The organism is Ralstonia sp. 22111 (assembly GCF_052045895.1).
GTDB lineage: Bacteria > Pseudomonadota > Gammaproteobacteria > Burkholderiales > Burkholderiaceae > Ralstonia > Ralstonia wenshanensis.
On the sequence record NZ_JBQEPR010000006.1, the window covers coordinates 115791 to 173461 of the forward strand.

The following is a 57671-nucleotide window of genomic DNA, read 5'->3' on the forward strand; positions in this document are numbered from 1 at the left end:
GAAGAAGGAAGGCGGTACGTCGGTGAAGGTCGATTCGGACAATCTCGACAAATTCCTTGGCGTGCGTCGTTTCGACTTTGGCCTGGCCGGTAAGGAAGACCAAGTCGGCCAGGTGACCGGTTTGGCATGGACCGAAGTGGGCGGCGATCTGCTGACCATCGAAGCCGCGCTGATGCCGGGCAAGGGCAACATCACCCGCACGGGTTCGTTGGGCGACGTGATGAAGGAGTCGGTTGAGGCTGCGCGCTCGGTGGTACGTTCGCGTTCGGCTCGGCTGGGTATCAAGGATGAGATGTTCGAGAAGCGCGACATCCACATCCACGTGCCCGAAGGTGCGACGCCCAAGGACGGCCCGTCGGCGGGTATCGCGATGACGACGGCGCTGGTATCGGTGCTGACCGGTATTCCGGTGCGCGCCGACGTGGCGATGACCGGCGAAATCACCCTGCGCGGCGAGGTGCTGCCGATCGGCGGCTTGAAAGAAAAGCTGCTGGCTGCACACCGCGGCGGCATCAAGCTGGCGCTGATTCCGGAAGAGAACGTCAAGGACTTGGCGGACATTCCGGACAACGTGAAGAACAGCATCGAGATTCAGCCGGTGCGCTGGATCGACAAGGTGCTGGAACTCGCGCTGGTGCGCAAGCCGGAGCCGCTGCCGGAAGAAGAAGCCAAGCCGGCACCCGCCAAGGGCGACGACGGCAAGTCGCAGGAAATGGTGCATCACTGACACCGTAGCCTGCCAAGGTTGAGGAAGGGCCCGACATGTTCGGGCCCTTTTTCTTTGCGCAGGCTGCGACGTGTGGCGCCCCGTTCTTCGCCTTGACACGTCGATTGACGGCCACTTTAATAAATCCACACTAAGCGGGTGTTCGGGGAGGTGGCACGATGAACAAGACTGATCTCATCGACCATGTGGCGGCGCAAACTGACATGTCAAAAGCCGCGGCGGGGCGCGCCATCGACGCGCTGATCGACGGCATCAAAGATGCGTTGTGCGAGGGCGGGTCGGTCACGCTGGTTGGCTTCGGTACGTTTCTCGTCGGCAAGCGATCTTCACGTAATGGACGCAATCCGCGTACGGGTGCAGCCATCACGATCGAAGGCGGCAAGGTTGCGAAATTCAAACCTGGCAAAGCGCTGAAAGATGCGCTAAACTAGCGGGCTTTGGTGCTCGTGAGTGACAACGCGGGCGCCGGACAGTCCGGCTCACGCCGGCAGTACGAACGGGTGCTTAGCTCAGTTGGTAGAGCAGCGCCCTTACAAGGCGCGGGTCGGGAGTTCGAGCCTCTCAGCACCCACCATCGTTCGTATTGCCGCTCCAGCGTCGGGTGGTCCGACCCAATCTGGAGCGGTAGTTCAGTCGGTTAGAATACCGGCCTGTCACGCCGGGGGTCGCGGGTTCGAGTCCCGTCCGCTCCGCCAAATCCTGTACAAAGGCCCGATTCGTTCGGGCCTTTGTCTTTTCAGCGGCGAATGCTTGCAGGTCATGCCTGCACGCTGTGCCGCGATTGTCCGGAATGTCAGCGGCACCTGATAGAATCGCCGGATTTTCCATCTTCCATTCACCTCCGATCCAGCATGCTTGATTTCGTACGTACGCATCGGCGCTTGATGTTTCTGGTGCTGCTGATTCTGGTGTTCCCTTCGTTCGTGTTCTTCGGCGTGCAGAGCTATTCGAGCTTCATGGACAGCTCGCATGATGCCGCCAAGGTCGACGGCAAGGTCATCTCCACTAACGAAGTCGACGCGCGCGTGCGCGAGCAGACAGAGCGTCTGCGCCAGATGCTTGGTGCGCAATATGATCCGCGCCAGTTCGAAGGTCCGCAGATGCGCCGCGATGTGCTCGACGGCATCATCCAGCAACGCGTGCTGGCCAATGAGGTTGTGCGTGCAAACCTGACCATCTCGAACGAGAAGATTCGCGATACGATCCTGCAGATTCCGGCCGTGGCAGCGCTGCGCAAGCCGGATGGCTCGTTTGATCAGGAAGCCTACGTCCGCCTGCTCGCCGCGCAGAACATGACGCCCGAGCAGTTGGAAGGCAATCTGCGCTTCGAGCTGTCGCAGCAACAGATTCCGCAATCGATCGTATCGTCGGCGTTCGTGCCGAAGTCGCTGGTGGAGCGCCTCATCCAGGTACGCGATCAGCAACGCGAAGTGCAGGCGCTGTTGTTCAAGCCGGCTGACTACGCTGCAAAGGTCAACGCGGACGACAAGGCGATTCAGGCTTATTACGACGCGCACCAGCAGGAGTTCTCCGTGCCGGAGCAGGTCAAGGCCGAGTATGTCGTGTTCTCAGGCGAAGACATGATGAAGCAGATCCCGGTCACGCCTGAGCAGATCAAGGAGTACTACGATCAGAACGCTGCGCGCTTCAAGACGCAGGAAGAACGCCGCGCCGCGCACATCCTGATCAAGCTGCCCGAGAACGCCAAGCCCGCCGACAAGGAAGCCGCCAAGAAGAAGGCTGAAGAAGTGCTTGCCGAGGTGCGCAAGAACCCGGCGAGCTTCGCTGAGCTGGCCAAGAAGTACTCGGGCGATCCGGGTTCGGCTGCACAGGGCGGTGAACTGGGCTTCCTGGGCAAGGGCGCGACCGTGCCGCCGTTCGAGAACGCACTGTTCGCCCTCAAGCAGCCGGGCGACATCAGTGACGTGGTCCAAAGCGATTTCGGTTTCCACATCATCAAGCTGGAAGAAGTGAAGGGCGGCGGTGTGCAGCCGCTGGAAGCCGTCAAGCCGGAGCTTGAGCGCGAACTGCGAACGCAACTCGCCAACAAAAAGTATTCGGAGCTGGCCGATGCGTTCTCCAACACCGTGGAAGATCAGTCAGACAGCCTGAAGCCGGTGGCTGACAAGCTCAAGCTGCAGATCCAGACGGCTGACAACGTGACCCGTACGCCGAGCCCGGCGCAGTCAGGCAGCCCCATCGGCAACGACAAGGTGCTCAAGGCGCTGTTTGCAGACGACGTGATCAAGAATCACCGCAATACGGCCGCCATCCAGGTGGGCCCGACCACGCTCGTTGCCGCGCGTGTCGCCGAGTATCGTCCGGCCACGGTCAAGAAGCTGGCTGACGTGCGTGAGCAGGTCAAAGCCAAGGTGATCGCCGAGCAAGCGGCTGCGCTGGCCAAGAAAGCTGGCGAAGAAAAGCTGGCCGCAGTGAAGCAGAGCAACAACACCGATGGCTTCAGCGCCGCCCAGACGGTCTCGCGCCAGCAGGCGCAAGGCACGTCGCCTGCTGCACTGACGGCCATCCTGCGTGCTGATGCGACCAAACTGCCGGTCACTATCGGCGTGGACCTTGGTGCCCAGGGCTACGCACTGTATCGCATCAACAAGGTGCTGCCGCCAGCCAACGTGGACGAGGCGCGCCGTGCTGCCGATGCCCAGCAATTGGCTCAGGCCGCCGGTCAGACCGAGTTCAATGCCTACTACGAAGCACTGAAGGCGCGCTCGAAGGTGAAGATCAACAGCAACGTGATTGACGCCAGCAAACCTGCCAATACGGCAGAGGACTGATACGGCGCGCAGAAGGTAGCCTGACGAAAAAAAGCCCCCTCGATGTTGAGGGGGCTTTTTCTTTGCGTACTTTCTTTGGGAGCGACTAGTCCAGCGGCTTGCCGATGCGTCCGAGGCGCGGCATGTACCAGTGGTCCGGATCGAATGAGAGTGCCACGTGGGAAGCGCGGGCGATCAGGTTCTTGCGCGGTACGAGGCCGAAATAACGCGAGTCTCGGCTGTTGTCGCGGTTGTCGCCCAGCATGAGGTAGTGGTCTTGCGGGACGGTGATGGGACCGAAACTGCGCAGGGCACGCACCTCCGGCAACACCATCACGGTGTGCTCTCGGCCGGGTAGCGCTTCGGACCAGAGTTCGTGCGGCAGCGTTGCTGTTGCCTGCAGCAACGTACCGGGTGCGACGTCTGGCAGCGGAGCATAGGCCATGCGCTGGTGATTGATGTAGAGCGCTTCGCCGCGCATTTCAACGACATCGCCAGGTAGACCGATCAGCCGCTTGACGAGCTTCGTACCATCTTCGGGCGAGGAAAAGACCACGACATCACCACGTTGCGGCTCGCTGCCGCGTTTGAGCCAGACGGTGGTGGCCGGTACGCGCACCCCATAAGCCAACCGGTTCATCAGGATGTAGTCGCCCTCGATGAGGGTGGGGTTCATTGAACCGCTGGGCACGACTGCCCAGTCTGCAATGCAGGCGCGGAAGGCAAAGAGCAACGACATGCCAACCAGGAACCGCTTGTTGTCGCGCGCTGCTCGCAGCCCGTTTGCCAGAAGCTTCATGGTGCCCGCCCGTGTGAGATGAGGCCGCGCGCTCCGCTTAAGAATCCGATGTACCTGATGGCGCAAGACGGCGCGGCAGAACCGTCATCTTCGGACCCGGACCTTGAGAAGAGGTTCCAGTTTGGGCCACACGTTATCGAGCATCGTCGGCTGCGCTGCGGCAATGGGGTGGATGCGGTCTTCCTGGAACCAGTCGGGCCGTTGCGCAACGCCTTCCAGCAGGAACGGCACCAGCGGTAGCTTGTACTGCTGCGCCAGCTTGCCGAACATGGCGAAGAAGCGCTCGCTGTAATCCGGGCCGTAGTTGGGCGGAATGCGCATGCCCACCAGCAGAACCTTCGCGCCTGCTGCTTGCGAGGCTTCGATCATTGCCTTCATGTTGCCCTCGCTGGAGGCGAGCGAGAGACCGCGCAGTGCATCGTTGCCGCCTAGTTCGAGAATCACGACCGAGGGCTTTTCGCGTGCCAGCACGGCAGGCAGGCGCGAGCGGCCGCCTGCCGTGGTGTCGCCGCTGATGCTTGCATTGGCGACGCTATAATCGGGCTTCCGTTCTTTGAGGCGCTTGTCGAGCAACGCGACCCAGCCTGTGCCTTGCGCAAGGCCGTATCCCGCCGACAGGCTGTCGCCCAGCACCACCACGCGATGCGATGCCGGCGCGCCTTGTGCTGCTGCCGTCTGCGCGAGTGGCAGCATGCCGAACACTGCGCAGCCAAGCGCTGCTACAAGTGACTTCACGCTGCGTCTTCTACTACCTACCAGTCCAATCATGTCGTCTTCCGCTACCTGGGTGATTGAAGTCGATTCGCTGCACAAGACTGTGCGCGATGCCACCGGTGAGTTGCCTATTCTGAGCGATGTTGCCTTCCGTGTGGAAAGGGGCGAGACATTGGCGATTGTTGGCGCTTCCGGTTCGGGCAAATCGACGCTGCTTGGGTTGCTCGCAGGACTGGACTTGCCGACGTCGGGTTCGGTCAAGCTGCTGGGCAACGACCTGTTCAAGTTGGATGAGGATGGCCGTGCAGGCGTGCGCGGCAGCCACGTGGGCTTTGTCTTCCAATCCTTTCAGCTGCTGCCCCATCTGACGGCACTCGAGAACGTGATGCTGCCGTTGGAGTTGCGTGGCGATGTCGGCACCGCCGAAATGCGCCGTCGCGCCACCGTTCTGCTGGAGCGCGTTGGCCTCGGGGCACGGCTGTCGCACTATCCGAAGACGCTGTCCGGTGGCGAGCAGCAGCGCGTGGCCTTGGCACGCGCGTTCGTGACCGAGCCCGACATTCTCTTTGCCGATGAACCGACGGGCAGTCTCGACACCGCCACGGGCGAGGCCGTGATCGCGCTGATGTTCGAACTCAACCGCAGTGCCGGCTCCACGCTGGTGCTGGTGACGCACGACCGCTCCGTCGCGGCACGTTGCAGCCGCATTCTCACCATCGAAGCCGGGCATCTTGTCGGCGACGAGACCGTCACCGAACTCTGAACGTTTGCGGTCAGAGTGCGGATTTGGCGCGGCGGATCAACGCCGCCGTCGACGCATCGTGCGCCACTGAGGCGGGTGCACCTTCCAGCTCCGCCTGGATCGGCTTGGCGAGCTTCTTGCCAAGCTCCACGCCCCACTGATCGAACGAGTTGATGTTCCACACCGCGCCCTGCACGAAGGTACGGTGCTCGGCGCAGGCGATCAACGCGCCGAGTGACGCAGCATCGAGCCGTTCCATGAGGATGGTCGTGCTCGGTCGATTGCCTTCGAACACCATGTGCGGCACGAGTGCTTCGTCGGTGATGCCGCCCGCGCGGACTTCATCGGCGGTGCGGCCGAGCAGGAGCGCCTCGCCCTGCGCGAAGCAATTGGCGAGCAGTTTGGCGTGGTGGCCGGGCAGGCTGCGCACGGGCTCCAGCGTGGTGATGAAATCCACCGGCACGATCTGCGAGCCTTGGTGGATCAGCTGGAAATACGCATGCTGTCCATTGGTGCCAGCCGTGCCCCAGACGATGGGGCCGGTGTCGGTATCGATGGTTGCGCCGGTACGCTGGACGGATTTGCCGTTGCTCTCCATCTCCAGCTGTTGCATGAAGTCTGTCAGCAGCTCAAGCGGCGCGCAGTAGGGCACGGTGCAGGCGCTCGGCGCGTCGAAGAAGCCGCGATACCAGACCGACAGCATCCCGAGAATGAGCGGCAGGTTCTCGCGCGGCGCGGCCGTGGCAAAGTGCCGGTCCATCGCACGCGCGCCGTCGAGCATCGCTTCAAACTGCTGCGGCCCGATCGCCAGCACGATCGACAGGCCCACCGCCGACCAGAGCGAGAACCGCCCGCCAACCCAATCCCAGAACGTGAACATGTTGTCCGGGTCGATGCCGAACTGCACGACGGCCTCGCGGTTGGTGGACACGGCGACAAAGTGGTGCTTGAGCTGATCTTCCGCCACGCCGTGTTCGACAAACCACCGGCGCATGCTATGCGCGTTGGCCATCGTTTCGAGTGTGGTGAACGTCTTCGAACAGACGATGGCGAGCGTGGTATCCGGATTCAGATGGTCGAGCGTTTCGGCCAAGTCCGTGCCATCGACATTGGAGACGAAATGCACACGCACCTGCGGCACGGCAAGGTGGTCGAGCGCGCGGCACACCATGCGGGGGCCGAGGTCCGATCCGCCGATGCCGATATTGACGATGTCCGTGATGCGCTGGCCGGAATGGCCCGTCCACGCGCCGCTATGCACGCGGTTGGCGAAGTCGCGCATCTGGGCCCGCACGCGCAGCACTTCGGGCATGACGGGCTCGCCGTCTGCGCGATAGCCGTCTTCCTCTTGCCCGCGCAGGGCCATGTGGAGGACGGAGCGGTGCTCGGTGTTGTTGATCCGGTCGCCGTGCAGCATGGCATCGCGCAGCGTGAGCACGCCAGCCTCGTCGGCCAGTTGCAGCAGCAGGGCGAGCGTCTCAGGGGTGATGCGATTTTTCGAGTAGTCGACCGTCAGACCTGCCGCTTCAAGCGTGAAGGCGCGTACCCGTTCCTCGGCGTCCGGCGCGGCAAACCAGTTGCGCATATGCGTCGCGCGAATCGATTCAGCATGTTGCGTCAGGGACTGCCAGGCGGGTAGGGCTGTGGGCATACGGGCGGGATATGACGTGAAGTTGTGGCGGGAAAACGAATGCGCAGTATAACGGCGCTGTATGACGGCTTTCTATCGGCGAACGTCCGACGCCAGCAGGGCGTTGAGCGCACGTCGTGCCGGCGCGCATAGCTCGCTGGCGTGCAGGCCGATGGGGCCGACGCCCGCTAGGACAAGATCGTCGGCGGCCCGGCCATGCAGCCACACAGCCGCGAGTGCGGCCTCGCGCGCACCCATGCCTTGCGCAAGCAATGCACCGATCATGCCGGTCAGCACATCGCCCGTACCACCCGTTGCGAGCCCGCCGTTGCCGGTTGGGTTGATGGCCGGCGAGATGCTTGGCGCAGCGATGAGCGTGCCCGAGCCCTTGAGCACGACTACCGCACCTGTCCGATTGACGAGCGCCTTGGCGGCGGCCAGCCGATCGTGCTGCACGGCGTGCGCATCGGTATGCAACAGGCGCGCAGCTTCCAGCGGATGCGGTGTCAGCACCAGCGGGACCCCGCTTCCGGCCAATTTTGTGAGGCGCGTGAGCATGGCCGGCGTTTTCGCAAAGAGGTTGAGTGCATCGGCATCGAACACGGCTGGCGTGCGCGCCGAGAGCATGCGGTCCAGCAGATGGTCGAGTGCGGCTTCTGACTCCTTGCCGGTGCCCATGCCGGGGCCCACAGCCAGCGCCTGCATGCCACCCAGATCGAGTGCGCCCCAGGTACGCAGCATCAATTCAGGTTGCGCTGGGTCGACCCGTGGCGCATCGGCAGCAAGCGAGACCACGTTCACCTTGCCTGCGCCAAGATATAGCGCGCCGCGCGCCGACAGCAAGGGCGCTCCGACCATGCCGGCCGCACCGCCCACGATTGCCACAGTGCCGTACGTGCCTTTGTGCCCGGCATGCCGCCGGCGCGGCACGTGCGCGAGCCAGCGTGACGGCGTGTTGACGAACGCCTCCGCTTCAATCACGCCGTCATAAGCGGCCTGCGCGGCTTGCAGGTCGGCCAGCGCGATGTCCCCGGTCGCGTCGCGGCCATCCCCCGTCAGCAAGCCCGGCTTGACCGCCAGAAAGGTGATGGTGGCGCGCGCCTGGATAACGGGCGAATCCGGGGCAGGCGGCTGGCCCGTATCACCGTTCAACCCCGAGGGGATGTCCAGTGCGTATACCGGCAAGCCGCTGGCGTTGATGGTGTCGACCAGCGCCGCATGCAATCCCCTCAGCGGCCGGGCGAGTCCAATACCAAAGAGGCCGTCGACGATGGCTGAGGTGGCAGCCGGCACCGAAGCCGTCGCGTGCAGGCGTTCGATGGGGACATTGGCCGCACAAGCCTCCGTCCAGGCGCGGCGCGCGTCGTCCGGCAGCTTGGCCGGGTCTGCGGCAAGCCACACCGTGACGGCGCGCCCAGCCAAATGCAGCACCGTCGCCGCAACGAGCGCATCGCCGCCGTTGTTGCCTGGGCCGGCAACGAGCAGCACGTGCCCATGTGGCGCACGCGTCTGTAGCCAATCGGCGGCGGCCTCGCCAGCGCGCGCCATCAGAGTGAAAGGTTCGAGGGATCGGTAAGCCGCCGCTTCCAGTGCGCGGATGCCGGCGGTTCCGAAGAGCAGGTCGGCGCCGGTGTGTGCGGCCACGGCACCGTCGATCAGGATTTCGCGCCAGGTGGGGTGTGAGGACATGGCAACTACGCTTTTATCCATGCAGACATGACGATCTATTCTCTTACAATAGCCTGCGTTTCCGGTCCTTTCCCTGCCCGTTGCAATGTCCAAATCGCCGACCACCCCGAAAGCTGATCTGCCGCAATCCGCAGCCAATGAGGATGCAGGGAAGGGCGGGCCGATCGTGTCTTCGTCACACTTGGTGTCGGCACGAAGCCCCGAGCTGTCGGAGTTCGAATTTGCGCTCAACACGGCCTACAACGCCTACAACCGCTGGTGCGTGCGCTGCATGGCCGCCGCCGGCGTGCGCGACCTGACCTTCCTTGATGTGCTGGTGGTGCACCACGTCAACCACCGTGGTCGCGCCAAGCGCCTGGCGGACATCTGCTTCGTGCTGAACGTGGAAGACACCCACCTTGTGACGTATTCCCTCAAGAAACTGCAGGGGATGGACCTGGTGGAGGGCACCCGCAACGGCAAGGAAGTCACTTACACCACCACCGAAGCCGGCGAAAAGGCCTGCGCCCGATACCGCGAGATCCGCGAGCAGTGCCTGACCAGCAATATTTCGCCCAGCGGCGAGGAAAATGCCGAGATTGGCGAGCTGGCGCGCCTGCTGCGGGTGCTGACGGGCCTGTACGAGCAGGCAGCACGGTCCGCCACGTCGCTGTAAAACGGGCGTTTGCAGCCGGTTGCAGCCGAGGCGGCGCCATTTTCGCCCGATTTGAGGGTCGGTAACGAGGGCAGGGCAAGGTACAATAGCGGTTTCCCCGCGCACGCCGGGAACTCCTCCTTCCAGCTACTGCCTGCCTTGCCCACCATGGCGCATTTCTCGTGCTTTCCCGGCGCTCTCGCGCTGTCCGCCTTCCGTCAGCAACGCCTGCTTTCCACCCTCAAGCGCATCGATCCCGATATCGATGCCGTCAGTGCCCAATACCTGCATTTCGTGGCCGCCGACACGCCGCTGTCGGCCGATGAATCTGCCCGTGTGCAAGCGCTGCTGACCTACGGTTCGCCCGCCCCGGCCGATGTCGAGGGGGACCGCTTCGTGGTCATTCCGCGCTTCGGCACGATCTCGCCGTGGGCCAGCAAGGCGACGGAAATCGCCCGCCACTGCGCACTGCCGCAAATCCATCGCATCGAGCGCGGCGTGGAATTTACCGTCACGTGCAAGAAGGGCCTCATCCGCAGCCTGACCGGTGCTGCCAAGCATCTGGACGACGCCACCCGGGCCGCCGTGGCCGAGCACCTGCACGACCGCATGACCGAGACGGTCATCGACTCGCGCGAAGCCGGCTACGGCCTGTTCGACGTGTTGCCCGCCAAGGCATTGCGCTTTGTCGATATCGCCGGTGGCCAGGATGCTGGTCGTCGTGCCTTGGAAGCCGCCAACGTCGAGATGGGCCTGGCCCTGTCCGATGATGAAATCGACTACCTGGTCGACGCCTACCGCAAGCTCGAACGCAACCCGACCGACGTCGAGCTGATGATGTTCGCGCAGGCCAACAGCGAGCACTGCCGCCACAAGATCTTCAACGCCGACTGGACCATCGACGGCGAGACGCAGGACAAGTCGCTCTTCGCGATGATCCGCAACACCCACCAGCTCGCGCCGCAGGGCACGATCGTCGCGTATTCGGACAACGCCGCCGTGATGGAAGGCGGCATGGCCGAGCGCTGGTTCGCGCACGCAGGCACGGAAGGCGAGACGGGCGTGCCGCAATACGGCCCCCGCGAAGCCCTGACGCACACGCTGATGAAGGTGGAGACGCACAATCACCCGACGGCCATCTCGCCGTTCCCGGGCGCGTCCACCGGCGCGGGCGGTGAAATCCGCGACGAAGGCGCAACGGGCCGCGGCGCCAAGCCCAAGGCTGGCCTGACCGGCTTTACCGTGTCGAATCTGCTGCTGCCGGAAGCCGTGCAGTCGTGGGAAAACGCCCGCGATACTGCCCAGCCCGTGGCGCACCGCAACCCGGATGAAGCCGCACCGGGCCCCGTCGGCAAACCGGACCGCATCGCCTCGCCGCTGCAGATCATGATCGAAGGTCCGATCGGCGGCGCTGCGTTCAACAACGAATTTGGCCGGCCCAACCTGGGCGGCTATTTCCGCGTCTACGAGCAGAACGTGGGCGGCACCGTGCGCGGCTATCACAAGCCGATCATGATTGCGGGCGGCATCGGCAACATCGATGCTGGCCACACGCACAAGCACGGCCTGCCGGCCGGCACGCTGCTGATTCAACTGGGCGGCCCCGGCATGCGCATCGGCATGGGCGGCGGCGCGGCCAGCTCGATGGCCACCGGCACCAATACGGCCGACCTGGACTTCGATTCCGTCCAGCGCGGCAACCCCGAAATGCAGCGCCGGGCGCAGGAAGTCATCAACGCGTGCTGGGCACTGGGCGAAGACAACCCGATTCTGTCGATCCACGACGTCGGCGCGGGCGGCATCTCCAACGCCTTCCCTGAGATCGTCGACGGCGCCGAGAAGGGCGCGCGCTTCGACCTGCGCCAGGTGCATCTGGAAGAGTCCGGCCTGAGCCCGGCAGAAATCTGGTGCAACGAATCGCAAGAGCGCTACACGCTTGCGATTGCCCCCGGCGATTTCCCGCGCTTCCAGGCCATGTGCGAGCGCGAGCGCGCACCGTTCTCGGTGGTCGGTTTCGCCACGGACGAGCAGCAGCTGCAAGTCGTTGACAGCGACACCGCACCTGACGTCGCCGAGCACTTCCCGGTCAACATGCCGATGGACGTGCTGCTCGGCAAGCCGCCGCGCATGCACCGTGACGTGCGCCGCGCCGCGCAGGAACTGCCGGAAGTCGATGTCACCGGCTTGGACCTGGAAGTTGTCGCACGCGACGTGCTGCGTCATCCGACGGTGGCCAGCAAGTCGTTCCTCATCACGATTGGCGACCGCACCGTTGGCGGCCTGAACACGCGCGACCAGATGGTCGGCCCGTGGCAGGTGCCGGTGGCCGACGTGGCCGTCACCACGCTGGACTACAAGGGCTATGCCGGCGAGGCGATGACGATGGGCGAGCGCACGCCGCTGGCCGTCATCAACGCGCCTGCATCGGGCCGCATGGCCATCGGCGAATCCATCACGAACATCGCCGCTGCACCGATCGACTCGCTCACGCAACTCAAGCTGTCGGCCAACTGGATGGCCGCCTGCGGCGTGAACGGTGAAGACGCCCGCCTGTACGACACCGTCAAGGCGGTCGGTATGGAGCTGTGCCCGGCACTGGGTATCAGCATTCCGGTGGGCAAGGATTCGCTGTCGATGCGCACCAAGTGGGAAGACGAAGGCGCAGCGAAGGAAGTCGTGGCGCCGGTGTCGCTCATCGTCTCGGCGTTTGCGCCGGTGACGGACGTGCGCAAGACGCTCACGCCGCAGCTCAAGCAAGTCGAATCGGCTAACGCGCCGGCCGACACCACGCTGATCCTGATCGACCTCGGCCGCGGCAAGAACCGTATGGGCGGCAGCATCCTGGCGCAAGTCACCGAGCAGATCGGCAACAGCGTGCCCGACGTGGACGACGCCGAAGACCTCAAGCGCTTCTTCGCCGCCATCCAGCAATTGAACGCAAGCGGCTCGCTGCTGGCGTATCACGACCGCTCCGACGGCGGCCTGTGGGCGACCGTCTGCGAAATGGCCTTCGCCGGACACTGCGGCGTGTCGATCAACGTCGACATGCTCACGCTGGACGATGCAGCCGATCATGGCGACGCCAAGAACTGGGCGCAGCAAGTCTCCGGCCGCCGCGCGGACCTCACCTTGCGTGCGCTGTTCTCCGAAGAACTCGGTGCTGTCATCCAGGTGCCGCTGGCCCAGCGCGACGCTGTGTTCGCGGTGCTGCGCGAGCACGGCCTGGCCGGCTGCAGCCACGTGATCGGCGCCCCCAACGCCAACGACCACATCGAAATCTGGCGCGACGCCAAGAAGGTGTTCAGCGCGTCGCGCATCGAGCTGCAACGCACCTGGACGGACGTCTCCTGGCGCATCGCCAGCCTGCGCGACAACCCCGAGTGCACGCAGAGCGAATACGACCGCATCCTCGACGCCGAAGACCCGGGCATCTCGCCCAAGCTCACGTTTGATATTGCGGAAGACGTGGCCGCGCCGTTCATCGCCACGGGCGCCCGCCCGCGCATGGCGATCCTGCGCGAGCAGGGCGTCAACTCGCAGATCGAAATGGCCTACGCGATGGACAAGGCCGGCTTCGACACCTACGACGTCCACATGAGCGACCTGCTGGCCGGCCGCACGAACCTCGCCAGCTTCAAGGGCTTCGTCGCCTGCGGCGGTTTCAGCTACGGCGATGTGCTTGGCGCGGGCGAAGGCTGGGCGAAGACGATCCTCTTCAACAACATGCTCGCCGAGCAGTTCGCGGCCTTCTTCAACCGCACCGATTCGATCGCGCTGGGTGTGTGCAACGGCTGCCAGATGATGGCGAACCTCGCCCCGATCATCCCGGGTGCCGGCGCATGGCCCAAGTTCACCCGCAACCAGTCGGAGCAGTACGAAGGCCGCCTGGTGACCGTGCAGGTCGAAGCATCCCCGTCGATTTTCTACGCGGGCATGGAAGGCAGCCGCATCCCCATCGTCGTCGCGCACGGCGAGGGTTATGCAGACTTCTCGCAGCAAGGCGACATCGGCAAGGTCGCCGTTGGCCTGCGCTACGTCGACAACCGCGGCGAAGTCACGCAGACGTACCCGCTGAACCCGAACGGCTCGCCGCAGGGCATTGCTTCGGTGACGACGCATGACGGCCGTTTCACCGCCCTGATGCCGCATCCGGAACGCGTGTTCCGCGCCGTGCAGATGAGCTGGCATCCGAAGGAATGGGAAGCCGCTGGCGACGGCAGCAGCCCGTGGATGCGGATGTTCCGCAACGCTCGGAAGTGGATGGCGTAAGCAGTCCGCTGCGCAGCAAAATGAAAAACGCGCCGGGGCGACTCGGTGCGTTTTTTTTTCGCCCTCCGTTGAGGCGACAAGCCCCCAGCCGTAAAGCAACCCTTACCGACAGCCCGGGCAATATTTCCTAGGCAAGTGTTATATTTCGCGCGCATGCGCCCCGGCCTATGAGCCGAAAACGCAATACCCGCAGCCGGCGCGCCAGAGAACGACAACACAAAAAAACGGGTCACCCGCGCCACGGTCCTGCCTCTCAACGATCAGCGCCCGACCCATGGGTCAACACAACGAGGGGATCGACATGAACCGGGTCTATCGGCTGGTCTGGAGCCGCAGCTTGCGCGCTCCGCAAGTGGTGTCCGAATGTACAAAGGCGTCGCACGGGGGCGTTGACGCCGGCAACGACACGACACATGCGCGTCGGCGAGCCTCCATCATTTCAATCGGCGTATCGCTTGGGCTGGCCGGTGCGGCGCTCCCCGGATGGGCCGCAACCTGCTCGCCCAGTACGATCGCAAACTGCAGCGCGGCCGGCGGCGCCGGCATCCCCAACCGCAGCGGCAATGGGGGCAGCGGTAACGGCGGTGGCGGCGGTTCGTCCGGGCTGGGCAACGGTGGCGCAACGGTGCAGATTCCTGGCGGTGCAACGTCAGGCGGGACTGGCGGCACCGGGGCCCTGAACGACAGCAACCAAAACGGCCCCGGCGGGGCGCCGGCAGTGGTGCTCGCTGGCGATGCGGTGGTCAATACGAACGTACAGGGCGGGTCGGGCCAAGCGTTCGACGGATTCAATTTCGCTGGCGGCGCCGGTGGCGGCGGCTCCGGCGTGTATTCCACCGGCACCAGCCTCACGGTTAACAACGGGATGACCGTGCAGGGCGGCGCCGGCGGAAATGGGGGCGCCGGCACATCGGGGCCAGCCTCCAACGGCGGCGGTGGCGGGGGTGGCGGCGCTGCCTTGGTGATGGTGACGCCTGCCGCCGACGTGAACAACCAAGGCACGCTGGTCGGTGGCAATGGCGGTAACGGAGGGGGCGGCGGAAACCCGGGCGGCGGCGGTGGCGGCGGCGATGGGTTGCTCGTCTTGGGCTCCGGCACTCAGGTGACCAACGTTGGGACGATCGTGGGCGGTGTAGCCGGCGCTGCCGGTGGCGGCGGCAGCACGGCTGGTGCCAGTGGCGCGGGCGTCAATCTGGCTGCCGGGTTCAACGTGCTCACCAACGTCGGCACGATTACCGGCGGTGCGGGCAACGGCGGTGCAGCGGGCGTGGGTGTCATTGCCAACGGCGCGGTCATCGTCAATGGCGGCACCATCAGCGGCGGGCTGTTCAGCGACGGCGTAACGCGTGCGGCAGCCATCCAGTTCAACGGGACGAACAACACGCTGCAACTCGTTACGGGTTCCAACATCGTCGGCAACCTCGACGTAGCAGCGGGGGCAGCAGCCAAGATCACCGCCGGCAGTGCAGGCCTTTCGCTGTCGAACAACGTCACGCTGGGCGACGCTACGTCCCGCGTCACGCTCGATTCGACCACGACGAACCTCGTGGTGTCAGGCGTCATATCGGGTGCGGGCAGCGTGGGTGTCACCGGCAGTCGAACGATCACGCTGACGGGCGACAACACCTACACGGGCGCGACCACCATCACCACCGGCACGCTGCAGATCGGCAACGGCGGCACCACGGGCTCGGTGGCGGGCAATATCGTCAACAACGGCACACTGGCCTTCAACCGCGGCGATGCGATGACGTACGCCGGCACCATCAGCGGCACGGGCAATCTGGTGCAGGCAGGGTCTGGCACGCTGACCATCTCGGGCACGGCGGGCTATGCCGGCAGTACCACCATCAACGCCGGCACGCTCGCGCTGTCCGGCGCTGGCAGCATCGCTGCCTCTAGCGGCGTGGCGAACAACGGCACGTTGGATATTGCCGGCACAACTGGGGGCGCCACCATCAACACACTCACGGGTACGGGCACGGTCGCCCTCGGTGGCCGGACGCTGACGCTCGCCAACGCAGCCGGCACGTTCAGCGGCGTCATCGGCGGCGCAGGCGGGCTCACCGTGGCGGGTGGCACGCAAACGCTGTCGAGCACAAACGTCTTTACCGGCACAACCACCATCAACGCGGGCACGCTCGCGCTGTCGGGTGCAGGCAGCATTGCGACCTCCGGCGGGGTGGTCAACAACGGCACGTTTGATATTTCTGGGACGACCTCCGGCGCCACCATCAACACCCTGACAGGTACGGGCACCGTCGCGCTGGGTGGCCAGACGCTGAAGCTGGCCAATGCAACCGGCACATTCAGCGGCGCGATCGGCGGTACGGGCGGCCTCACTGTCAGCGGTGGCACGCAAACGCTGTCGGGCGCGAACGGCTTTACCGGCGCAACCACCATCAACGCCGGCACGCTCGCGTTGTCGGGCGCCGGCAGCATTGCGGCGTCCTCGGGCGTGGTCAACAACGGCACGTTCGATATCTCCGGGACGACCTCCGGCGCCACCATCAACGCGCTGACAGGCTCGGGCGTGGTGGCTCTGGGCAGCCGGACGCTCAACTTGGCGAATGCCTCCGGCACGTTCAGCGGCGCCATCGGTGGTACGGGCGGCCTTACGCTGGATGGCGGCACGCAAACGCTGTCCGGCGTGAACACCTATAGCGGGGCAACGACCATCAACGCTGGCACGCTGGCGTTGACGGGCGCCGGCCGCCTGGCTTCGGCTACGAGCGTCACGCTTACGGGAGCCAGCTCGACACTCGATCTGTCCGGAGGGGCCAACCAGACGGTCACGCATCTCTCCGGCGTCGCCGGCAGCCGCGTGGTGCTGAACGGCAGTGCGCTGACGCTGGCTGACGACTCGTCCCAAACCTTCACCGGCAGCCTGAGCGGCAATGGGTCGTTGATCAAGCAGGGCACGGGCACGCTCACGCTCAACGGTGTCAGCAGCGGCTTCTCGGGGTCGACCACGGTAGCGGGCGGCACCCTGGCGGTTGGCGACGCGGCAAACGCCAGTGCGGTGCTTGGCGGCAATGTCCTGGTGAACGCGCTTGGCACGCTGCGCGGCCACGGCACGGTTTCGGGCGACGTGACCAGCAGCGGAGTGGTCGCGCCGGGCGGCTCCATCGGCACGCTGTCCGTGGGCGGCAATTACACGCAAGCGTCGGGCGGCACGCTCTCCATCGAAGTCAGCCCGACGGACGCGTCGCAACTGCGCGTGGGCGGTGCCGCGGCGCTCGGCGGGTCGCTGGCCATCGTGTTCGATCCGGGCACCTATACCGCCCGCCGCTACACCGTGCTGAGCGCGGCCAACGGCGTGACGGGCCGCTTCGCCAACGTCAGCACGGCAACGGCCGGCGCCAGCCTCGGCACCTTGCAGACCTCGGTGGACTACGGAACGAATGCGGTCGATCTGCTGCTCGCAGAAGCAACAGTGCCCGGTGCACCCGGTGGCCCGACCGTAGTCGCGCCGACCAAGACCTCCATCTACACGGCACTGGGCACGACGGCGCTGCTGCAGGCGCAAAGCGCCAACGCCGCGCTGCTCGGCCGGTTGTCCGGGCCGCAAGACGCGCTTGGCGGCTCCAACAACGTATGGGCTACGGCCAGCGGCTCCAGCACGAAGGTGGGCGGCACAGGCAATGCGCCGGGCTTCCTCACGCATGCCTACGGGTTCCTCGCAGGAGCGGAGGGCCGCCTTGGGGCAGCCACCGTCGGCGCGGCGGGCGGCTACACGCACACCACGCTCGGCGAAGACACCACCGGCGCATCGGGCGCCATCGACACGCTGCGTGTGGCGCTTTACGGGGCGCAGCCGATGGGTGCCGTCAACCTGTCGGCCACCGTCGGCTACGGGCTTGATTTCTTCTCGCAGAAGCGGCCGTTCGGCAGCGTGGGTACGGCCGAAGGCGACCATCTCGCGCACGAATTCACGGCCGCCACGCAGGCCAGCTTGCCCATGGAGATGGGCGGCATTCGGCTCGCGCCGCACGTGGGGCTGCGTTATGCCTATGTGCGCGGCAGCGGCTTCGGCGAGAACGGTGCCAACGGCCAGAACCTGCAAGTCGGCCCGGACAGCGCGCGCAGTCTCCAGCCGTATGTGGGCGTCACGCTCGACAAGGCCTTCGGCGATGTGCGGCCGGTCAACGTGCAGCTTCGCGTGGGCTATGCGCACGAGCTGATGAACGCCGGCCGCGTGGTCCAGGTCCAGAGCCAGGACGGCACCGTGTTCGCGGCCCCGGGCACCGACCTGCCGCGTTCGTTCCTGACAACCGGGGCGAGCGTCACGCTCCAGGCAGCCAAGGCAACCACGGTGTCCCTGGGCGTGGATGCCACCATCAACACGAGCCACGTGTCTGCGCAGTCTGCGTACGTGCGGGTCAACCACAAGTTCTGACGGAGCAGGGCGTGCCGATGCGCACGCCCAGGCGATGACGAACAACGCGCCGGGGCAACTCGGCGCGTTTTTTCTTTTGCGCGCTGAGCCAGGCGTGTCGGGCATGTTGACTTGCATCAATGGCAAGAACGGCATGGCGTCTAGATTTCCGTAGAGGGGCTGTAGCGGCCACAAACCAACAGAGTCAGCGAGCTACAGAGCGCGGGACGCATCCACGGAGACGCACATGAACACGATACGCACACTCGCTTCCACGCTCGTCGTGGCGGGCCTAACGGTAACTGCGCAGGGCATCCACGCGCAGACGCTGGAAAAGATCGCTGCGGCAGACAAGATCACGGTGGGTTATCGCGAAGCGGCGGTTCCGTTCAGCTACTTGCTGGCCCCGAACAAGGCGGTCGGGTTTTCCGTCGATCTGACTCAAGCCATCGTCGACGATGTGCGCGCCCGGTTGAAGAAGCCGTCTTTGCAGGTCGACGCGATTCCCGTCACCGGCACGAACCGCATTCCGTTGCTCGTCAACGGCACCTACGACCTCGAATGCGGATCGACCACCAACACCAGCGCGCGCGGCAAGGAGGTGGCTTTCTCAATCAACTTCTTCTACGCAGGAACGCGCCTGCTGACCAAGCGCGATTCGGGCATCAAGAACTACACGGACCTGGCCGGCAAGACCGTCGCCAGCACAGCCGGCAGCACGAACGAAAAGGTGCTGAAGAAATTTGCCGTCGACCACAACATCGACGTCCAGATCATCTCCGGCAAGGACTATGCAGACGGGCTGAAGCTGGTCGAAACTGGCCGTGCATCGGCATTGGCGCTCGATGACGTGCTGCTGTATGGCCTGCGCGCCAACTCCGCGAATCCGGCGGCGCTCGAAGTCGTGGCCGAAACCCTGCAGGTCGAGCCGTATGCCTGCATGGTCCGCAAGGACGACCCCGCCTTCAAGCGGCTCGTCGATGCCACCATCAAACGCCTGATGAAATCCGGCGAGTTCACCGCGCTGTACAAGAAGTGGTTCGAGTCGCCCATCCCGCCGGCCGGGGCAAACCTCGACATGCCGATGAGCGATGCGCTGCGCGCCAATCTGAAAAAGCGCAGCGATAAGCCGGCGCTCTGAGCGCACTCGCTATCGACCAAACTGTTCGACGACACCACGCCACAACGCCTCCCGCTCAGCGCCCAGGTGCGCGCCGCTCGCATCGCCGGCCGCGTCCTGGCCCACTGCAAGATGGACCATCGTGAGCCTGGATTGCGGGTCCACGTAAATTGCCTGTCCATGGATGCCGAGCAGCACAAACCGCCGCGCTTGTCCCGGCAAAAGCCAGACCTGGAAGCCGTAGCCGTAATAGCGGCTGCCGTGATACGTCATCTGCCCCGGGCGAAACGGATCGGGCTGGCGCGATGCGTCGGTCATGTCGAGCAGGAACGCACGCGGCACGACTTGGCGGCCTTGCACCACGCCATCGTTGGCGAGCATGGAACCGAGGCGCGCGTAGTCCCGCGCCGTCGCATTGAAGCCGCCTTGTGCAAACGCCGATCCGTCGGATTGGCGCACGAGGTAGGTCGCCTTGGCTTCGGCCCCCATCGGCTTCCATAGCTTGTCGTCAACGAAGTCGCACAGGCTGCGGTGCGTAGCCGCCTGCAGCACCAGCGCCAACACTTCGGTTTGCGCGCCCGCGTAGTTGAAACGCGTGCCCGGCGCGTCGGCGCGCTCGTTGACCTGGGCCGCTGCCGCGAGCACGCCTTGCTTCGCTGCCGTCTTGAGGAAGCGCGCCCGGTCGTCGGTCGGGGTGTAGTCCTCGACGTACTTCGCACCGGAGGCCATGCGCAGCAGATCGACGATGCGCGTTCCACCGTACAGCGTGCCCGCCAGCTCCGGCACGTATTGGTCCACACGGTCATCCAGCGAGTGCAGGCTTCCATCCTCCAGCGCCTTGCCGATGGCCAGTGCAACCAGCGTCTTGGCCATCGAGTTGGACAGCATGCGCATGTCTTGCGTGCGGTCGTAGCCGTAATGCTCGGCCAGGATCACGCCGTCCTGAACGATCAGCACAGCGGTTGCGCGCTGATGCTCCATGTAGTCGGCCAGCGTGTACTCACGATTGCGGAAGCGATACCGGACGTCCGGCTCCTTTTCTGAAGTTTTGAGCTGCACCGGTTTGTCGGCCGGCGCCAGGTCGCAAGACGGCGAGATGCGGTCCATTCCGCTGAAGGCCCCCACGATGTACTGCGCCTCGTGGATGCGTGCCGCGCTTGGGGCAAGCGGATAGCCTTGCGCCTTGCCGAGTCGATCTTCATCGGGAGAGGCGATGGCGACGCCGCAGGCGAGCAGCGCGAACGTTGTGCAATATCTGAGAGCTTTCATGACCAGGGCAGGAGTGAGGTTGCTGACTGCGGCAAGCCGTGAGACTACACCGGCTGCAAGACGGAGCGCCTACGCATTTGTGCCCAGCGGTTCCAGATACGGCCCCAGCAACTCGCCCATCCAGTTCATGAAGACCTGCACCCGAACCGGCAGGTTTCGCCGGTTTGGATACACCAGCGACACCGGCATCGGCGGCGGCCGGAAGTCAGGCATGACGTCGATGAGCGTGCCGTCCGCAATCGCCGACGACAGCCCCGCGTACACCGGCGCCTGGATCATCCCCAGCCCCGCGCGGCACGCTGCGTCGTAGCTCTCGGCCGAACTGACGGTGACCGCGCCTTTCATCGACCGGAAGGCCGAGCGGCCATCGATCGTGTATTCCCACCCCGGCGACTTCGTCCCCAGCGTCTGCACGTAATGGACGATGCGATGGTGGTCGAGGTCGTCGAGCGTTTTCGGCATGCCATAGCGCGCGATGTAACTGGGGCTCGCGCAGTTGACCTGATGCAACTGGCCGAGCGGGCGCGCAATCAGGCTGCTGTCGGTCAGGGTGCCGATGCGCAGCACGCAGTCGAAGCCTTCGCGCACCGGGTCCACGCGGCGGTCGGTGCTGGAGAGTTCGATTTCCAGTTCGGGATGCGCATCGAGCAACGCGGGCAGGGCTGGGATGACGATGCGGCGGGCAACGCCGACCGGCATGTCGACGCGCAGGCGGCCGCGCAGCGCCTGCGGGCTCTGGCGGAACATCGTCTGCAGCTCGTCCATGTCGGCCAGCAGGTCCTGGCAGCGCTCGTAGAACGTCTGGCCGTCCTGCGTGAGCTGCACCTTGCGGGTGGTCCGGTGCAGCAGGCGCGTGCCGAGCATCGTTTCCAGCTGCTGCACCGCCACCGAGGCGGCCGGCTTGGGAATGCTCAAGGCTTCGGCCGCACGCGTGAAGCTGGCAAGTTCAGCCACGCGCACAAAAATCTGCATGGCTTCGAGTCGGTTGGTGGACATGGCGGGCGGGTTGATTGTTATCTGTGGGCAAACACAGCGATAGGATAAGCGAGATTTATTCTTTTTTTGTCGCCCAATACCATGCTCTCACGGTGTTCGACACCCATACCAAACCCAACCGGAGAGCAAACATGACGCAGACCCATACCCCCATCGCGATCGTCACCGGCGGCAGCCGCGGCCTTGGCAAGAACATGGTGCAGAAGCTCTCGCAGCGCGGCACCGACGTGATCTTCACCTACCGCAGCAACCGCGCTGAAGCCGATGCCCTTGTCGCTGAACTGACAGCCCAGGGCCGCCGTGCCGCCGCCTTGCAGCTCGACGCCGGCAAGATCGCCACGTTCCCCGCCTTTGCCGAGGCCGTGCGCGGCGTGCTGGCGCAGTGGAAGGCCGAGCGCTTTGATTACCTCGTCAACAACGCTGGCGTGGGCGTGCATGCCGCCGTGGCCGAAACCACCGAAGCGCAGTTCGACGAACTGATGAACGTGCATTTCAAGGGCGTGTTCTTCCTCACGCAGATCCTGCTGCCGCTCATGGCGGACGGCGGGCGCATCGTGAATATTTCGTCGGGGCTGGCGCGCTTTGCGCTGCCGGGCTACGGCGCGTATGCGGCAATGAAGGGCGCCGTGGAGGTGCTGACGCGCTATCTGGCGAAGGAACTTGGCTCGCGCAGCATTGCCGTGAACGTGGTCGCGCCGGGCGCCATCGAGACAGACTTTGGCGGCGGTGCCGTGCGCGACAACGCGAGCCTCAATGCGATGGTGGCATCCAATACAGCGCTGGGGCGCGCTGGTGTGCCGGACGACATCGGCGGCGTGGTGGCCTCGTTGCTGTCGCCGGACAACCGGTGGATCAATGCCCAGCGCATCGAGGCATCGGGTGGGATGTTCCTGTAAGCAGGGCACGTCCCTGCGCATGGGGTTCAGAACGCCAACTGTGGAGTTCTGAGCTCCATACGCCGAGTTCTGAACTCCATGCGCCGAGTTCTGAGCTCCATGCGCCGAGTTCTGAGCTCCACGCGCCGAGTTCTGAGCTCCACGCGCCGAGTTCTGAGCTCCACGCGCCGAGTTCTGAGCTCCGTTCGCCGAGCTCTGAACTCCATGCGTCGAGCAAAAAGCCTCGCGCGTCGCGTTCTGAACTCGGGACTTCGAGAAAAGAGGCTCGGCGGCTCCGTCCGTTATTTCGTGCTCAAAGCTCAGCGTGGGAGTCCTGCCTTGCACTGTCATCCGGATAGGGGAGGCAGCGTGCCGCGCCGCGTGTGATCTCCACCGGACGGTGGACCGACTGGCCAGCGCTTACCCCTTCTGCATCGCAGCGAAATGAATCGAGTGGCGAGCTACCGTTGCCTTGCTTGCCTGTGTGGGCTTGATCCGCACGGTTGGCTGCAGCGCACCGTTAGTTTTGGTTTGCACAGCGATAAAAATTACTTCACTCCGCGATCCTAAGCATTTCCTAAGCTTACGCGGCAACGGCTGCCTGAGCGCCTTATACCCGACCGCGACCCCGCCGGGTTTCGCGGTGATGGGCGTGATGGCAGAACGCAATGGCATCGCGTCGCCATTGGGCCACGAGGTGACGGTCATGCGGAGCGTCGAATGTATGGCTCCGCTGCCAGTTGCCCGCGCGTTGCACATCGAGAAGAAGGGGGGCGTCCACCACTAGGCAGTCTCCGAACGAGGAGGTTCTCATGTCTTGTAACAGAGCGACTGCGCTGCTGCGCAGAAGCATGCTGACGGCAGCCGTGATCGCTAGCCCGACGCTTTGGGCGGCAACGCTCGTCTCCGGCCCCAGCCCGTTTGCCGGCTGTACCGTCGGCGGCCCAGGGACGAATTACGTGAACGCAGAAGTCGAGCCTTACGTGGCGGTCAACCCCGCCAATCCAACGAACTACATTGGCGTCTGGCAGCAGGACCGGTGGTCCAATGGCGGCGCACATGGCCTGATGTCTGCGGCTTCGTTCGATGGCGGCGCCACGTGGAAGCCGGTGCCTCAGCCGTTCAGCACGTGTGCGGGTGGATTGGGGTACGAGCGGGCTTCCGATCCGTGGGTGTCGTTCGGGTCGGACGGCACGGCTTACTCGGTGTCGATTTCGTTCAACCACACCAACAACAGCAACGCAGTCGGTGCAGCCGTCTCACGAGATGGCGGCTTGAGCTGGACCCACCTCACGAAGCTCATCACCGACGACGAACCGAGCACGCAGTTCTTCAACGACAAGGAGTCGGTAACGGCGGACCCCGTCAAGCGCGGCGTGGCCTACGCAGTGTGGGACCGTCTGGAGCAACCCAACGGCAACCCGTATGCGGATCAGCATGCGCTGGCGTTTCGTGGACCGGGGATGTTCTCCAAGACGGTGGACGGAGGCCAGACCTGGAGTACGCCCAGCGTGATGGTGAACACGCCGTCGGAGTATCAGACCATCGGCAACCAGATCGTGGTGAATGCACAGACCGGCGCGCTGTACGATTTCTTCAACTACATCCACGCGCCGGGTAGATCGGCTGGCAGCAACAGCGTGGCGTTCGTCAAATCGACGGATGGCGGCGCGACGTGGAGCAAGCCGCAGATCATTGCGAGCCTGCAACTGGTGAGCGTCACAGATCCGAATACCGGCGAGGCATTGCGCACGGGCGACATCATTCCCGAGCCTGCCATCGACCCGGCCACGGGGCAGCTCTATGTGGTCTGGCAGGATGGGCGCTTCAGCGGTGGCGCGCATGCGGATATTGCGCTCTCGACCTCCACCGACGGCGGCCGGACCTGGAGCGCGCCAAGCCAGGTGAACACGCCGACAGGCAAGGCGGCCTTCAACGCGATGGTGGGCGTCAATTCCGCCGGCACGGTGGCGGTGACGTACTACGACGTGCGCAATCTGGCGGCAGGCAATACCACCACACTGCCGACGGACTACTGGCAGACGCTGTCGACCAACGGGGGCCAATCTTTCGGCAGTGAATCGCACCTGGCCGGGCCGTTCGATATGAAGACAGCACCCGTTGCGGAGGGCTTCTTCATTGGCGACTACGCTGGCCTGGCGGCGACCGGCACGAAGTTCGTGCCGTTCTTCATCCAGACCAACTCGGGCAACCTGACCAACCGGACGGACGTGTTCGTTTCGCCATAACGGCAGGCGTTGGGGCGGACGCTGTCAGGCCACGGCCTTAGCCGCAGCCCGCCCCCGCAACCACTCAAACGTCAGCAGCAGCCCCGTCGAGAACACAATCAGAATCGTCGCCAGCGCTGCAATCGTCGGCGAGATGTTCTCGCGGATGCCCGTGAACATCTGGCGTGGCAGCGTCACCTGATCGGCCCCCGCCAGGAAGAGCGTCACCACCACCTCATCAAACGACGTGGCGAACGCAAACAGCGCGCCGGAAATCACGCCCGGTGCGATGACGGGCAGGGTAATGCGGAAGAACGTCATGACCGGGTTGGCACCCAGCGACAGGCTCGCCCGCACGAGGTTGTGATTGAAGCCCTGCAGGGTCGCCAGCACGGTCGTCACCACAAACGGCACGCCCAGCGCCGCATGCGCGAGGATCAGCCCGATATACGTGTTGGCCAGCCCCAGCGGCGCGAAGAACAGGTACATGCCCACGCCGACCACCACCACGGGCACGATCATCGGCGACACCAGCACCGCCATCAGCAGGCCCTTGCCTCGGAAGTCGGCCTTGTTCAGCCCGATGGCGGCCAGCGTGCCGAGCACCGTTGCGACGATCGTGGCGGCGGGGGCGACGATGAAGCTGTTCTTGGCCGCCATGCGCCATTCGTCAGACGTGACGAGGTTCTGGTACCAGCGCAGCGAATAGCTCGGAATCGGATACGAAAGGAACGTGCTCGACGAGAACGACAGCGGCACGATCACCAGCACCGGCAGCACAAGGTACAGCAGCGTCAGCACGGCCAGGCCGCGCAGCGAGAAGTACCAGATGCGCTCGATGAGCGAGGTGTGCGGGGCGAACATCGGTTTGGCGAGTTTCATTGTCGATGGGCTCCGTTCAACCAACGCGGACCTTGGGCCGCGTGAAGCGTCCATACACGGCGTACAGCACCAGCGTTGCCAGCAATAGCAGCGCACCCAGCGCGCACGCCATGCCCCAGTTGATCGTGACGTTGGTGAAGTAGGCCACGTAGTAGCTGACCATCTGGTCGTTCGGCCCGCCCAGCAGCGCGGGGGTGATGTAGTAGCCGAGCGCCAGGATGAACACCAGCAGCGCGCCGGCACCGATGCCCGGATACGTCTGCGGCACATACACGCGCCAGAACGCGGCAAACGGATGGCTGCCCAGCGATACGGCCGCGCGCTGGTACGTGGGCGGGATCGACTTCATCACGCTGTACAGCGGCAGGATCATGAACGGCAGCAGGATGTGCGTCATCGAGATGTACACGCCCACGCGGTTGAACAGCAGCGCCAACGGCTCCTTGATGATGCCGAGGTCCATCAGCCCGTGGTTGATCAGGCCTTCGGTCTGCAGCAGCACGATCCACGCCGCCACGCGCACGAGGATGGACGTCCAGAACGGGATCAGCACCATCACCATGACCAGGTTGGCGCGACGCTCCGGCAGCGAGGCGATCCAGTACGAGAGCGGGTAGCCCAGCAGCAGTGCGAACAGCGTCACCATCGCGCTGATGACGAAGGTGCGGATGAACACCGTCACGTAGATCTGCTCGTCGGGGTCGGTCGCTTCGATATGGCCGAAGGCATCTTGCCGGTGGTCCAGCGCGGCCAGCAGGTAGAACGGCGACGTGCGGCTGCTGTTCTTGGCGATGGCCTGCCAGTACGTGACATCGCCCCAGCGCTCGTCGAGTTCGAGGAGCTTGGCGCGGGTCTGGCCGGGCGTCAGCGTCAATGCCTTGCCCTGGTCATCGGCCAGCGGCATCGCGCGTGCGGTCTTGGCAACCAGCGAGCGGAAGCCCGGGATTTCTGTATTGAGGCGGCGGGCCAGTGCGCCCATCGCTTCGCCTTCGCTCACGATGGTGAGGTCTGCGGCGAGCGCGGCGTAGGCGGCTTCGGCCGGCTGGCTTTTGCGGTCCCAGTCCTTCAGGGCGATGACTGTCTTGGGCAGCGCGTCGGCCACCTCGGGGTTCTGCACGGCGCGTGTGAGCAGGGCGCCGATCGGCACGACAAAGATCAGCAGCAGGAAGATGGCGAGGGGCGCCACCAGCGCCAGCGCCATGGCACGCCTGCGCGCCTCAGCGCTCTTCAATTCGCGTTTGAGTTTGGCCGTCGAATCAGGAACCGATTCAGCCGCGATCGTCATGGTGTTCAATGCTGCCTCGCCATCGCTACGGGAATTCGTCCGCGCGGTTGCCTTGCCAAGCCGGCAGGGCACCGCGCGGTCACTGCGTTACACCGCTATGCGGTTACTTCGATGCCCACGAGGCGAAGCGCTGCTCCAGCTCGTCGCCGTGGTCGGTCCAGAACTGCAGGTTCTGCAGCACGGCGTTCTTGGCGTTCTCCGGCGAGTTCGGCATGTTCGCCTGCGTCTTGGCGTCGAGCGCCTTGATGGCCGCCACGTTGGCCGGGCCGTAGGCGATGTGCTTGGCGTACTCCTGCTGCGGCTTTTGCGACAGCGTGTAGGCGATGTACTGCTCGGCCAGCGCCTTGTTCGGCGTGCCCTTGGGGATGGCCCAGTAGTCCAGGTCGTAGATGCTGCCGTTCCAGACCACCTTCAGGTTCTTGCCTTCGCGCTGGGCGGCGTCGATGCGGCCGTTGAACGCCGTGGACATCACCACGTCACCCGCCACCAGGAATTGCGGCGGCTGCGCACCGGCTTCCCACCACTGAATGTTCGGCTTGAGCTGGTCGAGCTTCTTGAACGCGCGGTTCTGGCCGTCCTTGGTGGCCAGCACTTTGTACACGTCCTTGACGGGCACGCCGTCGGCCATCAATGCGAATTCCAGGTTGCCGCGGGCACCCTTGCGCATGCCGCGCTTGCCCGGGAATTTTTTCACGTCCCAGAAATCGGCCCAGCCGGTCGGGGCGGTCTTGAGCTTGTCGGCGTTGTACGCCATCGCGGTCGACCACACGAAGAAGCCCACGCCGCAGGTGCTCGGCGACTCGGGGATCAGATCGCTCTTCTTGGCGATCTTGCTCCAGTCGAGCTTCTCGAACAGGCCTTCATCGCAGCCGCGGCCGATGTCACCCGATTCCACTTCCACCACGTCCCAGTTGACGTGCTTGGCTTCGACCATGGCCTTGATCTTGGCCTGCTCGCCGTTGTACTCGACCACGGTGACCTTGTTGCCGGTCTGCGCCTCGAACGGCTTGTTGAAGGCCGCCTTCTGCGCGTCGCCATTGGCGCCGCCGAAGTTGACGACGGTGATTTCCGATGCGTGCGCGCCGAATGCAATGGCGAACGCACCGGCAAGCACGGACAGACGCGTCTTTGTGATGTGTTTCATTCCTGGCTCCTCTTATTGGCGTGTGGGTACAACGTGTGGTCGTGGCATGCGGGCAGGGTTGCCCGCGTGCGTCATGCAAAAACGCGCAGGTGTTCGGGTGCGAACTCAAGCTGGATCGGTGCGCCGGGTGCGAAGCCTTCGAGCGCGCGCGTGCCCAGCGGCACCTTCACGAAACATTCGGGTTGATCGGGCAGGGCACAGCGCATGCGCACGTGGTCGCCAAAGTAGACGAGGCCACGTGTCTGGCCAGTGATCGCGTTGCCGGCGGCGGAGGCACCCTCGGCCAGGCGCATGCGCTCGGGGCGGATGCAGCCGGTGGCGGTGGCCCCCACGTTGGCGCCGGCGATGTTGCGGCCCATGATGCGGGCGCCGTCGTTGAGTTGCAGCTCGCAGTAGTCGCCGTCGACGCGGGTGACGGTGCCGCGCAGCGTGTTGCTGTCGCCGATGAAGTTGGCGACGAACTCGTTGCAGGGGCGTTCGTAGAGGCTGTCCACGGTGTCGAGCTGCTGCACGATGCCTTTGTCGAACACGGCCACGCGGTCGGACATGGTGAGTGCCTCGCCCTGGTCGTGCGTCACGTAGACGAAGGTCACGCCCAGCTTTTCGTGCAGGGATTTCAGCTCGTACTGCATGTGCTCACGCAGTTGCTTGTCGAGTGCGCCCAGCGGTTCGTCCATCAGCACGAGCTTGGGCTCGAACACCAGCGCGCGGGCCAGCGCAATACGCTGCTGCTGGCCGCCCGAGAGCTGCGCGGGGTAGCGCTTGGCAAAGCCTTCCATGCGGACCATCTGCAGGGCCTTGTGCACGCGGTCTGCACGCTCGCTGGCGGGAATCTTGCGCACCGTCAGCGGGTATTCCACGTTTTGCGCGACCGTCAGGTGCGGAAACAGCGCGTAGTTCTGGAACACCATGCCGATGTTGCGCTTGTGCGGCGGCACATTGTTGAGCAGCGCGCCTTCCAGGCGGATCTCACCGCCGGTCGGGAATTCGAACCCGGCCAGCATCATCAGGCACGTGGTCTTGCCCGACCCGGAGGGGCCCAGCAGGGTCAGGAATTCGCCCTGGTAGATGTCCAGGTCCAGATGCTTGACCACGAGGGTCTCGCCGTCATACGTCTTGCGTACACCGCGAAAGCTGACGATCACGTCGTCGGTCTTCATTGCTGCTTCCTCCATACCATGTCGGTCATCGGGCCTGAGCGCTGTCGGCTGCAGGTGGCATTCGCTGGCTTACGCTGGTGCCGCCCGTCCTGCCGTTCTCCGATCCGTTCGGGTCGGTCAACATGCCGTGTTGTGACGAATTGTTGATGGACTATAGCGGCTCATTGTTCTGCAAAGTGGACCCAATCCTGGTTATTTGATGGAGCCATTTTTGACAGCCCCGCAGGCACGAGCCCTGGGCGTGCAGGCCTGTGGCACCACAATAGGGAAAACCCCGAATGCCTTGCCCGAGCAAGCTCGGCGGTCAATCGTGCGGTGATGGCGACGTGTTTGAGTTTAGGTCGTATGCCAGCCCATATGCGGCGGGCATAACAGAGCGCGGATGGAACCAATTTCGGCGAAACCGCGGGCCGGGTCAGGGCGCGTGGAATTGGTGCGCCGCGTCGTCACGCAAATGGTGCACGGCGTTGGGCAGGTGTGTGGAGCGCTAGGAAGACGATGTTGTCATGCAGCAACCCGCGTTCAGGCGGGCGTGTCCTCCGCCAACGCCAGGGCCAGGTAGACGCTCACGGTCAGGCCCCCACCGGGCGTTTCAGACAGCGCGACCGTGCCGCCGTGCAGGCGAGCGATCTCGCGGACGATCGCCAGCCCCAGCCCGCTGCCGTCGTGGCCTTCCGATGCCGCACCGCGATAGAAACGGCCGAACACAGCATCGCGCTCGGGCACGGCAATGCCGGGGCCATCGTCTTCCACTTGCAGCACGGCCTGCTCGCCGAGCATCGCCATCGCCTGCCGCTTGACCCGCAGCGTGACGCGCGCGCCGTTGCCCGCATAGAGGATGGCGTTGTCGAGCAGGTTGCTGATCAGTTCCTGCAGCCATTGGGATTCGCCCGCGATCGTCACGGGTTCGCCTTCAAAGCCGAGGTCGACGCCGGATCGGCGCGCAACGGGCGCCAGTTCCAGCGCGACATCGCCGGCCAGTGTGTCCAGGCGCAGCGGCTGGAGCTGCGGTGCGTAGCCGCTGTCGGTCTCCAGGCGCGAGAGCGACAGCAGCTGCTGCACGCCCCGCGCGGCCTGGCGCACGGTGCCGTGCAACGGCTCAAGGTGGCGGCGGATGCGTTCTCCATCGGGCTCGCGCAGCGCGAGTTCGGACTGCGCCTGGATCACGGCCAGCGGCGTCTTCAATTGATGTGCGGCATCGGCAAAGAAGCGCTTGCGGGCTTGCACCATGCGCAGCAGGCGCGCCACGTACTGATTGATGGCCTCGACCAGCGGAGCCACTTCCGCCGGTAAGCCTTGCTGCGGTAGCGGGGCAAGCTCATCGGTACCGCGTCCGGTAACGGTCTCGCTCAGTTGGCGCAGTGGTCGCAGGCCCCGCCTGATACCCAGCCAGACAATGCCGACCGCCAGCACCACGAGCAGGCCCTCTTGCTGGAGGGAGCCCGCCAGGATCTCGTGCGCCAGCGCCTCGCGCGGCTCCAAGGTCTCACCCACCAACAGCCACACGAGCTGGATCTGAGCCGACTGGGCGTCGCGCACGGGCACGGCTTGCGCGGCCAGGCGCACGGGCATGCCCTGGAATTGGCTGTCGTAAAAGACGGAGCGATAGGGCGCCGGCCGCCGCCCGGTCGGCATGGGCAGATCGTCATAACCGGTCAGGGTCTTGCCGTTGGCATCGGTCAGGCGATAGAAGACGCTGCTGCCGGTTTCCGATTGCAGAACGTCCAGCGCGAGGTAGGGCAGGTCGATAGCGAACTGCTTGTCGCGAAGGCGCACGCCCTCACGCATGGCCTTGAGCGACGCTTCGAGCGTACGGTCGAACGCGGCGTTTGCAGCCGTCATGGCCCGTGCATACGTAAGCCACGCGTCGAGCGCGAGCAGCCCCATGAGCGGCAGCAGCAGCCAGAACGAAAGCTGTCGGCGCAGGGTGGGCGGGCTCATCGGCCTGCGGTCGCAGTCGTGCTGGGCGTGGCTTCCAGCAGATAGCCGAGCCCGCGCAGCATGACGATGGCCACGCCGCTGCCGTCGAGTTTTTTGCGCAGGCGGTGCACGTAGATTTCGATGGCATCGGCGTTGACCGATTCGTTGATGCTGAAGATCTTTTCCGAGATGGCGGCCTTGTTGACAGCGCGGCCATCGCGCAGCATCAGCACCTCCAGCACGGCGCGCTCGCGGCCGGTGAGGGCGAGCAGTTCGCCATGAAGCGTGAAGGCCCCGCTGATGCCGTCGTAGTGCAGCGGGCCGCATTGCAGCTGCGTGCTCTCGTGCCCGTGGCTGCGGCGGATGAGCGCCCGGGCGCGGGCCTCCACTTCGGTCAGGTCGAACGGTTTCGCAAGGTAATCGTCAGCCCCGAGGTTCAGGCCGCGCACGCGTTCTTCCACGGCGCCATGTGCGGTCAGGATCATCACGGGCAGCGGGTTCTTGCGGGCGCGCAGGCGGCGCAGCACTTCCAGCCCGTCCATGCGCGGCAGGCCAATGTCGAGAATAGCGAGCGCGTAGTCCTGCGTGGTGAGCAGCAAGTCGGCCGCGTGGCCGTCATGCACGCAATCGACCGTGAAGCCGGCCTGGCCGAGGGCTTCTTCCAGCGTGCTGGCCAGCTTCAGGTTGTCTTCCACCAACAGGATGCGCATATCGGGACGTCTCTCAATCAGCCGCAGAGGAATACAGACATCGCTGCATGTTTTGAAGCTAGGGAAACCCCCGAGAACGCCGCGACACACCTGGGCAATTTCCCGCCAATCGAAAGTGAACTGAAAGTGCGCCCCTCATACGATCCGTCCCGCCCAAAGCCCCTGTGACCGGGGCTCTTGCGCAAGGACAACGAATAAGGGAGACCTGATGAACAAGACTTCGATGGCGCTGGCAGTGGTTGCGCTTGCCACCGCCACCACGGCCGGCACGGCCGCCGCACAATCCTCCAACGTGACCCTGTACGGGATCATGGATTCGGGTATCGAGTACGTGAACCACGCCGGCCCGAACGGCGGCAGTGCCACGCGCCTCGTCTCGGGCGGCAAGAACACGTCGCGCTGGGGCATGCGCGGCACGGAAGACCTGGGCGGCGGCCTGAAGGCTGTGTTCAACCTGGAAAGCGGCATCGCCATCGACACCGGCAAGCTCGACACCGACAACACGCTGTTCGACCGCCGCGCGGTGGTTGGTCTGGCGGGCGGCTTCGGGCAAGTGGTGGCAGGTCGCACCTTCACGACCACGTACGACTTCATGCTGCCGTACGACCCGATGGGCTACGCGCCGAACTACTCGTGGGCAACGTCGTCCACGGCCACGGGCGATCGCAAGGACGGCCTGTTCTCGCGCGCCTCCAACGCTGTGCGCTATGACGGCAAGTTTGGCGGTCTGAAGCTGGGTGCCACCGTGGGCTTTGGCGAGGCGGCCGGCAACTTCAAGAGCAGCTCCAAGTACGACCTGGGCGTCGGCTACAGCGTGGGCGGCTTCTCGGCCGCAGTCACGTGGGATCGCCAGAATGGCGCGGGCACCAGCACCACGCCGGCAGACACGACCGATTACATCCAGGGCATCCATGCGGGTGCCAGCTACGACTTTGGTGCACTGAAGCTGTTTGCGGGCTACCGCAACTACAAGCGCGCCTTTACCACGGCCGCCGCCAGCCTGCGCAGCGACATGTACTGGGCTGGCGCCAGCTATGACGTGACGCCGGCCTTCACGCTGTACGGCGCGGTGTACAAGCAGAACATCAAGGACGGCACGGATGCCGATCCGATCCTGTTCTCCGTGCGCGGTCAGTACGCGCTGTCCAAGCGCACGACGGCGTATCTGTCTGCCGGTTATGCCAAGGCCAAGAACGGCCAGAACGTGAGCCTGTCGCGCGACGTGATCGGCTACGCCAACAACCAGGTTGGCGTGACGATGGGCCTGCAGCACCGCTTCTGATCGGCCAATCGAACGATCGCTGTAAAGAACACGGGCACCTTCGGGTGCCCGTTCTGTTGGATCGGTGCGCAGCTCAACAGGCCATCAGTCGAGCACTGGGCGGGATTTCAGCATGCGCCGCACGTCTTTGAAATCGTCAAAGGCGGCAAGGTCCTGCTCGATATTGCGGACGTGTTGGCGCAGCGCTGCGATGTCGATATCGAGCTTTTGCAAGATGGCGTCCGGCGGAAGTGCCCCGAACCGCCGATACCCGTATGTGTACCGAAACGTCGTCTCGACACGATGGATTTGCCGGTCCAGCTCGCGCACCTGGTCTTTCAGGATCTGGTTGTAATGCGTCAGCCGCGCTTCGCTGATCTGGTTGATCGAGCGCTGGTCGATGTGCTCCAGCTCAAGCTGCAACTCCAGCAGTTGCAGCAGGTTGTTCTTGTCGTAAGCCTCGTTGACGCGCTGCATGAGCCGCGTCTTCCGGTCGCGCTCCTGCGGATCGCTCTCTCGGTCGGGGTGCAGGGCGCTGGCGAGCTTGCGATAGACCTCGCGGATGGAGATGCTGATCTGCGCCTGTTCATCTTCTTCCCGCGCTTCTGCCGCAAGTTGCTTCGGAGATTTCTTTCGCGCGGCCCGGCGGGCTTCACGCTTGGTTGCGGCGGCGGCCTTTTTCTCGGCGCGTTGCTCGATGTGTGCGCGGGCGCGTTGTAGTAGCGCTTCCTCTGAGTGGACATCCGCGTCGTCGCCCAGGTCGACGCCGAGGGCGGCCTCCAGCCTAGCTTTCATTTCTGCGGCTTGCAGCACGGCTTCCCGGTCGAAGTCCGTGCCGCTGTACTTGTTGTAAAGCGCCTTCAGGCTTGTGTCTTCATCGATCAGATCGCGTGTCAGATCGATGATGAGGGCGGATATCTTGCGGCGCTCGGCCTTGGTGAAGGCCTCGTGCTCGTAGATCTGGTCCAGGCTGCGCACAAAGCGGATTTGCAATGCGATTCGGCTGCGCTCCAGCGGCAGGAACTCGCCGGCATATCGGCTCTGGAACTGAACGGTGGCCGTCTCCCAATCCGCCAGCCGCTTGCGCCGATTCTCGATCTGCTTGATCAGCGCGTTGAATGCTTTCTGGCCTTTTGTCAGCGCTGATGAGTCGTCCGCATGCTGATCGGGCGCGATGCTGATGGCAGGGCGATGGGCCTTGGTCATGGAGCGGAAATGTCGCGGGCTCCGCTAAGGGAGCCCGGTCTGTGTGTGATGTGCCCTGAGCGTCGTGGTGACGCCCAGGAACGGGATCAGCCCAGCAACAGCGCGTCGTCGTCCACCTTGGCGCCGCGCGTTTCCTCGAACTTCTGCAGCAGGTGCGGCACGTCCAGGCCGCGGCGTTCTTCGCCTTGCACGTCGAGGATCACGTTGCCCTGGTGCAGCATCACCGTGCGATCGCCGTAGTCGAGCGCCTGGCGCATGGAGTGCGTCACCATCATCGTCGTCAGCTTGCTCTCCGACACGATCTTGGCGGTCAACTCCAGCACGAAGGCGGCCGTTTTCGGGTCCAGCGCGGCGGTGTGCTCGTCCAGCAGCAGGATGCGCGACGGCTGCAGCGAGGCCATCAGCAGGCTCACGGCCTGGCGCTGGCCACCCGAGAGCAGGCCGATGCGATCGGTCAGGCGGTTTTCGAGGCCCAAGTCCAGCCGGCGCAGTTGCTCGCGGAAAATCTCGCGCCACTTGCGGTTGGTCGCGAACGAGAAACCGCGACGCTGCCCGCGGCACATGGCCAGCGACATGTTCTCTTCGATGGTCAGGTTTTCGCAGGTGCCGGCCATCGGGTCCTGGAACACGCGGGCGACCTTGTCGGCGCGTTGCCACGCGGTCTTGCGCGTGACGTCTTCGCCGTCGATGGTGATGCTGCCCGAATCGACGATGTAGTCACCGCTGATGGAGTTCAGGAACGTCGACTTGCCGGCGCCGTTCGAGCCGATTACGGCCACGAACTGGCCTGACGGGATCTCGAGCGACAAGCCGCGCAGCGCGCGCGTCTCGATGGGCGTGCCGGGGTTGAAGGTGAGGGTGAGTCCTTGTGCGCTCAGCATGTCAGTTCCCCTTGGTACCGGTCTTGGCCAGCTTGCCGAACACCTTGCGACGCATGCCGGGCAGCACCAGGGCGATCACCACCAGCGCAGCGGTCACCATGTTCAGATCCTGCGCCTGCAGGCCGATGAAATCGCTGTTGAGCGCAAGGGCGATGAAGAAGCGATACAGGATCGCGCCGACCACCACGGCCAGCGTGGTCAGCACCAGGCGGCGGGCCGGCAGCACGGTCTCACCGATGATGACGGCGGCCAGGCCGATGACGATGGTGCCGATACCCATCGACACATCGGCGCCGCCCTGCGTTTGCGCGTAGAGCGCTCCAGCAAGCGCTACCAGTGCGTTCGACAGCGCCATGCCGGCCAGCGTGGCAGCGCCGGTGGCGATGCCCTGGGCGCGGGCCATGCGCGGGTTGGCGCCCGTGGCGCGCAGCGACAGGCCGATCTGCGTGGAGAAGAACCAGTCCACCAGCAGCTTGACGACCACCACCACCACACCCAGCAGCACGGGGCGGAACACGTAGTCGGGCATCCATTCCGGCTGCAGCAGCGAGAAGACCGTGGGCTCGGAGATGAGCGGCACGTTTGGTTTGCCCATGATGCGCAGGTTGACCGAGTACAGCGCGATCATCATCAGGATACTGGCGAGCAGATCCATGATTTTCAGGCGCACGTTGAGCCAGCCCGTGATGAAGCCGGCAGCGGCACCGGCCAGGGTGCCACCCATCGTCGACACGAACGGATCGTGGCCGCCGGCGATGAGCGTGGCCGCCACGGCGCCGCCCATCGGGAAGCTGCCATCAACGGTGAGGTCAGGGAAATTAAGGATGCGGAAGGAAATCAGCACCCCGAGCGCCACGAGGCTGAAGATCAGACCGATCTCCAGGGCGCCGAGTAATGAAAACAGTGACATGACAGAGTAGGGCGCGGTGATTGGGCACCGGCCTGTGTGCAATGAACGGGGACGCTTGTGGGTAGCAGCGTAAGCGCCCGGCTATTATGCGGCGGATAGCCACGTTACGGCTCGGGCTGCCAGACCCGCGCCAGGCCGGCTCCGTGAGGCGGAGGCCGACCCGGCGCCTTGCGAGTTACTTGATGACTTCCTTGGCGTCCTTCAGCAGATCTGCCGACAGGGTCGCGCCTTGCTTCTTGGCCGCGCCTTCGTTCACGAACAGTTCCAGGTCGGTGCTGCCGGCCGACGCAATCGCGCCCGGCTTCTCACCCTTCAGGATGCGGGCGACGACCTTGCCGGTCTGCTGGCCCAGCTTGTAGTAGTTGATGCCCAGCGCAGCGATGGCGCCACGCTTCACGCTGTCAGTGTCGCCGGCCACCAGCGGAATCTTCGCTTCGTTGGCCACTTTCACCAGCGATTCGTACGCCGACACCACGTTGTTGTCGGTGTTCGTGTAGATCACGTCGACCTTGCCGATCAGGTTCTTGGCCGCCGGCGCGATGTCCACGGTACGCGGTGCGGCCGACTCGACCAGCGTCATGCCTTGCGCCGACAGCAGCTTCTTCAGTTCAGTGACGACCACGACCGAGTTCGCTTCACCCGGGTTGTAGACCATGCCCACGCGCTTGGCATTCGGCACCACGCGCTTGATCAGGGCAATCTGCTTGTCCAGCGGCAGCTTGTCGGACACGCCGGTCACGTTGGTGCCGGTCGGCGCCCAGCTCTTGACCAGTTGCGCGGCAACCGGATCGGTCACGCCCGAATACACGACGGGGATGGACTTGGTGGCGGCCACAACAGCCTGCGCCGACGGCGTGGCGATGGCGATGATGGCGTCCGGCTTGTCGCCGATGAACTTGCGGGCGATCTGTGCGGCGGTGGCAGTGCTGCCTTGTGCGCTCTGGTATTCCCACTTCAGGTTCTTGCCTGCGTCAAAACCTTCGGCCTTGAGTTGTTCCTTGGCGCCGTCGCGGATGGCGTCGAGCGCCGGGTGCTCAACGATGGCCAGCACTTCGACCGACTTGGTGGCCTGGGCAAGTGCCGGTGCGGCTTGCAGCAGTGCCATCGGAATGGCGGCAAGCGCGGCAATGCGCAAGGCGTGCTTGAACGTGGACATAAGGATCTCCTGTTGCCTTTTGGGTGGTTTCGCTCTGGCGGCGAGCGGGATATGCCCGTGCCGGCGTGGTTGGTTTTTCAGACTCTCGATTCTTGAGTGCACCGAAGCAGTGCAATGCCGGTGCACGTGGGCGCACATTATGGGACAAATCGCAATGCTTTTCAGCAAACACTTCAAAAGAACTCGGGGCAGGAAAGGGGATTCCGGTTGCGTGCGATGCAACGCAGCCATCAAATCAAAAAGGGGCACGAGGCCCCTTTTTTTACTGCCCCAACGGGCCGCTGCTTACTGGATCTTCGCTTTTTCGCGCAGGTCTTTCAGCATCGCCTGGAACTTGCTGCGTTGCCAGTTCTGGTCGCCCATCATCATTTCAAGCAGTTGCGGCTTGACGTCTTCGTACGACGGGATCTTCGCGTCGCGCGTGTCGTCCAGGCGGATCACGTGCCAGCCGAATTGCGTCTTGACCGGCGTCTGGGTGATCTGGCCCTTCTTCAGGCTGGTGAGCGCGGCCGAGAATTCCGGCACGTAGGTGCCCGGGTTCGCCCAGTCCAGATCGCCGCCGTTGGCGCCCGATCCCTTGTCTTTCGACTGCGCCTTGGCGATGTCTTCAAACTTGGCGCCGGCCTTCAGCTTGGCAATGATGGCCTTTGCGTCGGCTTCCTTGTCCACCAGGATGTGGTGGGCATGGTATTCCTTGCCGTTGCCGAACTGCGCCTTGATCTTGTCGTACTGCTTGTGCAGCTCTTCTTCGGTGGCGGGGCTGTTCTTGACGTAGTCTTCGAACTCGGCGGCCACGAGCACGTTCAGGCGGGCCGATGCCAGCTGTTCCTGAATGTCGTCGCGTTCCAGCAGGCCGCGCTTGGCGGCGTCCTGCTCGATCAGTTCACGGTCGACCAGCATGTCGCGGGCCTTGGCACGCAGCTCGGGCGATTCGGGCTGGCCCGACTTCTTGATCAGCGCGTCCACCTTGGCGCTCGGGATGGCTTTGCCGTTGACCACCGCGGCGTTTTGCGCCATAGCGGGAGCAACGGTCGCAGCAAAGGCAACAGCCAGCAGGCTGGCAGTGAGGCTGGAAATCTTCATGGGATTGCGTTCGAGGGAAGGACGAGTGAGCGTGGAATGCGCTTACGTGTTTTCTTCGGGAGTGACCGCGCGGATCGCCAGCGCATGGATTGCCGCCGGCCACAGCGTGTGCAGCGCATCATACACCATGCGATGACGCGCCAAACGGTTCTTGCCGGCAAAGGCCGCGCTGACAATTTCGACGTTGTAATGTCCGCCGCCGGAGGCCGCGCCGGCGTGTCCGGCGTGCTTGGCACTGTCGTCTTCCACGACGAGGTGGGCGGGCTGAAACGCCTCGCGCAGAAGGCGTTCGATTTCTCGCGGATCGGCAGCCATCAGCGGTCGTCTCCGATGTTGGCGTCGTTGGCCGCATTGGCGGGGCGCTCCTGCATGTGGCGCGCCAGCCAGACACTCTGCACGAGGATGAAGACCACCATCAGGCCCATCGAGCCGAACAGCTTGAAGTTGACCCACACGTCGGTGTCGAAGTTGTAGGCCACGTAGAGGTTCAGGCAGCCCATGGCCAGGAAGAACGCCGCCCACACCAGGTTCAGACGGGCCCAGAGCGGATCGGGCAGCGAAACCTGCTGCTCCATCATGGCGCGGATGAGGTTCTTGCGAACGAACACCACGCTGCCCAGCAGCACCACGCCAAACAGCCAGTACAGCACCGTAGGCTTCCACTTGATGAAGGTCTCGTTGTGGAAGATAAGCGTGGCGCCGCCAAACACGCCGATGATGAGCAGCGACAGCCACTGCATGGCGTCGACCTTGCGGTGCTTGAACCACACCCAGGCGATCTGCAGCACGGTGGCGACCATCGCGACGGTGGTCGCCACATAAATACCGGCCACCTTGAAGGCAGCAAAGAACAGGATGACCGGGAACAGATCGAACAGGAATTTCATGCGGGAACGCGCTTAGGCGGGCAGGTGCGGAAGATCAATCGCCGAATTTTAGCGCAGCCGAGTTGATGCAATACCGCAGGCCGGTGGGCGCAGGGCCATCTTCGAACACGTGGCCAAGGTGCGCGCCGCAGTTCTTGCACTGCACTTCGATGCGCAGCATGCCGTGCGAGCGGTCGGTTTTCTCGGCGATCACCTCGCCGTTGATGGGCTGGAAATAGCTCGGCCAGCCGCAACCGGCATCAAACTTGGTCGACGATTCAAACAGCGGCGTGCCGCAGCAGACGCAGTTGTAGACGCCCCGGTCCCAGTGGTCCCAGTACTTGCCTGTGAAGGGGCGTTCGGTGGCGGCTTCGCGGGTGACGCGGTATTCGATGTCGGAGAGTTGGTCGCGCCATTCGGCGTCGGACTTCGTGACGGTCATGGTGATGAGACTCCTTGTTGGATTCGGCAACCGCGGGATGGAAGCGATCGGGCGGCTGACGTTGTTTTGTCGTGCTGCTGCGGTAATCCTGACAGGCGCGGATTAGAGCACGGTGTCAGTTCCGGCGCATCACGCCTGCCTGCATGTCGGCATGCCGGATTACGACGAGCAGCTCACTTCCAGCGACGACGCCCAATCGGGCGCAGGCTGCGCGTAGTGCTCGAAGCCAGGGTGGTCGTCAAACGGGCGGGCCAGCACGGCGCGCAGGTTTTCAACTTCGGAGAAATCCTTTTCCTTGGCGCGGCGGATGGCGATTTCAGCCAGGTGGTTGCGCAGCACGTATTTCGGGTTGACGCGGTGCATGGCTGCCGCGCGCTGGTCGTCGGATTGCGGTTCGGCCTGCAAGCGCTGGCGATAGGCAGCAAGCCACACGTCTGCGGCTGCGCGGTCGAAGAAGAAATCGCGCACGGTGCGCGCTTCTGCCGCGGCGGGCGTGTCGTCACGGCGCACGTCGGCAAGGTGGCGGAAGAACAGCGTGTAATCGGTGCGTTGTGTGTGCAGCAGCTTGAAGAGGTCGCCGAACAGCGTTTCGTCTTCGTCCTGTGCGGTGGAAAGGCCAAGCTTGGCGCGATAACGTGCGTAGAACGCTGCGCCGTAGACGTCGCGGTAGGTCAGCAGCACGTTTTGCGCGGCGTCGATCGCGGGTTGCGCCTGGGCTTCGTCGCTCAAGTTGACGAAAACGTCGGGATCTTCGCCGAACAGCGGCAGCAACGCCTGCGCGAGGCAGAACAGGTTCCAGTAGCCGATCTGTGGCTGCTGAGCGTAGGCGTAACGGCCGCCGGTGTCGGAGTGGTTGCAGATGTGGTTGGCGTTGAAACCATCCAGGAAGCCGAACGGGCCGTAGTCGAGCGTGAGACCGAGGATCGACATGTTGTCGGTGTTCATCACGCCATGGCAGAAGCCGACGGCTTGCCAGTCGGCCATCAGTTCAGCGGTGCGGCGGGCGAGTTCACGCAGCAGGGCGAGATACGGTTGCGGCTCGCTGCGGCAGGCGGGGTAGAAGCGGTCGATGACGTAATCGGCAAGTGCGCGAAGCTGGGGCAATTGTTCGCTGGCCGAAAAGTGCTCGAAGTGGCCAAAGCGTACGAACGACGGCGCGAGGCGCGTGACAACGGCGGCGGTTTCGATCTCTTCGCGGCGGACGGGGGCGTCAGCGCCGGTCACGCACAAGGCGCGGGTGGTTGGAATCCCAAGTCCTGCCATGGCTTCCGAGCACAAAAATTCGCGGATGGACGAGCGCAGCACAGCTCGCCCGTCGCCCATGCGCGAATACGGCGTACGGCCGGCGCCCTTGAGCTGGACTTCGCAGGGGCCATCGGCGGTCTGCAGCTCGGCTAGCAACAGCGCGCGGCCATCGCCCAACTGCCCGGCCCACACGCCGAACTGATGGCCCGAATACACGGTGGCGAGCGGATCGCTCCAGGGGGCGACGGCGTTCCCGGTAAAGACGGCCAGCCCGGCAGGGGTGTCAAGTTCTGCTCGTGAAAGGCCGAGTGACGCTGCGGCGTCCGGCGAGAAGCCCACCAGATAGGGCTGGCCAATCGGTCCGGAAGGCATGGGCATCGGCGGCAGGCGCGTCAGAAAGCGTTCGCCCAGCGCTGAGAAGCCAGGGGCGGCGGCGGGGCGGCCTGCCCAGTCGAAATGGTTTGCAAGGGAATCGTCAGGCAAGGCGGCGGGGGAAGCAGTCATGGGATGGGGCGGCAGGGCATGCGGCGGATAGCACAGGAAACGGCGTAAAAACAGTGCCGAACCTTCAAATGTTGTGCGCTTTGCAGCGCAGCAAAATACGCTTCACGTAGGGGAAAACGCCATGTTGAGACGCAGCAACGCTATCGCGTATTGTACTTGCGAGTAAAGAAAGCTGCAGCCTGCGAACCCTTGCACCACAACGATTCGCAGGGTTTTACAGATGGCCGGGTAAACATGGGGGCCGATGTGGCAGCGCACAACAATATCCCGTTGACGTGCTTGGCGATCACGGGAACAATCGGCCAAAAAATAGAACGGTTGTTCAGTTTTTTCTAGGAGACACCATGGCCCTGATGGGACAAATGATGAGCGCGCCTTTGCTCATCTCGACCATCATCGAACATGCAGCGCGCAATTCCGGTTCGACTGAAGTCGTGTCGCGCCGTGTCGAGGGCGATATCCATCGCACCACGTACCGGCAAGTGCGAGACCGCTCCAAGCAACTGGCAAATGCGCTGGCCGCACTCGGTGTGCAGCCCGGCGAGCGTGTCGGTACGCTTGCCTGGAACGGCTATCGCCATCTCGAAATCTATTACGGCGTCTCCGGTTCGGGCTCGGTGTGCCACACCATCAACCCGCGGCTGTTTCCCGACCAGATCGCCTACATCGTCAATCACGCTGAAGATCAGTATGTCTTCTTCGACCTGACGTTCGTGCCGCTGATCGAGGGCATCGCGCCGCATTGCCCGAACGTGAAGGGCTGGGTGGCGATGACCGATCGTGCGCACATGCCCACCTCCAGCGTGCCGATGCTCTGTTACGAGGAGCTTCTCGACGCGCAGAGCGCCGACTACACGTGGCCGCAGTTCGACGAGAACACCGCGTCCAGCCTGTGCTACACGTCGGGCACTACGGGCAACCCCAAGGGCGCGCTGTATTCCCATCGATCCACGGTGCTGCATTCGTATGCGTCGGCCATGCCGGATGCGCTTGGGTGCTCGGCGCAGGACGTGATCCTGCCGGTGGTGCCGATGTTCCACGTCAACGCGTGGGGGCTACCGTATTCGGTGCCGCTGGTGGGCGCCAAGCTGGTCTTTCCCGGGCCGAAACTGGACGGTGCGTCGCTGTTCGAATTGTTCGAGCAGGAGAAGGTGACATTCTCGGCCGGCGTGCCGACGGTATGGCTCGGCCTGCTGCAACACGTGCAGGCCAACAAGCTGAAGTTTTCGACGTTCCGTCGCACGGTCATCGGTGGTTCCGCAGCCCCCCCGGCCATGATCCGTACGCTCAACGAGCTGGACGTGGAAGTCATCCACGCGTGGGGCATGACGGAGATGTCACCGCTGGGCACGACGTGCAAGCTGATGGGCAAGCACGCCGACCTGCCGGACGAGGCCAAGCAGCATGTGCTGGAGCGCCAGGGCCGCGCCATTTACGGTGTCGAGATGAAGATCGTCGACGCCGAGGGCCACGAACTGCCGTGGGACGGCAAGGCCTTCGGCGATCTCTACGTGCGCGGGCCCTGGACCATCCAGAGCTATTACCGCAACGACAAGTCGCCCCTGGTCGACGGCTGGTTCCCCACGGGTGACGTGGCGAACATCGATGCCGACGGCTACATGCAGATCACGGATCGCAGCAAGGACGTGATCAAGTCCGGCGGCGAGTGGATCTCGTCCATCGATGTGGAAAACGTGGCCGCTGCGCACCCCGGCGTGCACATGGCCGCGTGCATCGCATGCCATCACCCCAAGTGGGACGAACGCCCGCTGCTGGTGGTGATGAAGAAGCCCGGTGTGGAACTCACGCGCGAGGAGATGCTCAAGTTCTTCGAAGGCAAGGTCGCCAAGTGGTGGATTCCGGATGACGTGGTGTTCGTCACCGAAATTCCGCTCACGGCCACCGGCAAGATGCAGAAGCTGAAACTGCGCGAGCAGTTCAAGGATTATCAGTTCCCCGCTGTACAGGCTTAGCTACATATAGAAACCGCCGCCCGTGCACGGGTCACCCCGGCACGAGGACGGCGGACGTAAGACAACCGGATCAGGGCCGGCCGCCGCGCGACGGACACGTCGACGCGGTGGGATGAAGCCCGGGCGCGTTGCAACCTGGAGACGCAAGCAGCCGCACGCCCACCAGAGGCACGCGGAGAGTGACTCGCCGGCGGCTCCACCACATGAAGGAGACACGCATGACGAAGTTCCGTCCGTTGGTTGTGGCTGTTGCATGTGTTGCGGCAATCGGTGGGGCAGTCCTGCCCACTGCATCGTCCGCCGCCGAAACCGTGAAGATCGCCTGGATCGATCCGTTGTCCGGCCTGATGGGTGCGCTGGGCCAGAACCAGTTGCGCAGCTGGCAGTACATCGCCGATCTCGCCACGCAGAAGAACTGGGCCGGCGACGGCACGAAGTTCGAAGTGGTGGGCTTTGACAACAAGCTCTCGCCGCAGGAAAGCCTGACGGCCCTCAAGCAGGTGGCCGATCAGGGCATCCATTACATCGTGCAGGGCAACGGCTCGAGCGTCGGCATGGCGCTGGAAGATGCCGTGGCCAAGTACAACGAGCGTAATCCGGGCAAGGAAATCGTTTATCTGAACTACGCTGCGGTGGATCCGGATATGACGAACAGCAAGTGCAATTACTGGCACTTCCGCCTGGACGCCAACTCCGACATGAAGATGGAAGCGCTGACCAGCTTCCTGGCGAAGGATCCGAAGGTCAAGAAGGTCTACCTGATCAACCAGAACTATTCGTTCGGCCATCAGGTGGCGCGTGCGGCCAAGGAATACCTCAAGCGCAAGCGTCCGGACATCGAGATCGTGGGTGAAGACCTGCACCCGCTGGCGCAGGTGAAGGACTTCTCGCCGTACGTGTCGAAGATCAAGTCGTCGGGTGCCGATACCGTCATCACCGGCAACTGGGGCAGCGACTTGGCCCTGCTGATCAAGGCCGGCAAGGATGCAGGCTTGAACGCGAACTTCTATACGTACTACGCCTCGACCACGGGCGTGCCGACAGCGATGGGTTCTGCAGGCGCAGATCACGTGAAGTACGTGGGCTACTGGAACGTCAACAACGACGGCTTCAAGGGCGCCGATATCGTCGAGGGCTACAAGAAGAAGTACAACGACGATTACTACCTCATGGCCTCGTATACCGGCATCGCCATGCTGGCCAAGGCCATCAAGCAGACTAAGTCTGTCGAGCCCGCCAAGGTTGCCAAGGCCTTCGAAGGCATGAAGGTTGACAGCCTGAACGGCACCTTCGAGATGCGTGCGTCTGACCACCAGGGCCAGCAGCCGCTCTACATCGCCACCTGGGAAAAGACGAACGGCAAGAACGTCAAGTTCGACCAGGAAAACACCGGCTACGGCTGGAAGACCGACGCTGTGCTCGATCAGTACGTCGCGTCGCAGCCGACCTCCTGCCAGATGAAGCGTCCGCAGTAAGGGCGCGGGTAGTGTGCCGAAGGGCTGCCCGATGCTATCGTGCGGCGATGTTTTAAACGGAGTCCATGGGCCACGCATTGATGCGTGCGTCCCATGCTCCGCCGAATCTGCTGGAAGGGCTGCAGCGTGGAATTTCTAGTCATCAATCTCTTGAACGGCATCAGCTACGGGCTGTTGCTGTTCATGTTGTCTTCGGGCCTGACGCTGATCTTCAGCATGATGGGTGTTCTCAATTTTGCGCATGCCAGCTTCTACATGCTGGGCGCGTATTTCGCCTATGTCGTGAGCGGCTATCTCGGCTTCTGGGCCGCGCTGATCGTGGCACCGCTGCTCGTGGGTGCGCTGGGCGCCGTGGTCGAGCGCTACGGCCTGCGCACGGTGCACCGCTATGGCCATGTCGCCGAACTGCTGTTTACCTTCGGTCTGGCCTATCTGATTGAAGAAGGCGTGAAGCTGGTATGGGGCCTGCCCGCCGTGGCGTACCGCGTGCCAGACGCACTGGACGGCCCGCTGTTCACGCTGTTCACCTCGTCGTTCCCCAAGTACCGCGCCTTCATGATGCTGGTGTCGCTGCTGATGCTGGTTGGCATCTTCCTGCTGCTCACGCGCACGCGTATCGGGCTCGTCATTCAAGCCGCGCTGACGCATCCGGACATGGTCGAAGCGCTGGGCCACAACGTGCCGCGCGTGTTCATGCTGGTGTTCGGCGGCGGCTGTGCGCTGGCCGGCTTGGCGGGCGTGATTGGCGGCAATGCGTTCGTGACCGAGCCATCGATGGCGGCAGCGGTCGGCTCCATCGTCTTCGTGGTGGCGGTCGTGGGTGGCATGGGGTCTCTGGTGGGGGCGTTCATCGCGTCGCTGCTGATCGGCTGCATCCAGACCTTTGCCGTCACGCTTGATATCTCAGTGACGAGCGTGCTGGAGAAGATCGGCGTCACGCTCAATCCGGACGTGCCGCTCATCTCTGTCTGGAACCTGACGATTGCGCAAGTCGCACCGGTGCTGCCGTATCTGCTGCTGGTGCTGATGCTGATTTTCCGCCCGCGCGGGCTGATGGGTACGCGGGAGAGCTAAATGGAACGCACCATGCACCAACAAGCGCAACAACAAGCCGCGCTGCCGGCCAACGATCGAGCGCGGACGATGAAATTCAAGCCGGTCAATCTTGCTCGCTGGCTGCTCTGGGGCACCACCGCGCTGGTGATGATCGTGCTGCCGCTCATCTGGCCACAGGGTTTTGCCATCACGCTGCTCTCGCAGATGGGCATCATGATCATCTTCGCGCTCTCGTACAACATGCTGCTTGGCCAGTCCGGCATGCTGTCGTTCGGGCATGCGGTGTACGCCGGCCTGGGCGCCTTCATGGCTGTGCACGCGCTCAACAAGATCGGCGCCATGCAGACACTGGGCATCGGCGGTCCGCTCGCCGTTGCGCTATTGCCCATTGCGGGCGGCCTGGGCGGCGCGCTGTTCGGCGTGATCTTCGGCTACGTCACCACCAAGAAGGCCGGCACGACGTTCGCCATGATCACGCTCGGTATCGGCGAGATGGTGTTTGCCAGCGCGTTGATGTTTCCGGACTTCTTTGGTGGCGAGGGCGGTGTCTCCACGAACCGCAGCATCGGCGACGCGCTGTTTGGCGTGACGTTCGGGCCGGGACGCCAGGTGTATTACCTGATCGCCGCGTGGTGCCTGATTTCGATGGCGCTGATGTATGCGTGGACGCAGACGCCGCTGGGCCGCATCGCCAACGCCGTGCGCGATAACCCCGAGCGTGTGGAGTTCATCGGCTACAACACGCAGCGCGTGCGCTTTCTGGTGGTGATCCTGTCCGCGTTTTTTGCGGGCATTGCCGGCGCACTGTCCTGCATCAACTTTGAGATCGTGACGGCCGAGAACGTGTCGGCAGTGCGCTCGGGCTCGGTGCTGCTGGCAGCCTTCATTGGCGGCATGGGCAGCTTCTTCGGGCCGATCATCGGCGCGGTGCTCACGGTGTTCTTTACTGTGGCGCTGTCGGGCATCACCAAGGCGTGGCTGCTGTACCTGGGGTTGTTCTTTGTGCTGATGGTCATGTACGCGCCGGGCGGCATCGCCAGTCTTCTGGTCATGCACCTGCCGATCCTTCGACGCGGCAAGCTCAAGACGCTGCTGCCAGCTTACGGTGTGGCGATCGTGCCGACCATCATCCTGCTGGTCGCGTTGATTTCCACCGTGGAAATGATCTACGCCGTGCAGGACGACGCCTCGGGTGGCGTGGCCACGCTGTTTGGCCTGTCTGTCGAACCGAATACCTTCAAGCCGTGGATCGTTACCGCCGTGCTGTGGCTGGTGGGCGCCTTCGGCCTGCGTGCCGCGGCTAGCAAGCTGCGCACCGCTTGGGATCACGCATTGCAGGAGCCGCAACCATGAGCCAACCGACATCTGGGCCGACCGCTGCGCTCGAGTTGCGCGATGTTCGCAAGCGCTTTGGCGCAACGGAAATCATCCGAGGGGTCAACCTCACCATTGGCAAGGGCGAGCGCCATGCGCTCATCGGCCCGAACGGTGCTGGCAAGTCGACCACGTTCAACTTGATCTCGGGCCGCTTTCCGGCCAGCTCGGGCAGCGTGCGCCTGAACGGCGAAGAGATCAGCGGTTTGGCGCCATTTGAGATCAACCGCAAGGGCCTGTCGCGCAGCTTCCAGATCACCAACATCTTTCATCGGTTGTCGGTGTTCGAGAACCTGCGCTGCGCGGTGCTCTGGTCGCTCGGCTACAAATATTCGTTCTGGCACAAGCTGGCCGAGCTGCGTGACGCACGCGAGCGCGCTGAAGAAGTGCTCGAGCAGATCGGCATGACACATCGGCGAGACGCCGCCGCGGGCCTGCTGACCTACGCCGAGCAACGAGCGTTGGAAATCGGTATCACCATTGCGGGCGGTGCCGACGTGATCCTGCTGGATGAGCCGACCGCCGGCATGAGCCGATCTGAATCTGACCACGCGGTGGACCTCATCCGCAAGGTCACGGTCGGCAAGACGCTGGTGATGGTCGAGCATGACATGAGCGTGGTGTTTGGCCTGGCCGACCGCATCTCGGTGCTCGTCTATGGCGAAGTGATCGCTACCGACACGCCTGAAGCCATTCGCAATAACCGCCGCGTGAAAGAGGCCTACCTCGGCACCACGCTGGACGAACCTGCAGGAGCGCATTGATGGCAACGAATACTCCGATGTTGGAGGTGCGCGACCTGCACGCGTACTACGGCAAGAGCCACATCCTGCACGGCGTCGACATGCACGTGGGCGAGGGCGAGATCGTTGCGCTACTCGGGCGCAATGGGGTGGGGCGTTCGACCCTGGCCAAATCCATCATGGGCATGGTCCGGCACGAAGGCGAAATCCTGCTGCGCGGCAAAAGCGTGAGCGGCCTGCGAACCTTTGAAGTCGCACACAAGGGCATCGGCTATGTGCCCGAGAACCGCGACATCTTCCCCACGCTGACGGTGCGGCAGAACCTGCTGCTTGGCGAGAAACGCAACCCCAGTCAGCCCAAGCCGCGTTGGCAGGTGGAAGACATGTATCAGATGTTCCCGCGTTTGAAGGAGCGCGAGAACACGGCTGCGGGTGTGCTGTCAGGCGGCGAGCAGCAGATGCTGACGCTATGCCGCACGCTGATGGGGGACCCCGATTTCATCATCATCGACGAGCCCACCGAAGGTCTTGCGCCGCTGGTTGTGACGCTTGTCGGCGAGTATTTGAAGACGCTCAAGGAGCGGGGGATCTCCGTGCTGCTGGTGGAGCAGAAACTGGCCATTGCCCTCGACATTTCACAGCGGGTGTATGTGATGGGGCACGGTCAGATCGTGTTTGAGGGGACGCCCCAGCAGTTGAAAGCCGATGCGAAGGTCCGGCAGGAGTGGCTGGAGGTTTAAACGCCGCAGGTCGATCCACGGCGTACAGATGGCCCGCATGGACAACCGTGCGGGCTTTTTTCTGGCAGTCAGTTGACGACTGTGCCCGCCGCAGAGGCTTCCGTGGTCGCCTTGGCTTGCTGGAGATGCTCGGCGCTGAACTGCATCTCCGAATACTTCACAAAGCGCGTCTTGAACTTCCAGCGGTAAGCCAGCCAGATCACCACGAACAGAATCACGCCGCAATACGTTGCGATGAAGGCGCCGAAGTTGTCGACGGGTGCAAACAGCGCCTTGGTGTTCTGCCCAAGAATGATCACCACGCACAGGATCGCCACCATGATCGGCCCGAACGGGAAGAACGGCGACCGATACGCCAGTTGCTCCACGGAATGCCCCTGGCTCGTGAACCCCTTGCGGAACCGGTAGTGCGCCAGCGCAATGCCGAACCAGGCGATGAAGCACGTGACCGCAGACGTATTCAGCAGCCACAGGTAGACCACCTGGTCGCCAAACAGCGAACTGAAGAAGCACAGTGCGCCAACCGCCGACGTGGCCAGCAGCGCGCGGTGCGGCACGCCGTTGGCCGACACCTTGGCAAACCAGCGCGGCGCCTGACCTTCAAGCGACAGGTCATACAGAATCCGCGTCGACACATAGAGGCTGGACGTGCCGGACGACAGCAGCGCGGTCAGCACCACCGCATTCATCATCCCTGCCGCAAACGCAAGCCCCGCATGCTGGAACACCAGCGCAAACGGGCTGACGCCGACGTCGGTCGCTTCATTGCGCAGCAGGTTCGGGTCGGTGTACGGCAACAGCACGCCGATGATCAGGATCGCCAGCACATAGAACAGCAGGATGCGCCAGAACGTCTGGCGAATGGCGCGCGGGATCGTGCGGGAGGGGTTCTCCGCCTCGCCCGCGGCCACGCCAATCGTCTCGACGCCCTGGAACGAGAACCCGGCGATCATCGCCACGCCGACCATGGCCGGCACGCCGCCCACGAACGGCGCATCGCCCACGGTGAAGTTCTGCCAACCCGACTGCGGCCCGCCGTGCATGATGCCGAAGATCATCGCCAGGCCGATCAGCAGGAACACGACGATGGTCACCACCTTGATCATCGAGAACCAGTATTCCGCCTCGCCAAAACCGCGCACGGAGAAGGCGTTGAGGCCAAACATCAGCAGCAGGAATGCGGCGCTCCAGACCATGCCCGACACGCCCGGGAACCAGTACTTCATCACGAGTTGCGCGGCGGCCAGTTCCACGGCAACGGACACGGCCAGCGCAAACCAGTAGTTCCATCCGAGCGCAAAGCCGAAGCCTTCTTCGACATACAGGCGGCTGTAAGTCACGAACGAGCCCGAGACGGGCAGATGCACCGCCAGCTCGCCAAGACTCGTCATCAGGCAATAGACCATCACGCCGATCAGCGTGTAGGTCAGCAGTGCGCCGCCGGGGCCAGCCTGCGCGATGGACGCTCCGGACGCAACGAACAGCCCCGTGCCGATGGCGCCGCCCAGGGCAATCATCATCAGGTGGCGCGAGCGCAGGCGTCGGCGCAGTTCGGATTGGGCTTCGAGGCCGGTGGGGGTGATGGGTGTATGCATAGCCGGTGGCGCCGGAGCGGGCGCCCCAATAAAAACGCCCGCCGGATGCTGTGCAACCGGCTGGCGGAGCGGGGGGGATTACTGCGTACGGTTTGCGACGGTCGGCAATTCGGGGCCGGGGTCTTGGCCGGCCAGCGAATCGCGCAGCACCGGCGGGCGCGGGAAGTGCATGTCCTGGTAACGGACAATGCCGCCGCCGCGCACTAGCCGGTAGCCGATCCAGATCAGGAAGAAGACCGGGATGCCGATGTACGTGGCGATCACCGCTGGCCAATCGACGGTGCCGGTGGTGAATGCCTGGTAGTTCTGGCCGAGCGTGATGATCAGGCACAGCCCAAACGCGAACAACGGGCCATATGGAAAGAACTTGGAGCGGTACGGCAACTGCGCCGGATCATGCCCCTGCGCCACAAGCCCCTTGCGGAACCGATAGTGGCTGATGGCAATGCCAAGCCATGCCACGAAGCCGGTCATGCCCGAGGTGTTCAGCAGCCACAGGTAGACCGTCTTGTCGCCATACAACGAACTCAAGAAGCAGAGCGCGCCGACGGCGGTCGTGGCCAGCAGTGCATTGCGTGGCACACCGTTCCGGGTAAGTTGCGCAAAGATGCGCGGCGCGCGGCCCTCGGTGGCCAGGTTGTAGAGCATCCGCGTGGACGCATACATGCCCGAATTGCCGGCCGACAGCACTGCCGTCAGGATCACCGCGTTCATCAGGCCTGCAGCGAACGCAAGGCCTGCGTGCTTGAAAACGAGCGTGAAAGGGCTCACGCCAATGTTCGTCACTTCCGTCGAGAGCAGATTCGGATCGGTGTACGGCACCAGCACGCCGATGATGAAGATGGCCAGCACGTAGAACAGCAGGATCCGCCAGAACACTTGCTTGACCGCACGCGGAATGGTGCGCGCCGGGTCGGCCGATTCGCCGGCCGCCACGCCAATCAGCTCCGTCCCCTGGAACGAGAATCCCGCGATCATCGCCACGCCGATCATCGCCGGCAACCCGCCGACGAACGGCGCATCACCGATCGTCAGATTCTGCAGGCCCGATTGCGGACCGCCTTTCATGATCCCGAAGATCATCGCAAGGCCAATGCCGATAAAGAAGATGACGGTGACGACCTTGATGAGTGCGAACCAGTATTCCGCCTCGCCAAAGCCGCGCACCGAGATGGCGTTGAGCAGAAACATGATGGCGAGGAACACGGCACTCCACAGCACGCCCGGCACATCGGGAAACCAGTAATGCATGACGAGCTGCGCGGCCGCCAGCTCAACGGCAATCGTCACAGCCCAGTTGTACCAATAGTTCCAGCCAAGCGCGAAGCCGAAGCCTTCGTCCACATACAGCGCGCCGTAGGTGGCAAACGATCCGGAAACGGGCATGTAAGCGGCAAGCTCGCCCAGGCTGGTCATCAGGAAATAGACCATTGCCCCGATGAGGATATAGGCGGCGAGTGCGCCTCCGGGGCCTGCCTGCGAGACCGACGCGCCCGAGGCCACGAAAAGCCCGGTGCCGATCGACCCGCCGATGGCGATCATGGTGAGATGGCGCGCGCGCAAGGTGCGGCGCAAGCCCGGCGTCTCTGAAGACGGGGTAACGTGTTCTGACATGGATACAGAGTGGTCGATTTTGCTCGGATCGCGAATCAAATCGACGAAATGTGACGAAACGTTCCCGCGCCTGGTGGGCGTCCGGCGAACGAAATGCGCGACTCTATCAAAACCGTCACGCAGCGGGCAAAAAATCCATGCTGCGGCACACGCGTTTGAACCCGTCGGGGCTCGCCGCATCGCCCGCCAGACGGCGCCGTGCAGCGCAAAAATAAAAATTGAACGACCGTGCTATTTTGTGTATTCTGTGTCGAGTCGCGGCCTTACCGCGCGTTAAAAAAACGATAGTTGAGAGACAGTTCAACCGCGAGGCACGGTGCGCCTGATCTGCCGGCCCTCGCATCACCAAAGGAACCAGCATGACTGCGGAGTACAAGGTCCAGGACGGCGTTGCCGTCATCACGCTCAGCAACCCGCCCGTCAACGGCCTTGGCCACTCCACGCGCCTGGGTATCGTCGAGGGCATGGTGAAAGCGGGCGACGACGCCAACGTCAAGGCCATCGTGATCACCGGTGCGGGCAAGGCCTTCTCGGGCGGCGCCGATATCCGCGAGTTCAACACCCCCAAGGCCACGCAAGAGCCGACGCTGCACGCCGTCATCAAGGCAGTGGAGTCGAGCAGCAAGCCGGTCGTGGCGGCCATCCATTCGGTGGCGATGGGCGGTGGGCTGGAACTGGCGATGGGCTGTCACTACCGCGTGGCCGCACCGGGCGCGCAGATCGCGCTGCCGGAAGTGAAGCTGGGCATTCTGCCGGGCGCAGGCGGCACGCAGCGTCTGCCGCGCGCCATTGGCCTGGAGCCGGCGCTGAACATGATCGTTTCCGGCAACGCCATCCCGTCGGAAAAGCTGGCCAAGAGCGGCCTGTTCGACCAGATGATCGAAGGCGACCTGATGGCCGGCGCCATCGATTTCGCGCTGAAGGCTGCTGCCGAAGGCAAGCTGCCGAAGCTGCGCGATCGCAAGGTCGAGCACGACAATCCGCAAGGTTTCTTACAATTCGCCCGTAACACGGTGGCCGCTGTCGCCAAGAACTTCCCGGCGCCAGGCAAGTGCGTCGACGCCGTGCAGGCCGCGGTGGAAAAGCGCTTTGACGACGGCATCAAGTTCGAGCGTGATCTCTTCATCGAGCTGGTGAATACGTCCGAATCGCGCGCCCTGCGCCATGCGTTTTTCGGCGAACGCGCAGCGAGCAAGATTCCCGACGTGCCGGACGACACGCCGGTGCGCAAGGTGGAGAAGGTCGCCGTGATCGGCGCCGGCACGATGGGCGGCGGTATCTCGATGAACTTCCTGAACGCAGGCATTCCGGTCACGATGCTGGAAACCAAGCAGGAAGCGCTGGACCGCGGCGTGGCCACCATCCGCAAAAATTACGAAAATAGCGCCAAGAAGGGCAAGCTCACGCAAGAGAAGGTCGAGCAGCGCATGGCTCTGCTGACCCCGACGCTGTCCTACGACGACATCAAGGACGCCGACCTCGTCATCGAGGCCGTGTTCGAAGAAATGGGCGTCAAGGAAGTCGTGTTCAAGAAGCTGGACGAAGTCGTCAAGCAGGGCGCGATCCTGGCGTCGAACACGTCCACGCTGGATGTCGACAAGATCGCCAGCTTCACCAAGCGTCCGCAGGACGTGGTCGGCATGCACTTCTTCAGCCCGGCCAACGTGATGAAGCTGCTGGAAGTCGTGCGCGGCAAAGAGACGGCCAAGGACGTGCTGGCCACCGTCATGAAGCTGTCTAAGGCCATCAAGAAGACGGCGGTCGTGTCCGGCGTGTGCGATGGCTTCATCGGTAACCGCATGATCGAGCAATACAGCCGTCAGGCGGGTTATCTGCTGGACGAAGGCGCGCTGCCGGAGCAGGTCGACAAGGCCATCGAAAAGTTCGGCTTTGCGATGGGCCCGTTCCGCATGGGCGATCTGGCTGGCAACGACATCGGCTGGGCCATCCGCAAGCGCCGTGCTGTGGACAAGCCGGACATCGTCTATTCGAAGACCGCCGATCTGCTGTGCGAGATGGGCCGCTTTGGCCAGAAGACCGGCGGCGGCTGGTACGACTACAAGGCGGGTGACCGCAAGCCGTATCCGAACCAGCAAGTCAACGACATGATCGTCCAGCACTCGAAGGATCTGGGTATCACCCGCCGCAAGATTTCGGACGAAGAAATCGTCGAGCGCCTGGTGTTCGCGCTGGTCAACGAAGGCGCGAAGATCCTGGAAGAGGGCATTGCCTCCAAGGCTTCGGATATCGACATGGTCTACCTGACCGGCTACGGCTTCCCGCTGTTCCGCGGTGGCCCGATGCTCTACGCAGACACCGTCGGCCTGTACAACGTTGCGCAAGCTATGCACCGCTATAGCAAGGGCTACCACGGGGAAGCCTGGAAGGTCGCGCCGCTGCTGCAGAAGCTGGCCGATGAAGGCAAGGGCTTCAACGGCTGATGCGCGGCTAACGGACCAAGCGACTAAGCAACCGCCATGCGACTCACGCCCACCGATTGCCTGCTGATCATCGACGTGCAGAACGATTTTCTGCCCGGCGGCGCGCTGGCCGTGCCGGAAGGCGACCAGGTCGTCCCGGTCGTCAACCAGCTCGCCCAGGCATTCGGGCGCGTGGTGCTGACGCAGGATTGGCACCCGCGCGAGCACGTGTCGTTCGCAGCCAACCATGCGGGAACGCAGCCGTTCGGCACGATCGATCTGCCGTACGGCCAGCAGGTGCTGTGGCCGGTGCACTGCGTGCAGCACAGCGCAGGCGCCGCGCTGGCCGACAACCTGGACGTGCCGCATGCGCAGTTGATGGTTCGCAAGGGCTATCACCCGCACATCGACAGCTACTCCGCATTTTTTGAAGCGGATCGCAAGACGCCGACCGGCCTGCTGGGCTACCTGCGCGAGCTTGAAATCAAGCGCGTGTTCTGCGTTGGCCTGGCCACCGATTTCTGCGTGGCGTGGTCAGCGCTGGATGCGCGTGCCGCCGGGCTGGAAGTTGCCGTCATCGAGGATGCGTGCCGCGCGATCGACCTGAACGGGTCGCTTGCGCAGGCGTGGCAGCAGATGACGGAGGTGGGCATCGCGCGGTTGCAGTCGCCGGACGTTTTGAACACCTTGTCTTGAACGGATAACGGAATACATCGGGCGCTGCCGAAGCCGCGCCCGCTACCAGATACGAGGAGCAACACCATGACCGAAGCAGTCATCGTTTCCACCGCACGTACCGGCCTGGCCAAGAGCTGGAAGGGCGCCTTCAACATGACGCACGGCGCCACGCTGGGCGGCCATGCGGTTCAGCACGCCATCGAGCGCGCCAAGATCGAGCCGGGCGAAGTGGAAGACATCCTGATGGGCTGTGCGAACCCGGAAGGCGCAACGGGCGCCAACATCGCCCGCCAGATCGCCCTGCGTGCCGGCTGCCCCGTGACCGTGCCGGGCGCAACCGTCAACCGCTTCTGCTCGTCGGGCCTGCAGACCATCGCCATGGCCGCGCAGCGCGTGATTGCCGATGAAGGCGACATCTTCGTGGCCGGCGGCGTGGAATCCATCTCGTGCGTGCAGCAGGAAATGAACCGCCACATGATGACCGAAGGCTGGCTCAACAAGCACAAGCCGGAAATCTACTGGAACATGCTCCAGACCGCCGAGAACGTCGCCAAGCGCTACAACATCGCCAAGGAGCGCATGGACGAGTACGGCGTGCAAAGCCAGCAGCGCGCCGCCGCCGCTGCTGCTGCCGGCAAGTTCAACGACGAAATCGTCCCGATGACGACGGTGATGGGCGTGGCCGATGCCAAGACCGGCCAGCTCATGACCCGCGAAGTCACCATCTCCGCCGACGAAGGGATTCGCCCCGACACGACGCTTGAAGGCGTGGCAAAGATTCGCTCCGCAGTGCCGGGCGGCGTCATCACGGCAGGCAATGCCAGCCAGTTCTCAGACGGCGCATCGGCTGCCGTGGTGATGAATGGCAAGGTGGCAGCCGCCAAGGGCCTTCAGCCGCTGGGCGTATTCCGTGGCTTTGCCGTAGCCGGTTGCGAGCCGGATGAAATGGGTATCGGCCCGGTGTTTGCCGTGCCCAAGCTGCTCAAGAAGGCCGGCCTGAAGGTGGACGACATCGGCCTGTGGGAATTGAACGAAGCGTTTGCCGTGCAGGTGCTGTACTGCGCAGACAAGCTGGGCATCCCCATGGACCGCCTGAACGTCAACGGCGGTGCCATCGCCGTGGGCCACCCGTACGGCGTGTCGGGTGCACGCCTGGTCGGCCACGCGCTGATCGAAGGCAAGCGTCGCGGCGTCAAGTACGTGGTCGTGACCATGTGCATCGGCGGCGGCCAAGGCGCAGCCGGCCTGTTCGAGGTGCTCTAAAGAGGCCAGGCTCCCGAGTAAAAACGGGAGCCTGTTTTGTTTCTGGCAGCGCTGATTTCAGTGTCAGCCCCTGCACGCACACGGTTTGTGCCGTTCCTGCCCTAGATGGCGCCTTGAATTTTCGTAAGCGGGCGGAAATAAGACGGGAAACTGTCTGAGCGAAGCGAGTTTTTCCCGTCTCCGCACGGTTACGGAAATTCAAGGAATCTTTCGCCATCTCGGGCGCGCCTTTCTTTGCTTACTTTCTTTGGCAAGACAAAGAAAGTGAGTCGGGCCCGGCAGGGCACGAAACAAGGGGTTGACCCAAGGCCCTCGCCCAGGCAGGGCACGAAACACAGGATGCACCACCAACATCATGTCCTCGAAACTGCTATCCCGCCGCGACCTCAGCTTCCTGCTTTACGAATGGCTCAACGTCGAATCGCTCACTCGCATTCCACGTTACGCAGACCACTCCCGCGAAACCTTCGACGCCGCACTCGATACCTGCGAGCGCATCGCAACGGACCTGTTCGCCCCGCACAACAAGAAAAACGACCAGGAAGAACCGCACTTCGACGGCAACAAGGTTCACATCATCCCCGAAGTGAAGGTCGCGCTGGACGCCTTCAACAAAGCCGGCCTCATGGCTGCTGGGCAAGACTTTGAACGCGGCGGCATGCAACTGCCCACCGTGGTCGAGAAAGCCGGCTTCGGCTTCTTCAAGGCCGCCAACGTCGGCACCAGCTCATACCCGTTCCTCACCATCGGCAACGCGAATCTGCTGCTCGCGCACGGCACGCCCGCGCAAATCGAGACGTTCGTGCAGCCCGAGATGGAAGGCCGCTTCTACGGCACGATGTGCCTGTCGGAGCCGCAGGCGGGCTCCTCGCTGTCGGACGTCGTCACACGGGCCGAATACGAAGGCGAGTCGCCGCTTGGCGCGCAATATCGCCTGACCGGCAACAAGATGTGGATTTCCGCCGGTGAACACGAGCTGTCCGAAAACATCGTCCACCTTGTGCTGGCGAAGATTCCCGGCCCGGACGGCAAGCTGATTCCCGGTGTGAAGGGCATTTCGCTCTTCATCGTTCCAAAGTTTCTCGTCAATGCCGATGGCTCGCTCGGCGAGCGCAATGACGTGGTGCTGGCCGGCCTGAACCACAAGATGGGCTATCGCGGCACGACCAACTGCCTGCTGAACTTTGGCGAGGGTACGCAGTTCCGCCCGAAGGGTGCAGACGGGCAGCCGCGCGCCGGTGCCA

At 63.9% G+C, this 57671-nt stretch carries 44 protein-coding genes and 2 tRNA genes (2 of these 46 cut by a window edge); 23 read left to right on the forward strand and 23 right to left on the reverse strand.

What is annotated here, in order from left to right:
- The 5 genes from lon to ACTJK4_RS16525 form a co-directional block, all read left to right on the forward strand.
- A protein-coding gene (gene lon / locus ACTJK4_RS16505) for an endopeptidase La (RefSeq protein ID WP_232042883.1) crosses the window boundary here: on the forward strand, window positions 1-727 show its end. It extends 1688 nt beyond the left edge of the window; only the last 727 of its 2415 coding nucleotides appear in the window; its start codon lies beyond the left edge, outside the window; the stop codon is at window positions 725-727.
- Between the two features lie 158 nt (window positions 728-885).
- The gene (locus tag ACTJK4_RS16510) at window positions 886-1158 is read left to right on the forward strand and encodes an HU family DNA-binding protein (protein WP_012762050.1); all 273 of its coding nucleotides are present in this window, start codon (window positions 886-888) and stop codon (window positions 1156-1158) included.
- A 67-nt stretch (window positions 1159-1225) separates the two neighbouring features.
- Window positions 1226-1301: transfer RNA gene (locus ACTJK4_RS16515), tRNA-Val, on the forward strand.
- A gap of 44 nt (window positions 1302-1345) precedes the next feature.
- Window positions 1346-1422: transfer RNA gene (locus tag ACTJK4_RS16520), tRNA-Asp, on the forward strand.
- A gap of 156 nt (window positions 1423-1578) precedes the next feature.
- Window positions 1579-3519 (forward strand): SurA N-terminal domain-containing protein, encoded by a 1941-nt coding sequence (locus ACTJK4_RS16525; protein WP_440818418.1) that lies wholly within the window; start codon window positions 1579-1581, stop codon window positions 3517-3519.
- 85 nt (window positions 3520-3604) lie between these two features.
- On the opposite strand, the gene lepB is transcribed toward ACTJK4_RS16525, so the two are convergent.
- Both lepB and ACTJK4_RS16535 read right to left on the reverse strand, forming a co-directional pair.
- Window positions 3605-4297, reverse strand: coding sequence for a signal peptidase I (gene lepB, locus ACTJK4_RS16530; protein ID WP_440818419.1), 693 nt, complete (start codon window positions 4295-4297; stop codon window positions 3605-3607).
- Window positions 4298-4381: 84 nt separating this feature from the next.
- The gene (locus tag ACTJK4_RS16535; RefSeq protein WP_280928276.1) at window positions 4382-4990 is read right to left on the reverse strand and encodes an arylesterase; all 609 of its coding nucleotides are present in this window, start codon (window positions 4988-4990) and stop codon (window positions 4382-4384) included.
- Between the two features lie 73 nt (window positions 4991-5063).
- Here ACTJK4_RS16535 and ACTJK4_RS16540 point away from each other — a divergent pair, with 73 nt between their 5' ends.
- Window positions 5064-5774 (forward strand): ABC transporter ATP-binding protein, encoded by a 711-nt coding sequence (locus ACTJK4_RS16540; protein WP_260802420.1) that lies wholly within the window; start codon window positions 5064-5066, stop codon window positions 5772-5774.
- 10 nt (window positions 5775-5784) lie between these two features.
- Here ACTJK4_RS16540 and pgi read toward each other — a convergent pair whose 3' ends face one another.
- Both pgi and ACTJK4_RS16550 read right to left on the reverse strand, forming a co-directional pair.
- Entirely contained in the window at window positions 5785-7404 is a 1620-nt protein-coding gene (gene pgi / locus ACTJK4_RS16545) for a glucose-6-phosphate isomerase (protein ID WP_440818420.1), read from the reverse strand.
- A 72-nt stretch (window positions 7405-7476) separates the two neighbouring features.
- Window positions 7477-9072 (reverse strand): NAD(P)H-hydrate dehydratase, encoded by a 1596-nt coding sequence (locus tag ACTJK4_RS16550; protein ID WP_260802422.1) that lies wholly within the window; start codon window positions 9070-9072, stop codon window positions 7477-7479.
- Window positions 9073-9157: 85 nt separating this feature from the next.
- On the opposite strand from ACTJK4_RS16550, the gene ACTJK4_RS16555 reads away from it, so the two are divergent.
- The 4 genes from ACTJK4_RS16555 to ACTJK4_RS16570 all read left to right on the forward strand — a co-directional run bounded on the left by ACTJK4_RS16555 (window position 9158) and on the right by ACTJK4_RS16570 (window position 19494).
- Window positions 9158-9727, forward strand: coding sequence for a winged helix DNA-binding protein (locus tag ACTJK4_RS16555; protein WP_004626997.1), 570 nt, complete (start codon window positions 9158-9160; stop codon window positions 9725-9727).
- Window positions 9728-9874: 147 nt separating this feature from the next.
- A complete protein-coding gene (gene purL / locus ACTJK4_RS16560) occupies window positions 9875-13975 on the forward strand; it encodes a phosphoribosylformylglycinamidine synthase (protein ID WP_260802423.1) in 4101 nt (1366 codons plus the stop codon).
- 301 nt (window positions 13976-14276) lie between these two features.
- Window positions 14277-18374 carry an autotransporter domain-containing protein gene (locus tag ACTJK4_RS16565; protein ID WP_440818568.1) on the forward strand — a complete coding sequence of 1366 codons (4098 nt, stop codon included), beginning with the start codon at window positions 14277-14279 and terminating at the stop codon, window positions 18372-18374.
- Between the two features lie 226 nt (window positions 18375-18600).
- Entirely contained in the window at window positions 18601-19494 is an 894-nt protein-coding gene (locus ACTJK4_RS16570; RefSeq protein ID WP_440075953.1) for a transporter substrate-binding domain-containing protein, read from the forward strand.
- 9 nt (window positions 19495-19503) lie between these two features.
- On the opposite strand, the gene ACTJK4_RS16575 is transcribed toward ACTJK4_RS16570, so the two are convergent.
- Complete coding sequence (locus ACTJK4_RS16575; RefSeq protein WP_440818421.1) at window positions 19504-20742, reverse strand: serine hydrolase domain-containing protein; 1239 nt, start codon at window positions 20740-20742, stop codon at window positions 19504-19506.
- Between the two features lie 69 nt (window positions 20743-20811).
- Window positions 20812-21738, reverse strand: coding sequence for a LysR family transcriptional regulator (locus ACTJK4_RS16580; protein ID WP_440818422.1), 927 nt, complete (start codon window positions 21736-21738; stop codon window positions 20812-20814).
- Between the two features lie 131 nt (window positions 21739-21869).
- Between ACTJK4_RS16580 and ACTJK4_RS16585 the strand changes: the two genes are divergently transcribed.
- Window positions 21870-22634 (forward strand): SDR family NAD(P)-dependent oxidoreductase, encoded by a 765-nt coding sequence (locus ACTJK4_RS16585; RefSeq protein ID WP_440818423.1) that lies wholly within the window; start codon window positions 21870-21872, stop codon window positions 22632-22634.
- Between the two features lie 830 nt (window positions 22635-23464).
- Window positions 23465-24862, forward strand: a complete 1398-nt coding sequence (locus ACTJK4_RS16590; RefSeq protein ID WP_440818569.1) for a sialidase family protein — start codon at window positions 23465-23467, stop codon at window positions 24860-24862.
- A 24-nt stretch (window positions 24863-24886) separates the two neighbouring features.
- Here the strand turns inward: ACTJK4_RS16590 and ACTJK4_RS16595 are convergent, their stop codons facing one another.
- From ACTJK4_RS16595 to ACTJK4_RS16620, 6 genes are all read right to left on the reverse strand, one after another.
- Entirely contained in the window at window positions 24887-25723 is an 837-nt protein-coding gene (locus ACTJK4_RS16595; RefSeq protein ID WP_024975612.1) for an ABC transporter permease, read from the reverse strand.
- Between the two features lie 16 nt (window positions 25724-25739).
- Complete coding sequence (locus ACTJK4_RS16600; RefSeq protein WP_316871246.1) at window positions 25740-27008, reverse strand: ABC transporter permease; 1269 nt, start codon at window positions 27006-27008, stop codon at window positions 25740-25742.
- Window positions 27009-27111: 103 nt separating this feature from the next.
- On the reverse strand, window positions 27112-28152 hold the full coding sequence (locus tag ACTJK4_RS16605) for an ABC transporter substrate-binding protein (protein WP_440818424.1): 1041 nt from the start codon (window positions 28150-28152) through the stop codon (window positions 27112-27114).
- A gap of 71 nt (window positions 28153-28223) precedes the next feature.
- Window positions 28224-29312 carry an ABC transporter ATP-binding protein gene (locus ACTJK4_RS16610; RefSeq protein WP_232042868.1) on the reverse strand — a complete coding sequence of 363 codons (1089 nt, stop codon included), beginning with the start codon at window positions 29310-29312 and terminating at the stop codon, window positions 28224-28226.
- 522 nt (window positions 29313-29834) lie between these two features.
- Complete coding sequence (locus ACTJK4_RS16615; protein WP_440075948.1) at window positions 29835-31253, reverse strand: sensor histidine kinase; 1419 nt, start codon at window positions 31251-31253, stop codon at window positions 29835-29837.
- Window positions 31250-31942: a response regulator gene (locus ACTJK4_RS16620; RefSeq protein ID WP_260802432.1), complete on the reverse strand. Its 693-nt coding sequence runs from the start codon at window positions 31940-31942 to the stop codon at window positions 31250-31252. The genes ACTJK4_RS16615 and ACTJK4_RS16620 overlap by 4 nt, the downstream gene beginning before the upstream one ends.
- A gap of 208 nt (window positions 31943-32150) precedes the next feature.
- Between ACTJK4_RS16620 and ACTJK4_RS16625 the strand changes: the two genes are divergently transcribed.
- A complete protein-coding gene (locus ACTJK4_RS16625; RefSeq protein WP_232042865.1) occupies window positions 32151-33224 on the forward strand; it encodes a porin in 1074 nt (357 codons plus the stop codon).
- Between the two features lie 84 nt (window positions 33225-33308).
- Here the strand turns inward: ACTJK4_RS16625 and ACTJK4_RS16630 are convergent, their stop codons facing one another.
- The 9 genes from ACTJK4_RS16630 to ACTJK4_RS16670 all read right to left on the reverse strand — a co-directional run bounded on the left by ACTJK4_RS16630 (window position 33309) and on the right by ACTJK4_RS16670 (window position 41496).
- Window positions 33309-34409 (reverse strand): J domain-containing protein, encoded by a 1101-nt coding sequence (locus tag ACTJK4_RS16630; RefSeq protein ID WP_440818425.1) that lies wholly within the window; start codon window positions 34407-34409, stop codon window positions 33309-33311.
- Between the two features lie 86 nt (window positions 34410-34495).
- Entirely contained in the window at window positions 34496-35290 is a 795-nt protein-coding gene (locus tag ACTJK4_RS16635) for an ABC transporter ATP-binding protein (protein ID WP_232042863.1), read from the reverse strand.
- 1 nt (window position 35291) lies between these two features.
- Window positions 35292-36200 carry an ABC transporter permease gene (locus ACTJK4_RS16640; RefSeq protein ID WP_440818426.1) on the reverse strand — a complete coding sequence of 303 codons (909 nt, stop codon included), beginning with the start codon at window positions 36198-36200 and terminating at the stop codon, window positions 35292-35294.
- Between the two features lie 175 nt (window positions 36201-36375).
- On the reverse strand, window positions 36376-37356 hold the full coding sequence (locus tag ACTJK4_RS16645; protein ID WP_260802437.1) for an ABC transporter substrate-binding protein: 981 nt from the start codon (window positions 37354-37356) through the stop codon (window positions 36376-36378).
- 285 nt (window positions 37357-37641) lie between these two features.
- Complete coding sequence (locus tag ACTJK4_RS16650) at window positions 37642-38439, reverse strand: peptidylprolyl isomerase (RefSeq protein WP_232042860.1); 798 nt, start codon at window positions 38437-38439, stop codon at window positions 37642-37644.
- Between the two features lie 42 nt (window positions 38440-38481).
- The gene (locus ACTJK4_RS16655; RefSeq protein ID WP_065855099.1) at window positions 38482-38754 is read right to left on the reverse strand and encodes a BolA family protein; all 273 of its coding nucleotides are present in this window, start codon (window positions 38752-38754) and stop codon (window positions 38482-38484) included.
- The gene (locus ACTJK4_RS16660; RefSeq protein WP_232042859.1) at window positions 38754-39326 is read right to left on the reverse strand and encodes a septation protein A; all 573 of its coding nucleotides are present in this window, start codon (window positions 39324-39326) and stop codon (window positions 38754-38756) included. Before ACTJK4_RS16660 ends, ACTJK4_RS16655 begins: the two co-directional genes overlap by 1 nt.
- Before the next feature lie 34 nt (window positions 39327-39360).
- Window positions 39361-39747 (reverse strand): peptide-methionine (R)-S-oxide reductase MsrB, encoded by a 387-nt coding sequence (gene msrB / locus ACTJK4_RS16665; protein ID WP_112184800.1) that lies wholly within the window; start codon window positions 39745-39747, stop codon window positions 39361-39363.
- Between the two features lie 159 nt (window positions 39748-39906).
- On the reverse strand, window positions 39907-41496 hold the full coding sequence (locus tag ACTJK4_RS16670) for a protein adenylyltransferase SelO (protein WP_440818427.1): 1590 nt from the start codon (window positions 41494-41496) through the stop codon (window positions 39907-39909).
- A gap of 344 nt (window positions 41497-41840) precedes the next feature.
- Here ACTJK4_RS16670 and ACTJK4_RS16675 point away from each other — a divergent pair, with 344 nt between their 5' ends.
- The 6 genes from ACTJK4_RS16675 (at window position 41841) to ACTJK4_RS16700 (ending at window position 48857) form a co-directional block, all read left to right on the forward strand.
- The gene (locus tag ACTJK4_RS16675) at window positions 41841-43469 is read left to right on the forward strand and encodes a 3-(methylthio)propionyl-CoA ligase (RefSeq protein ID WP_440818428.1); all 1629 of its coding nucleotides are present in this window, start codon (window positions 41841-41843) and stop codon (window positions 43467-43469) included.
- Window positions 43470-43687: 218 nt separating this feature from the next.
- Window positions 43688-44944 carry a branched-chain amino acid ABC transporter substrate-binding protein gene (locus ACTJK4_RS16680; protein ID WP_232042856.1) on the forward strand — a complete coding sequence of 419 codons (1257 nt, stop codon included), beginning with the start codon at window positions 43688-43690 and terminating at the stop codon, window positions 44942-44944.
- Between the two features lie 126 nt (window positions 44945-45070).
- The gene (locus ACTJK4_RS16685; RefSeq protein WP_024975637.1) at window positions 45071-46018 is read left to right on the forward strand and encodes a branched-chain amino acid ABC transporter permease; all 948 of its coding nucleotides are present in this window, start codon (window positions 45071-45073) and stop codon (window positions 46016-46018) included.
- The gene (locus ACTJK4_RS16690) at window positions 46019-47353 is read left to right on the forward strand and encodes a branched-chain amino acid ABC transporter permease (protein WP_440818429.1); all 1335 of its coding nucleotides are present in this window, start codon (window positions 46019-46021) and stop codon (window positions 47351-47353) included. It abuts the gene before it with no gap.
- Window positions 47350-48138, forward strand: a complete 789-nt coding sequence (locus tag ACTJK4_RS16695; protein WP_027681415.1) for an ABC transporter ATP-binding protein — start codon at window positions 47350-47352, stop codon at window positions 48136-48138. Before ACTJK4_RS16690 ends, ACTJK4_RS16695 begins: the two co-directional genes overlap by 4 nt.
- Entirely contained in the window at window positions 48138-48857 is a 720-nt protein-coding gene (locus ACTJK4_RS16700) for an ABC transporter ATP-binding protein (RefSeq protein WP_232042854.1), read from the forward strand. Before ACTJK4_RS16695 ends, ACTJK4_RS16700 begins: the two co-directional genes overlap by 1 nt.
- Before the next feature lie 68 nt (window positions 48858-48925).
- Here the strand turns inward: ACTJK4_RS16700 and ACTJK4_RS16705 are convergent, their stop codons facing one another.
- Together ACTJK4_RS16705 and ACTJK4_RS16710 are read right to left on the reverse strand one after the other, a co-directional pair.
- Window positions 48926-50452: an amino acid permease gene (locus tag ACTJK4_RS16705; RefSeq protein ID WP_260802443.1), complete on the reverse strand. Its 1527-nt coding sequence runs from the start codon at window positions 50450-50452 to the stop codon at window positions 48926-48928.
- Between the two features lie 78 nt (window positions 50453-50530).
- On the reverse strand, window positions 50531-52066 hold the full coding sequence (locus ACTJK4_RS16710) for an amino acid permease (RefSeq protein ID WP_440818430.1): 1536 nt from the start codon (window positions 52064-52066) through the stop codon (window positions 50531-50533).
- 359 nt (window positions 52067-52425) lie between these two features.
- Here ACTJK4_RS16710 and ACTJK4_RS16715 point away from each other — a divergent pair, with 359 nt between their 5' ends.
- The 4 genes from ACTJK4_RS16715 to ACTJK4_RS16730 form a co-directional block, all read left to right on the forward strand.
- The gene (locus ACTJK4_RS16715) at window positions 52426-54507 is read left to right on the forward strand and encodes a 3-hydroxyacyl-CoA dehydrogenase NAD-binding domain-containing protein (protein ID WP_414560657.1); all 2082 of its coding nucleotides are present in this window, start codon (window positions 52426-52428) and stop codon (window positions 54505-54507) included.
- Window positions 54508-54543: 36 nt separating this feature from the next.
- Window positions 54544-55182: a bifunctional nicotinamidase/pyrazinamidase gene (pncA, locus tag ACTJK4_RS16720; protein ID WP_440818431.1), complete on the forward strand. Its 639-nt coding sequence runs from the start codon at window positions 54544-54546 to the stop codon at window positions 55180-55182.
- 66 nt (window positions 55183-55248) lie between these two features.
- On the forward strand, window positions 55249-56427 hold the full coding sequence (locus ACTJK4_RS16725) for an acetyl-CoA C-acyltransferase (RefSeq protein ID WP_232042849.1): 1179 nt from the start codon (window positions 55249-55251) through the stop codon (window positions 56425-56427).
- A 355-nt stretch (window positions 56428-56782) separates the two neighbouring features.
- Window positions 56783-57671, forward strand: partial view of an acyl-CoA dehydrogenase gene (locus ACTJK4_RS16730; RefSeq protein ID WP_440818432.1) — the 5' portion only. Its footprint extends 980 nt past the window's final position; 889 of the gene's 1869 nt are visible here — the first part of the coding sequence; its start codon is at window positions 56783-56785; its stop codon lies off the right edge, out of view.

Excerpts from the sequence above, each read along its gene's own strand:
- ACTJK4_RS16510 (WP_012762050.1), top strand. The coding sequence starts at position 886 with ATGAACAAGACTGATCTCATCGACCATGTGGCGGCGCAAACTGACATG.
- ACTJK4_RS16525 (WP_440818418.1), top strand. The coding sequence starts at position 1,579 with ATGCTTGATTTCGTACGTACGCATCGGCGCTTGATGTTTCTGGTGCTG.
- lepB (WP_440818419.1), bottom strand. The coding sequence starts at position 4,297 with ATGAAGCTTCTGGCAAACGGGCTGCGAGCAGCGCGCGACAACAAGCGG.
- ACTJK4_RS16535 (WP_280928276.1), bottom strand. The coding sequence starts at position 4,990 with ATGCTGCCACTCGCGCAGACGGCAGCAGCACAAGGCGCGCCGGCATCG.
- ACTJK4_RS16540 (WP_260802420.1), top strand. The coding sequence starts at position 5,064 with ATGTCGTCTTCCGCTACCTGGGTGATTGAAGTCGATTCGCTGCACAAG.
- pgi (WP_440818420.1), bottom strand. The coding sequence starts at position 7,404 with ATGCCCACAGCCCTACCCGCCTGGCAGTCCCTGACGCAACATGCTGAA.
- ACTJK4_RS16550 (WP_260802422.1), bottom strand. The coding sequence starts at position 9,072 with ATGTCCTCACACCCCACCTGGCGCGAAATCCTGATCGACGGTGCCGTG.
- ACTJK4_RS16555 (WP_004626997.1), top strand. The coding sequence starts at position 9,158 with ATGTCCAAATCGCCGACCACCCCGAAAGCTGATCTGCCGCAATCCGCA.
- purL (WP_260802423.1), top strand. The coding sequence starts at position 9,875 with ATGGCGCATTTCTCGTGCTTTCCCGGCGCTCTCGCGCTGTCCGCCTTC.
- ACTJK4_RS16565 (WP_440818568.1), top strand. The coding sequence starts at position 14,277 with ATGAACCGGGTCTATCGGCTGGTCTGGAGCCGCAGCTTGCGCGCTCCG.
- ACTJK4_RS16570 (WP_440075953.1), top strand. The coding sequence starts at position 18,601 with ATGAACACGATACGCACACTCGCTTCCACGCTCGTCGTGGCGGGCCTA.
- ACTJK4_RS16575 (WP_440818421.1), bottom strand. The coding sequence starts at position 20,742 with ATGAAAGCTCTCAGATATTGCACAACGTTCGCGCTGCTCGCCTGCGGC.
- ACTJK4_RS16580 (WP_440818422.1), bottom strand. The coding sequence starts at position 21,738 with ATGTCCACCAACCGACTCGAAGCCATGCAGATTTTTGTGCGCGTGGCT.
- ACTJK4_RS16585 (WP_440818423.1), top strand. The coding sequence starts at position 21,870 with ATGACGCAGACCCATACCCCCATCGCGATCGTCACCGGCGGCAGCCGC.
- ACTJK4_RS16590 (WP_440818569.1), top strand. The coding sequence starts at position 23,465 with ATGCTGACGGCAGCCGTGATCGCTAGCCCGACGCTTTGGGCGGCAACG.
- ACTJK4_RS16595 (WP_024975612.1), bottom strand. The coding sequence starts at position 25,723 with ATGAAACTCGCCAAACCGATGTTCGCCCCGCACACCTCGCTCATCGAG.
- ACTJK4_RS16600 (WP_316871246.1), bottom strand. The coding sequence starts at position 27,008 with ATGACGATCGCGGCTGAATCGGTTCCTGATTCGACGGCCAAACTCAAA.
- ACTJK4_RS16605 (WP_440818424.1), bottom strand. The coding sequence starts at position 28,152 with ATGAAACACATCACAAAGACGCGTCTGTCCGTGCTTGCCGGTGCGTTC.
- ACTJK4_RS16610 (WP_232042868.1), bottom strand. The coding sequence starts at position 29,312 with ATGAAGACCGACGACGTGATCGTCAGCTTTCGCGGTGTACGCAAGACG.
- ACTJK4_RS16615 (WP_440075948.1), bottom strand. The coding sequence starts at position 31,253 with ATGAGCCCGCCCACCCTGCGCCGACAGCTTTCGTTCTGGCTGCTGCTG.
- ACTJK4_RS16620 (WP_260802432.1), bottom strand. The coding sequence starts at position 31,942 with ATGCGCATCCTGTTGGTGGAAGACAACCTGAAGCTGGCCAGCACGCTG.
- ACTJK4_RS16625 (WP_232042865.1), top strand. The coding sequence starts at position 32,151 with ATGAACAAGACTTCGATGGCGCTGGCAGTGGTTGCGCTTGCCACCGCC.
- ACTJK4_RS16630 (WP_440818425.1), bottom strand. The coding sequence starts at position 34,409 with ATGACCAAGGCCCATCGCCCTGCCATCAGCATCGCGCCCGATCAGCAT.
- ACTJK4_RS16635 (WP_232042863.1), bottom strand. The coding sequence starts at position 35,290 with ATGCTGAGCGCACAAGGACTCACCCTCACCTTCAACCCCGGCACGCCC.
- ACTJK4_RS16640 (WP_440818426.1), bottom strand. The coding sequence starts at position 36,200 with ATGTCACTGTTTTCATTACTCGGCGCCCTGGAGATCGGTCTGATCTTC.
- ACTJK4_RS16645 (WP_260802437.1), bottom strand. The coding sequence starts at position 37,356 with ATGTCCACGTTCAAGCACGCCTTGCGCATTGCCGCGCTTGCCGCCATT.
- ACTJK4_RS16650 (WP_232042860.1), bottom strand. The coding sequence starts at position 38,439 with ATGAAGATTTCCAGCCTCACTGCCAGCCTGCTGGCTGTTGCCTTTGCT.
- ACTJK4_RS16655 (WP_065855099.1), bottom strand. The coding sequence starts at position 38,754 with ATGGCTGCCGATCCGCGAGAAATCGAACGCCTTCTGCGCGAGGCGTTT.
- ACTJK4_RS16660 (WP_232042859.1), bottom strand. The coding sequence starts at position 39,326 with ATGAAATTCCTGTTCGATCTGTTCCCGGTCATCCTGTTCTTTGCTGCC.
- msrB (WP_112184800.1), bottom strand. The coding sequence starts at position 39,747 with ATGACCGTCACGAAGTCCGACGCCGAATGGCGCGACCAACTCTCCGAC.
- ACTJK4_RS16670 (WP_440818427.1), bottom strand. The coding sequence starts at position 41,496 with ATGACTGCTTCCCCCGCCGCCTTGCCTGACGATTCCCTTGCAAACCAT.
- ACTJK4_RS16675 (WP_440818428.1), top strand. The coding sequence starts at position 41,841 with ATGGCCCTGATGGGACAAATGATGAGCGCGCCTTTGCTCATCTCGACC.
- ACTJK4_RS16680 (WP_232042856.1), top strand. The coding sequence starts at position 43,688 with ATGACGAAGTTCCGTCCGTTGGTTGTGGCTGTTGCATGTGTTGCGGCA.
- ACTJK4_RS16690 (WP_440818429.1), top strand. The coding sequence starts at position 46,019 with ATGGAACGCACCATGCACCAACAAGCGCAACAACAAGCCGCGCTGCCG.
- ACTJK4_RS16695 (WP_027681415.1), top strand. The coding sequence starts at position 47,350 with ATGAGCCAACCGACATCTGGGCCGACCGCTGCGCTCGAGTTGCGCGAT.
- ACTJK4_RS16700 (WP_232042854.1), top strand. The coding sequence starts at position 48,138 with ATGGCAACGAATACTCCGATGTTGGAGGTGCGCGACCTGCACGCGTAC.
- ACTJK4_RS16705 (WP_260802443.1), bottom strand. The coding sequence starts at position 50,452 with ATGCATACACCCATCACCCCCACCGGCCTCGAAGCCCAATCCGAACTG.
- ACTJK4_RS16710 (WP_440818430.1), bottom strand. The coding sequence starts at position 52,066 with ATGTCAGAACACGTTACCCCGTCTTCAGAGACGCCGGGCTTGCGCCGC.
- ACTJK4_RS16715 (WP_414560657.1), top strand. The coding sequence starts at position 52,426 with ATGACTGCGGAGTACAAGGTCCAGGACGGCGTTGCCGTCATCACGCTC.
- pncA (WP_440818431.1), top strand. The coding sequence starts at position 54,544 with ATGCGACTCACGCCCACCGATTGCCTGCTGATCATCGACGTGCAGAAC.
- ACTJK4_RS16725 (WP_232042849.1), top strand. The coding sequence starts at position 55,249 with ATGACCGAAGCAGTCATCGTTTCCACCGCACGTACCGGCCTGGCCAAG.